Origin of the sequence: Roseibium sediminicola, from assembly GCF_023156505.1 — a bacterium.
GTDB classification, from domain to species: Bacteria; Pseudomonadota; Alphaproteobacteria; order Rhizobiales; family Stappiaceae; genus Roseibium; species Roseibium sediminicola.
The window spans coordinates 1-51,219 of sequence record NZ_JALNMJ010000032.1; the positions used below are offsets into that span (position 1 = coordinate 1).

General features: G+C 61.6%; 43 protein-coding genes. 26 read left to right on the plus strand and 17 right to left on the minus strand.

All coding sequences use genetic code 11. The features are described from left to right. Window positions 1-409: 409 nt before the first annotated feature. The 5 genes from M0H32_RS26905 (at window position 410) to metH (ending at window position 10,335) form a co-directional block, all read left to right on the plus strand. On the plus strand, window positions 410-3,835 hold the full coding sequence (locus tag M0H32_RS26905) for a P-loop NTPase fold protein (RefSeq protein WP_248159623.1): 3,426 nt from the start codon (window positions 410-412) through the stop codon (window positions 3,833-3,835). Between the two features lie 180 nt (window positions 3,836-4,015). After that, window positions 4,016-5,026, plus strand: a complete 1,011-nt coding sequence (locus M0H32_RS26910; RefSeq protein WP_248159625.1) for an ArsR/SmtB family transcription factor — start codon at window positions 4,016-4,018, stop codon at window positions 5,024-5,026. Window position 5,027: 1 nt separating this feature from the next. Continuing rightward, on the plus strand, window positions 5,028-5,942 hold the full coding sequence (gene metF / locus M0H32_RS26915; RefSeq protein WP_248159627.1) for a methylenetetrahydrofolate reductase [NAD(P)H]: 915 nt from the start codon (window positions 5,028-5,030) through the stop codon (window positions 5,940-5,942). Window positions 5,943-6,243: 301 nt separating this feature from the next. Beyond that, complete coding sequence (locus M0H32_RS26920) at window positions 6,244-6,528, plus strand: hypothetical protein (RefSeq protein ID WP_248159628.1); 285 nt, start codon at window positions 6,244-6,246, stop codon at window positions 6,526-6,528. A 78-nt stretch (window positions 6,529-6,606) separates the two neighbouring features. Next, complete coding sequence (gene metH / locus M0H32_RS26925; RefSeq protein WP_248159629.1) at window positions 6,607-10,335, plus strand: methionine synthase; 3,729 nt, start codon at window positions 6,607-6,609, stop codon at window positions 10,333-10,335. 486 nt (window positions 10,336-10,821) lie between these two features. Here metH and M0H32_RS26930 read toward each other — a convergent pair whose 3' ends face one another. Both M0H32_RS26930 and M0H32_RS26935 read right to left on the minus strand, forming a co-directional pair. Continuing rightward, window positions 10,822-11,463 (minus strand): LysE family translocator, encoded by a 642-nt coding sequence (locus M0H32_RS26930; RefSeq protein ID WP_248159630.1) that lies wholly within the window; start codon window positions 11,461-11,463, stop codon window positions 10,822-10,824. Window positions 11,464-11,815: 352 nt separating this feature from the next. Then, window positions 11,816-12,505, minus strand: a complete 690-nt coding sequence (locus M0H32_RS26935) for an ArsR/SmtB family transcription factor (RefSeq protein WP_248159631.1) — start codon at window positions 12,503-12,505, stop codon at window positions 11,816-11,818. An 80-nt stretch (window positions 12,506-12,585) separates the two neighbouring features. Between M0H32_RS26935 and M0H32_RS26940 the strand changes: the two genes are divergently transcribed. From M0H32_RS26940 to M0H32_RS26955, 4 genes are read left to right on the plus strand one after another with little or no spacing between them, the layout of a single operon-like run. Further along, window positions 12,586-12,918: an NIPSNAP family protein gene (locus tag M0H32_RS26940; protein ID WP_248159632.1), complete on the plus strand. Its 333-nt coding sequence runs from the start codon at window positions 12,586-12,588 to the stop codon at window positions 12,916-12,918. Continuing rightward, a complete protein-coding gene (locus tag M0H32_RS26945; RefSeq protein ID WP_248159633.1) occupies window positions 12,915-13,259 on the plus strand; it encodes an antibiotic biosynthesis monooxygenase family protein in 345 nt (114 codons plus the stop codon). The genes M0H32_RS26940 and M0H32_RS26945 overlap by 4 nt, the downstream gene beginning before the upstream one ends. A gap of 7 nt (window positions 13,260-13,266) precedes the next feature. Next, window positions 13,267-14,187 carry a DMT family transporter gene (locus tag M0H32_RS26950; protein ID WP_248159635.1) on the plus strand — a complete coding sequence of 307 codons (921 nt, stop codon included), beginning with the start codon at window positions 13,267-13,269 and terminating at the stop codon, window positions 14,185-14,187. Continuing rightward, window positions 14,184-14,606, plus strand: coding sequence for a (R)-mandelonitrile lyase (locus M0H32_RS26955; protein ID WP_248159637.1), 423 nt, complete (start codon window positions 14,184-14,186; stop codon window positions 14,604-14,606). Before M0H32_RS26950 ends, M0H32_RS26955 begins: the two co-directional genes overlap by 4 nt. An 18-nt stretch (window positions 14,607-14,624) precedes the next feature. Here M0H32_RS26955 and M0H32_RS26960 read toward each other — a convergent pair whose 3' ends face one another. Next, window positions 14,625-16,058, minus strand: a complete 1,434-nt coding sequence (locus M0H32_RS26960) for an ATP-binding protein (RefSeq protein ID WP_248159639.1) — start codon at window positions 16,056-16,058, stop codon at window positions 14,625-14,627. Further along, window positions 16,055-16,783: a response regulator gene (locus M0H32_RS26965; protein WP_248159640.1), complete on the minus strand. Its 729-nt coding sequence runs from the start codon at window positions 16,781-16,783 to the stop codon at window positions 16,055-16,057. Before M0H32_RS26965 ends, M0H32_RS26960 begins: the two co-directional genes overlap by 4 nt. 235 nt (window positions 16,784-17,018) lie before the next feature. Between M0H32_RS26965 and M0H32_RS26970 the strand changes: the two genes are divergently transcribed. The 4 genes from M0H32_RS26970 (at window position 17,019) to M0H32_RS26985 (ending at window position 22,099) form a co-directional block, all read left to right on the plus strand. After that, entirely contained in the window at window positions 17,019-18,029 is a 1,011-nt protein-coding gene (locus M0H32_RS26970; protein ID WP_248159643.1) for an EF-hand domain-containing protein, read from the plus strand. A 362-nt stretch (window positions 18,030-18,391) separates the two neighbouring features. Next, entirely contained in the window at window positions 18,392-19,393 is a 1,002-nt protein-coding gene (locus M0H32_RS26975) for a hypothetical protein (RefSeq protein WP_248159646.1), read from the plus strand. Between the two features lie 353 nt (window positions 19,394-19,746). Next, window positions 19,747-20,457 (plus strand): response regulator transcription factor, encoded by a 711-nt coding sequence (locus M0H32_RS26980; RefSeq protein WP_248159647.1) that lies wholly within the window; start codon window positions 19,747-19,749, stop codon window positions 20,455-20,457. A gap of 7 nt (window positions 20,458-20,464) precedes the next feature. After that, entirely contained in the window at window positions 20,465-22,099 is a 1,635-nt protein-coding gene (locus M0H32_RS26985; protein WP_248159649.1) for a sensor histidine kinase, read from the plus strand. Here the strand turns inward: M0H32_RS26985 and M0H32_RS26990 are convergent. Then, window positions 22,077-22,973 (minus strand): LysR family transcriptional regulator, encoded by an 897-nt coding sequence (locus tag M0H32_RS26990; protein ID WP_248159652.1) that lies wholly within the window; start codon window positions 22,971-22,973, stop codon window positions 22,077-22,079. The genes M0H32_RS26985 and M0H32_RS26990 overlap by 23 nt on opposite strands. A 171-nt stretch (window positions 22,974-23,144) precedes the next feature. On the opposite strand from M0H32_RS26990, the gene M0H32_RS26995 reads away from it, so the two are divergent. Together M0H32_RS26995 and M0H32_RS27000 are read left to right on the plus strand one after the other, a co-directional pair. Then, window positions 23,145-23,765 (plus strand): glutathione S-transferase family protein, encoded by a 621-nt coding sequence (locus M0H32_RS26995; protein WP_248159654.1) that lies wholly within the window; start codon window positions 23,145-23,147, stop codon window positions 23,763-23,765. Between the two features lie 73 nt (window positions 23,766-23,838). Further along, the gene (locus M0H32_RS27000) at window positions 23,839-25,491 is read left to right on the plus strand and encodes an FAD-binding oxidoreductase (RefSeq protein ID WP_248159656.1); all 1,653 of its coding nucleotides are present in this window, start codon (window positions 23,839-23,841) and stop codon (window positions 25,489-25,491) included. 266 nt (window positions 25,492-25,757) lie between these two features. Here M0H32_RS27000 and M0H32_RS27005 read toward each other — a convergent pair whose 3' ends face one another. Continuing rightward, complete coding sequence (locus M0H32_RS27005; RefSeq protein ID WP_248159657.1) at window positions 25,758-26,138, minus strand: VOC family protein; 381 nt, start codon at window positions 26,136-26,138, stop codon at window positions 25,758-25,760. A 638-nt stretch (window positions 26,139-26,776) separates the two neighbouring features. Here M0H32_RS27005 and M0H32_RS27010 point away from each other — a divergent pair. From M0H32_RS27010 to M0H32_RS27020, 3 genes are all read left to right on the plus strand, one after another. Next, window positions 26,777-27,907, plus strand: coding sequence for a type III PLP-dependent enzyme (locus M0H32_RS27010; RefSeq protein ID WP_282449583.1), 1,131 nt, complete (start codon window positions 26,777-26,779; stop codon window positions 27,905-27,907). 10 nt (window positions 27,908-27,917) lie between these two features. After that, window positions 27,918-28,469 (plus strand): GNAT family N-acetyltransferase, encoded by a 552-nt coding sequence (locus M0H32_RS27015; RefSeq protein ID WP_248159659.1) that lies wholly within the window; start codon window positions 27,918-27,920, stop codon window positions 28,467-28,469. Window positions 28,470-29,284: 815 nt separating this feature from the next. Next, a complete protein-coding gene (locus M0H32_RS27020) occupies window positions 29,285-30,670 on the plus strand; it encodes a homospermidine synthase (RefSeq protein WP_248159686.1) in 1,386 nt (461 codons plus the stop codon). 61 nt (window positions 30,671-30,731) lie between these two features. Here M0H32_RS27020 and M0H32_RS27025 read toward each other — a convergent pair whose 3' ends face one another. From M0H32_RS27025 to M0H32_RS27040, 4 genes are all read right to left on the minus strand, one after another. Continuing rightward, window positions 30,732-31,106 carry a hypothetical protein gene (locus M0H32_RS27025; RefSeq protein ID WP_248159661.1) on the minus strand — a complete coding sequence of 125 codons (375 nt, stop codon included), beginning with the start codon at window positions 31,104-31,106 and terminating at the stop codon, window positions 30,732-30,734. A gap of 200 nt (window positions 31,107-31,306) precedes the next feature. Then, window positions 31,307-31,711, minus strand: a complete 405-nt coding sequence (locus tag M0H32_RS27030) for a curlin (protein ID WP_248159662.1) — start codon at window positions 31,709-31,711, stop codon at window positions 31,307-31,309. A gap of 25 nt (window positions 31,712-31,736) precedes the next feature. After that, on the minus strand, window positions 31,737-32,126 hold the full coding sequence (csgH, locus tag M0H32_RS27035) for a curli-like amyloid fiber formation chaperone CsgH (RefSeq protein ID WP_248159663.1): 390 nt from the start codon (window positions 32,124-32,126) through the stop codon (window positions 31,737-31,739). 75 nt (window positions 32,127-32,201) lie between these two features. Continuing rightward, window positions 32,202-32,636 carry a curlin gene (locus tag M0H32_RS27040; protein ID WP_248159664.1) on the minus strand — a complete coding sequence of 145 codons (435 nt, stop codon included), beginning with the start codon at window positions 32,634-32,636 and terminating at the stop codon, window positions 32,202-32,204. Between the two features lie 150 nt (window positions 32,637-32,786). Between M0H32_RS27040 and M0H32_RS27045 the strand changes: the two genes are divergently transcribed. Beyond that, complete coding sequence (locus tag M0H32_RS27045; protein WP_248159665.1) at window positions 32,787-33,416, plus strand: MAPEG family protein; 630 nt, start codon at window positions 32,787-32,789, stop codon at window positions 33,414-33,416. Window positions 33,417-33,522: 106 nt separating this feature from the next. On the opposite strand, the gene M0H32_RS27050 is transcribed toward M0H32_RS27045, so the two are convergent. The 3 genes from M0H32_RS27050 to M0H32_RS27060 form a co-directional block, all read right to left on the minus strand. Continuing rightward, a complete protein-coding gene (locus M0H32_RS27050) occupies window positions 33,523-35,343 on the minus strand; it encodes an adenylate/guanylate cyclase domain-containing protein (protein WP_248159666.1) in 1,821 nt (606 codons plus the stop codon). A 78-nt stretch (window positions 35,344-35,421) separates the two neighbouring features. Further along, complete coding sequence (locus tag M0H32_RS27055) at window positions 35,422-37,233, minus strand: adenylate/guanylate cyclase domain-containing protein (protein WP_248159667.1); 1,812 nt, start codon at window positions 37,231-37,233, stop codon at window positions 35,422-35,424. Between the two features lie 170 nt (window positions 37,234-37,403). After that, entirely contained in the window at window positions 37,404-38,942 is a 1,539-nt protein-coding gene (locus M0H32_RS27060; RefSeq protein WP_248159688.1) for a SulP family inorganic anion transporter, read from the minus strand. A gap of 396 nt (window positions 38,943-39,338) precedes the next feature. Between M0H32_RS27060 and M0H32_RS27065 the strand changes: the two genes are divergently transcribed. The 3 genes from M0H32_RS27065 to M0H32_RS27075 all read left to right on the plus strand — a co-directional run bounded on the left by M0H32_RS27065 (window position 39,339) and on the right by M0H32_RS27075 (window position 42,359). After that, window positions 39,339-40,079 (plus strand): substrate-binding periplasmic protein, encoded by a 741-nt coding sequence (locus tag M0H32_RS27065; protein ID WP_248159668.1) that lies wholly within the window; start codon window positions 39,339-39,341, stop codon window positions 40,077-40,079. A gap of 576 nt (window positions 40,080-40,655) precedes the next feature. After that, window positions 40,656-41,411 (plus strand): substrate-binding periplasmic protein, encoded by a 756-nt coding sequence (locus M0H32_RS27070; RefSeq protein WP_248159670.1) that lies wholly within the window; start codon window positions 40,656-40,658, stop codon window positions 41,409-41,411. A gap of 327 nt (window positions 41,412-41,738) precedes the next feature. Next, the gene (locus M0H32_RS27075) at window positions 41,739-42,359 is read left to right on the plus strand and encodes a type 2 periplasmic-binding domain-containing protein (RefSeq protein ID WP_248159672.1); all 621 of its coding nucleotides are present in this window, start codon (window positions 41,739-41,741) and stop codon (window positions 42,357-42,359) included. 65 nt (window positions 42,360-42,424) lie between these two features. On the opposite strand, the gene M0H32_RS27080 is transcribed toward M0H32_RS27075, so the two are convergent. Then, complete coding sequence (locus M0H32_RS27080; protein WP_248159674.1) at window positions 42,425-44,209, minus strand: SPFH domain-containing protein; 1,785 nt, start codon at window positions 44,207-44,209, stop codon at window positions 42,425-42,427. A 169-nt stretch (window positions 44,210-44,378) separates the two neighbouring features. Here M0H32_RS27080 and M0H32_RS27085 point away from each other — a divergent pair, with 169 nt between their 5' ends. Together M0H32_RS27085 and M0H32_RS27090 are read left to right on the plus strand one after the other, a co-directional pair. Beyond that, window positions 44,379-45,557, plus strand: coding sequence for an aminotransferase (locus M0H32_RS27085; RefSeq protein ID WP_248159676.1), 1,179 nt, complete (start codon window positions 44,379-44,381; stop codon window positions 45,555-45,557). A 37-nt stretch (window positions 45,558-45,594) separates the two neighbouring features. Beyond that, the gene (locus tag M0H32_RS27090; protein ID WP_248159678.1) at window positions 45,595-46,623 is read left to right on the plus strand and encodes an asparaginase; all 1,029 of its coding nucleotides are present in this window, start codon (window positions 45,595-45,597) and stop codon (window positions 46,621-46,623) included. Between the two features lie 159 nt (window positions 46,624-46,782). Here M0H32_RS27090 and M0H32_RS27095 read toward each other — a convergent pair whose 3' ends face one another. Continuing rightward, window positions 46,783-47,181, minus strand: coding sequence for a GNAT family N-acetyltransferase (locus M0H32_RS27095; RefSeq protein ID WP_248159679.1), 399 nt, complete (start codon window positions 47,179-47,181; stop codon window positions 46,783-46,785). 63 nt (window positions 47,182-47,244) lie between these two features. Here M0H32_RS27095 and M0H32_RS27100 point away from each other — a divergent pair, with 63 nt between their 5' ends. Then, window positions 47,245-48,051: a dimethylarginine dimethylaminohydrolase family protein gene (locus M0H32_RS27100; RefSeq protein WP_248159680.1), complete on the plus strand. Its 807-nt coding sequence runs from the start codon at window positions 47,245-47,247 to the stop codon at window positions 48,049-48,051. A 167-nt stretch (window positions 48,052-48,218) separates the two neighbouring features. Here M0H32_RS27100 and M0H32_RS27105 read toward each other — a convergent pair whose 3' ends face one another. Together M0H32_RS27105 and M0H32_RS27110 are read right to left on the minus strand one after the other, a co-directional pair. After that, a complete protein-coding gene (locus tag M0H32_RS27105) occupies window positions 48,219-49,589 on the minus strand; it encodes a TIGR03808 family TAT-translocated repetitive protein (protein WP_248159681.1) in 1,371 nt (456 codons plus the stop codon). A gap of 149 nt (window positions 49,590-49,738) precedes the next feature. Continuing rightward, the gene (locus M0H32_RS27110; protein ID WP_248159682.1) at window positions 49,739-50,212 is read right to left on the minus strand and encodes a YHS domain-containing (seleno)protein; all 474 of its coding nucleotides are present in this window, start codon (window positions 50,210-50,212) and stop codon (window positions 49,739-49,741) included. A 206-nt stretch (window positions 50,213-50,418) separates the two neighbouring features. Between M0H32_RS27110 and M0H32_RS27115 the strand changes: the two genes are divergently transcribed. Beyond that, a complete protein-coding gene (locus M0H32_RS27115) occupies window positions 50,419-50,997 on the plus strand; it encodes a TetR/AcrR family transcriptional regulator (protein ID WP_248159683.1) in 579 nt (192 codons plus the stop codon). Window positions 50,998-51,219 lie beyond the last annotated feature (222 nt).

Sequence of the window (51,219 nt, forward strand, 5' to 3'; positions counted from 1 at the left end):
AAACCGACCGCCGCAAAACGCGGCGGCGGCACCGCTCGGCCTGAAACCGGTAACCCGACACAATCAGAAAACTGCCCGACGGAAACCCATCAAGCGACAACACTGTGAGAAATGCGGGCTAAACCGCGACGTCCACACGCGCTTCGAACTTACAACACAGTCTGCAGGACACCATGAGCGGAGGCTAAGCCTGAACATGCATCCGGTCAATGCACAATGCGCTTTCAGGCCTCCAGACCCGGCCGGATGGACTCACCTGCCAAGGCCACGATGGTGTTCAGGCGCGGATGTGACACCACAACCCCGCAGCACGGTTCGCGTGCGTTACCTCAACGTCAAAGTCGCCTATCATGAGTGGTGGTGGCCCTGATTGCGCGCCACAACAGGCCACGGGGTTGGGGGCACAGGCATGGACAGCAATTCAGTCACCGCGAATTTCGCCCAGTTCAAGCTGGAAAGTCATGTCAATCGCGCTCTGAAGGCTGCCTGGTCCTTCTCCGGTGGCGCGCCGGTCGAGGCAGCACATGTTCTCAGAGGCATTCTTCTGACCAGCCGGCGCGCAAAGTCCGAAGCCTTCTCCAAGCTTTCTTTCCTGCTGCCGGTGCCGGACATCAAGGCGCCGGAGAGCGGGTCCAGTCCCTCGGCCACGCTAGAGGCCTTGCCGCTCGCCCCTGATCTGGCCCAGGCCTTTTCGGTGGCCGAAGAGTTTTTCAAGGGTGAAAAGTCCATCTGGGGGCGTGACCTGGTCACGCTTGCCTTGACGGCGCCGGACAGTCCTTCGCTTCTTGCCCTTGCAAGCGAGGCTGGTGTTTCCCTCCAGGAGCTGCGCGCGCAATGGATGGATTTTGTTCGCGAAACCGACAAGCACCGCTCGCAGGACGCCTGGGAAGCCTGGTGGCGCACTTCCGGTATCAGCGCGGCTCCCGCAACCGACGGACCCGCAGCCTATCTTGTGCTGTGGAACCCGGAGCAATACCCGTTTTCGGACATGGACGTCAAAATCAAGGAGATTGGCGACACGGGTTCAACGGCGTTTACCTGGCGCACCGGCAACCGGAAGAACATGGCCGTCGGGTCCCGGCTGTTCCTGTTCCGGACCGGGGCGGAGCCGCGGGGGCTGGTCGGTGTCGGCACAACGACCACCCCGGTTGCCGAAGCCCCGCACCGGGATCCGCAGCGCGCCGAAAAGGGGCAGACCTCTCCCTATGTGGAAGCGTCCTGGGAGGCGCTGTCGCGCGATCCCCTACTCGGTCTTGAGGAGGTTATTTCGCGCACCGGAACCGACGGGATCTGGTCCAGCCAGGGTGGCGGGGTCGAGATCCCGGCCGATGTGGCGGCAAGGCTCGAAGCTGCCTGGCGCGACGTGACTGAGCCGGATGCCGATCCGAAACCGGCTTTGCCGCAACAGCGGCTCATAGCCAGCTTCGATGCGGACACGGGCGACCGGGAAGACACGCTTAATATCGGGCGTTACGTCGACGCCTTTGCAAGGGTCATGTCCTCGCGCGCCCTGAAACCGCCGCTCTCCATCGGCCTGTTCGGGGACTGGGGTTCCGGCAAGACGTTTTTCATGGAGAAGCTGTTCGACAAAATTGAAACCACCCGCAAGGACACGTCGGAGGAAAGCCGGCGGCTTTATTACCAGAACATCTGCCAGATCCGTTTCAATGCCTGGCATTACGCTGAGACCAATCTCTGGGCCAGCCTGGTGACGACGATCTTCGACGAGCTGCGCGTGTTTCTGGACGGCCGCGACGACAAGGCGAATGAAAAGGATGAATTCAACAAGCTGTTGAACAAGCTGGAAGTTGCCGAAGAGCTGCGTGCGAAGGCGCAGGAAGACCTGGAGAAGGCCAAAGAAGCGCATGCTGCTGCCGAAGTGGAACTCGCAACGGCCAAGCAGACACTTGCAGGCCTGCCGCCGTCGCCAGAGTTGACGGCTGAGGAATATCAGAAAATCCTGGGCGCCACCTTGTCCAAAATCGGACTTGGAAGCGGTGACGATCTGAAGAAGCTGGTCACTTCGCTTGCCTGCATGACGGGCCGTGACGATCTGAAGGCGTCGGTCGCGGAGCTTTCGGATGAAGGTCATGCGACCGTGGAGCGGGCGCGGGACGTCCTACGGCAAACGCAGAAAATGACATCCCGTGCCGGCTTCTGGTGGCGGATTTTGCTGGCTGCAAGGGTCCAGGACAACAAGTGGGTCCTTGGGGGCGGACTGGCGGTGATTGTTCTGATCCCGATCCTGTTCGGAGTTCTTGATCTGGCGGGCAAATTGCACACCTCCTGGGCGGCGCTTTCGGCCGCCCTCCTTGAAGTTCTGGCAATCAGTGGCGTGGTCCTGGCCTGGGTCAGGTCCCGCTTGAAATTGGCCGCGCCGGTGTTCGACAGGCTGGACGCCTGGCAGACGGATATCGAGGAGAGGATTGCCGAAGCCAAGGCCTTGGATCAGGAAGCCTACGAGAAGGATTGTCAAAAAGCGCGCCTTCAGGAAGAGCAGGCTCGTGAGCAGTTCGAAGCAGCCCAGCAGAAGCTGGCGTTGGCCGCTCAGGCTGAAGATGCGGCGCGGCGGGCCTTAAAGGATTCTACCTCCAAGGCCCGGCTGGACAAGTTCATCCGCGACCGGGCCGCCAGCGAGGACTATGCAGTTCATCTTGGTTTGATCGCCATGATCCACCGGGACTTCCGCAAATTGTCCGAGCTGATGGAGTTGGCCCGGAAAGACCCGGACAGCGAGTTGACCAAGGATATTCCGAGGGTCGACCGGATCATCCTTTATATCGACGATCTCGACCGATGCCATCCGCCGGAGCGGGTCGTGCGGGTTCTGGAGGCGACCCATCTCCTGCTGTTCTTCCCGTTGTTCGTGGTCGTGGTCGGGGTCGATTCGCGCTGGGTGTCCCGGGCGCTCTACAAGCATTACGAAGACATGCTCGCGGACGAGTCGCTGCAGAATGGCGCCGCCAGGATCGACAATCCGGAATCGGACGACGCGCCGGTTGCCGGGAACGCGCTGACGATGAGGGCGTTGCGGCGCCCGCCGGCGGAAAGCCAGGATTTCCTTGAGAAGATCTTTCAGGTGCCGTTCTGGCTTCGGCGCATGGACGAGGCGGCGGTCAAGCGCATGGTCCATGACCTCATCAAAGGCGACGCGGTCGCCGAGACGGACGCAACCAAGGGGCTGACAACAACGCCCAAGGCTGGTTCACGGTCAGGTGGCGGTGCCTCGGGAAGCGCGGACACCGGCCAGAGTCCATCTGCTGGCGCCCGTAGCCAGAGCGTTGAGAAGGAAGAGGTGCAGGAGACCACGCTGACGGCGGAAGATCAAAGCCAGCCGGCCACGTTGACGCTTGCGTCTGCCACTGTCAGCTTGACCATCAGCGCCCCGGAGCGGCAATTCATGGAAGAAGTGGCTCCGCTGATGCCGCGCACCCCCCGGTCGGTCAAGCGCTTCATCAATATCTACCGGCTCTACAAATCAGCCCTGTCCCCGGAAGGTCTCAGAGACTTTCTGGGAACCGCCGACCAGCCGGGCAATTTCCGCGCCGTTCAGATCCTCCTTGCCCTTGTAACCGGGTCGCCGCTCTGCGCCCGCTGTGTCTTCGACCAGCTGCAAACGATTGACGGGACGTCGGCGGAAAAGCTGTCCGATCTGGTCGGTAAACTCAACGACGGACCGGAGAGCTGGCAGACCACCATCGAGGCCCTGCGCGTCTTAGCCAAGGGCGACAATGACCTCGACCTCAGTGCGCTCAGAAATGTGTCCGCGCTGGTGTCGCGCTATTCGGTGCATCATATGGTGGCCGTGGATCCGGGCAGAACCGTTCTGGGCTGATTTTAAGGATTTTCGGGCCGGGCCCGGCGGCCGGGCAGGGGAACGCGAGCTGTCGTTTGGCCCGGCAATACGTTCGTTCGCCGTTTATAAACCAATCGGTGTCGCAAATGCTCTAATCGCTTGCATCGCTTTTGGGATTGATATAAAGATATCTTTATATCGACATTGATGGCGAAGTGAATGACCGAACAGCAGACCCTTACCGTAGACGAGACCCTTGCCGCCCTGAGAGCGGTTGGCGAGACCACGCGTCTCAGGCTGATCGCCCTCCTGGCGGAGAGCGAGCTGACGGTGAAGGACGCCACCGCAATTCTGGGCCAGAGCCAGCCGCGCATTTCCCGCCATCTGAAACTTCTGGCCGAAGCGGATTTGATCAAGCGCTACCCGGAGGGCTCCTGGGTCTATTACCGCTTGGCGGAGGGGCCGGAAGGACAGCTGGCTCGGGATCTGGTCGCCCGCATTTCCACAGACGATGCCGTCCTGGCCGCCGATCAGGAGCGTTTTCAGGCAATCCGTAAGGCCAAGTCCGAAGAGGCGGCAGCCTATTTCGCCGCCCGCGCACTCACCTGGGACCGGGAGCGCTCGCTTCACGTCTCCGAAGAGGACGTCGAGGCCGCGATGCGCGCGGCACTTGGCAACAAGCCGTTCCAGTCCTTCCTTGATCTGGGAACTGGCACGGGCCGCCTGCTGGAAGTCTTTTCCGACCAGTATACCTCAGCGCTTGGCATCGATGCTTCCCATGACATGCTGGCCGTTGCCCGGGCCAACCTTGCCAAGGCCGGGCTTTCCAACGCGCAGGTCCGCCACGGCGACGTCTACGCATTGAATGTGCCGCCACGCTCCTTCGATGTGGTGACCATTCACCAGGTGCTGCACTTCCTGGACGAACCCGCCCGCGCGCTCAACGAGGCGGCCCGGGCGCTGCGTCCCGGCGGCCGCCTGCTGATCATCGATTTCGCGCCGCATGAACTGGAGTTCCTGCGCGACAAACACGCCCACCGCCGCCTCGGTTTTGCCCATGATCAGATGGAGCGCTGGCTGGAGGCGCTGGACCTGGATCTGGAGCAGGTCACCGACCTGGTTCCGGGCGAACACAACGACACCAACCTGACCGTAACGCTCTGGCTTGCCCGGGATCGACGCATCGTCACCGACCTGCCAGCCCAGAATCCCTCACGAGAGGTCGCTTAACATGACTGACAGTTCCAACCGCCGGTCGCACCAGGCCGCTTCCGCGCCGATCACGGCTTCCTTCGAGTTCTTCCCGCCGAAGTCGGACAAGATGGCCGAGACGCTGTGGAACACGGTTCAGCGCCTGGCGCCGCTGTCGCCGTCCTTCGTCTCCGTCACCTACGGGGCGGGCGGTTCGACCCGCGAGCGTACCCACAAGACCGTGGAGAGGATCCTGAAGGAAACCGATCTGGCCCCGGCCGCGCACCTGACTTGTGTCGGTTCGCCACGCTCTGAAGTCGATGCCATCGTCAAGGATTACTGGGACCTCGGCGTGCGTCACCTGGTGGCCCTGCGCGGCGATCCGCTGGAAGGCATCGGCTCACGCTACGTGCCGCATGAAGAAGGCTATGCCTATGCCTCCGATCTGGTTGCCGGCATCAAGAAAATCGCCAATTTCGACATTTCTGTTTCCGGCTACCCGGAAAAACACCCGGAAAGCGGCTCCTGGCAGAAGGAGATCGACAACCTGAAGCGCAAGGTCGACGCGGGTGCCGACCGGATCATCACCCAGTATTTCTTCGACAACGATCTGTTCGACGAGTACCTAGAGCGGATCGCGGCGGCCGGCATAAACATTCCGGTGATCCCGGGCATCCTGCCGATCCACAATTTCGAGCAGACAATGGTGTTCTCGGCCAAATGCGGCACCTCGATCCCGCAATGGCTGGCCCGCCGCTTTGCCGGTCTCAGCAACGATCCGGAAACCCGCAAGCTGGTCGGTGTGTCGGTCGCCTGCGAGCAGGTGATGGATCTTGTCGACAAGGGCATCAACGATTTCCACTTCTACACCATGAACCGGGCCGACCTGACCTACGCCATCTGCCACATGCTCGGCATGGGCCGGCCGGAAACCGAGAAAGACCTGGCCGCCTGAGAGGCTTGAGGCTGCGGCATACAGATCAAGCGTCTTTGAGAAGTTGCTTTTTTTTAGGGAACCCCCACCCCTAACCCCTCCCCACAAGGGGGAGGGGGACAGGCCGAAAACGCCGGGATGCAGTGCCTTATCCGAGTTTGGAAGGGGGCTGCGGTCGCCGCAGGGCACAACGGAATTCCCTTCCCCCTTGTGGGGAAGGGTTAGGGATGGGGGTGATCGGCAAAGCCGAACCGAGCCCCGGACTGACAAGCAGGTCACAGGAACCGGCTGAGTTGAAAGACAAAGCGAGTAACCGTTCGAGATGATCAAGTTAAGCACCGCCGACACCGTTGAGACGACCGCCTTCGCCGTGCTGCGCGAGCGAGGCTTTGATCTTCGGGTGGTCGACATGGGGGCGGACAAGACCCGGCTCATCGTTGCAAGCGACGGGAAACACGAATTCCGCGGCCATTCCGCCTTGGAAATTCTCGGGCTTCTCGCCGTCTATCAGGCCCGCGGCGAGGACTGGCATCCGACCGAAGAGGACATGCATCACCGGACCAAGTTCTGGGATGCTTCCTACAACGACACGGACCGGGACAGCTGAGGCTCCTGCCGTTCCGCCCTTGACATCACACCGGCATCAGCCGGACCAACCGATAAGACATTCCGGAAGGAAACACCCGTGACCAAGTCCGACGCTTTTCAGCGCCTTCGTGACCTCGCCAAGACCCGTATTCTTGTCCTTGACGGTGCCATGGGCACGGAAATCCAGCTGCTCAAGCTGGATGAAGCCGCCTACCGGGGCGAGCGCTTCAAGGACTGGCCAAGCGACGTCAAGGGCAACAACGACCTGCTTTGCCTGACCCAGCCGGACGCGCTGCGCCAGATCCATATCGACTATCTGGAAGCCGGCGCAGACATCATCGAGACGAACACGTTCTCGTCGACGACAATCGCCCAGGCCGATTACGGCATGGAAGAACTGGCCTACGAGTTGAATGTCGAAAGCGCGCGGCTGGCGCGCGAGGCTGCCGACCATGTGACCGCACAGGATCCGTCGCGGCCGCGCTTTGTCGCCGGGGCGCTCGGGCCGACCAACCGGACTGCGTCGATCTCGCCGGATGTCAACAACCCGGGCTACCGGGCTGTTTCCTTTGACGATCTTCGGATCGCCTATGCAGAGGCCGCACGCGGCCTGATTGCCGGTGGCGCGGACATCCTGCTCGTCGAGACGATCTTCGACACGCTCAACGCCAAGGCAGCCCTCTTCGCCATCGACGAGGTTTTCGAGGAAACCGGCAAGATCCTGCCGGTGATGATTTCCGGCACGATCACCGATCTGTCCGGCCGCACGCTGTCGGGCCAGACACCGGAGGCGTTCTGGAACTCGGTGCGCCACACCAATCCGCTGACGATCGGCCTCAACTGCGCCCTTGGCGCCAAGGAAATGCGCGCCCATATCGACGAACTCGGCCGGGTTGCCGACACGCTCGTCTGCGCCTATCCGAACGCGGGCCTGCCCAATGAATTCGGCGAATATGACGAGAGCCCGGGACAGATGGCGGCCCTGGTCGGCGAATTTGCCGAAGCCGGCCTCGTCAATCTGGTCGGCGGCTGCTGCGGCTCGACGCCGGCCCATATCCGGGCGATTGCCGACGCGGTGGCCGACAAAGCTCCGCGCGTGATCCCGGAAATCGACCGGCATATGCGGCTGTCCGGCCTGGAGCCGTTTGTCGTCACCAAGGAAACAAACTTCGTCAATGTCGGCGAGCGCACAAACGTCACCGGCTCGGCGCGCTTCCGCAAGTTGATCAAGGAAGGCGACTATGCCACCGCGCTCGATGTTGCCCGCCAGCAGGTGGAAAACGGCGCCCAGATCATCGACATCAACATGGACGAGGGCCTGCTCGATTCCGAAGAAGCCATGGTCACCTTCCTGAACCTGGTGGCCGCCGAGCCGGACATCGCCAAGGTGCCGGTGATGATCGACAGTTCCAAATGGACCGTCATTGAGGCCGGACTGAAATGCGTGCAGGGCAAGGGCGTGGTCAATTCCATCTCGCTGAAGGAAGGCGAGGAGGAATTCATCAAGCACGCCAAACTCGTGCGCCGCTACGGGGCTGCTGTGGTCGTGATGGCCTTTGACGAACAGGGCCAGGCTGACACGTTCGAGCGCAAAACCGAGATCTGCGCGCGTTCCTACAAGGTGCTGACCGAAAAGGTCGGCTTCCCGCCGGAAGACATCATCTTCGATCCGAACATCTTCGCGGTCGCGACCGGCATCGAGGAACACAACAATTACGGTAACGACTTCATCGAGGCGACCGGCTGGATCCGCGAGAACCTGCCGCATGCCCATGTCTCGGGTGGTGTTTCGAACCTCTCCTTCTCGTTCCGCGGCAACGAGGCCGTGCGCGAGGCGATGCATTCCGTGTTCCTATACCACGCCATCCAGCGCGGCATGGACATGGGCATCGTCAATGCCGGCCAGCTGGCGGTCTACAACGACCTTGACACCGAGCTGCGCGAGCTGTGCGAAGACGTGGTTTTGAACCGGCGCGACGACGCCACCGACCGGATGCTGGAGGCGGCCGAGCGCTGGAAAGGCGAGGGCGGCAAGAAACGCGAAGCCGATCTCACCTGGCGCACCTGGGGTGTTGCCAAGCGTCTGGAACACGCGCTGGTGCACGGCATCGACGACTATGTTGTCGAGGACACGGAAGAAGCCCGCCAGGCCTTCGACCGGCCGCTGCATGTGATCGAAGGCCCTCTGATGGACGGCATGAATGTTGTCGGCGACCTGTTCGGCTCCGGCCAGATGTTCCTGCCGCAGGTGGTGAAATCCGCCCGTGTCATGAAAAAGGCGGTTGCCTATCTGCTGCCCTTCATGGAGCAGGAAAAGAAAGAGCTGGGCCAGACCGGCCAGTCTTCCGCCGGCAAGATCCTGATGGCGACCGTGAAGGGCGATGTCCATGACATCGGCAAGAACATCGTCGGCGTCGTGCTCCAGTGCAACAATTTCGAGGTGATCGACCTCGGTGTGATGGTGCCGTCGGCCAAGATCCTGGAAACGGCCAAGGCCGAAAAGGTCGACATGATCGGTCTCTCCGGCCTGATCACGCCGTCGCTCGATGAAATGTGCCATGTCGCCGCAGAACTGGAGCGCGAAGGCCTCAACGTGCCGCTTCTGATCGGCGGGGCGACCACTTCCAAGATCCATACGGCGGTGAAAATCCATCCGAACTATGCAAAGGGCCAGGCGATCTATGTGACCGATGCCGGACGTGCGGTGGGTGTTGCCTCCAAGCTGATGAGCGAAGGCGGCCGCGCGCCCTATTACGCGGATGTGCGTGCCGAATATGCCGATATTGCCGAAAAGCATGCGGCCAGCCGGGGCGGCCAGCAGCGCACGTCGTTGTCGGCGGCGCGCGAGAACGCCTTTGCCTCGGACTTCGCGGGCAAACCGCCGGTCGCACCTAAGAAGCCGGGTTCAACGGTCTTCGACGACTTCCCGCTGGAAGAATTGGTGCCGGTGATCGATTGGACGCCGTTCTTTGCCACATGGGAGATCAAGGGGCGCTATCCGGCGGTTTTGACAGACAACCGCTACGGCCCGGCGGCCAAGGCGCTTTATGACGACGCGCGGCGCATGCTCGACGAGATCGTTGAAAAGAAACTGCTGACCGCACGTGGTGTCGCTGCCCTGTGGCCTGCCAATGCCGTTGGCGACGATGTCCGGCTCTTCACCGACGAGGGCCGCACGGAAACGCTCGCGACCTTCCATACGCTGCGCCAGCAGATGGCGCGGACCGCCGGCGGACGCGCCAATGTGGCGCTCAGCGACTTCGTCGCGCCGCTCGACAGCGGCATTGCGGATTGGGTTGGCGGCTTTGCCGTGACCGCCGGTCACGGCGAGAACGAACTGGCGGCGCGCTATGCAAGCGAAGGGGACGACTACAACAAGATCCTTTCCCAGGCGCTGGCGGATCGTCTTGCCGAAGCCTTCGCCGAGAAGCTGCACCAGATCGTGCGCACGGATCTCTGGGGTTACGCTGCGGACGAATCCCTCGCCGTCGAGGATATCATCGCCGAGAAATACCAGGGTATCCGCCCGGCGGCCGGCTACCCGGCGCAGCCGGATCACACCGAAAAGGACACGCTGTTCGAGCTGCTCGACGCGGAGCGCCTGACCGGCATCCAGCTGACAGAAAGCCGGGCGATGATGCCGGGGTCGTCTGTCTCAGGCCTCTATTTCGGTCATGCGGACAGCCATTATTTCGGCGTCGGTAAGATCGAAAGGGATCAGGTCGAGGATTATGCGGCCCGCAAGGGCTGGGACCTGGCCTATGCGGAACGTTGGCTGGCACCGATCCTCAACTACGATCCCGCACGCATGGAAGCGGCCGAATAGGCAGTTTTCGCGATCAAATTGTCGGATTGGAGCCGGCCTCCCGTGGGAAAACCACAGGAGGCCGGCTCTTTTTGTGCTTTGATTTCGTGACGCTGGGAAAACAACACATTTTTGTGATAATATGCACATTGTGCGCTCTTGTAATGTGCACGGAGTGCACTACAATACAATCATCAGGTGAACGCGAAAGGTTCTGCGCTCACTGAAAGGAGAACAATAATATGAATGTGCAAATCGCCAGAATTCTTCTGGTCCAGCATCGCCAGGACTACAACCGGGACCGCCTCGCGTGGTTGCCGTCACGGCTTTACCGTACCTGGCGGGAAGCTCTTCCGAGGATTCAGGATACCTTCAAGGCTTCCTGAACCGGGCCAGAACCCCATCAGGCCCCAACAAAATAATAACAAGACCCAAGGCGTTTATTGCCCCAAACGTCTGCCAAAAACTGACAAAACCCGGCTTTGGCCGGGTTTTTTGTTTTCAGGGTCAGGACCTGCTCAACATCAGTTTCACACCCGCAAAAGCAAAGAAACCGCCGAGCAGCATCTGGATGAAACGGCGGGCTCGGCCGTAGATCCGCACCATGACCGGCGTGGAAAAGGCGACCGCGTAGAGCACATGGATCGTGATGGACAGGATCGTGGTGCCGCAGACGATCACAGCCCCCACCCAGAAAGGGGCGTCCTGCTGCAAGCCAAGCGAAATGATCGCGATCCAGGCAAGGGCGGCCTTCGGATTGGTCATCTGGACCACGTAACCCCGGATCAGATATCCGATCGGAGTGTGCTGTCCGCCGTCCAGCACCCTGGTCTCGAGATCGTGGCGTGAGTGCGCGTTTTTAAAGGATTTCCAGGCGAGCCAGAGCAGATAGAGCCCGCCGGCAATCTTGATCACCGTCAGCGCGGCAGCATAGGTCGTCAGGAGGGCGGAGAGACCGACCACTGTCAGCACCGACCAGGTGAACGACCCCGTGGCAACACCGAAAGCCAGCGCGACGCCGGACTTCCGGCCGGCGCTCATTGAAGTGCCCAGAATGGCAAGGATATTCGGACCAGGGCTGGCGATCCCCAGCAGAAAGGCCGAATAGGCGAGCAGGATGCCCGGCAAGTAGATCGATAGCTGGTCCATTAGGAACTCCATTCGTCAGTTGGTGGAGCAGCATAGGTGGAGTGTTGAAGCGGGTGCTTCGGTCCAGGTCGAAGTGTGGGCGGGTTCGGAACAAACGGGCTGATAGGACGGCAAGGCCACCGCGATTTGTGATCCCAACTTGGCTGCGCCAAGCCGGGATGAAAAGCGAGAGGGGGATGGCGCAATTCACACCCGGCCACCCCCATCGGCGTCATCCTGAGGAGCCGCGTTAGCGGCGTCTCGAAGGACGGGCCACTTGCTATGGAACTTGAAGCCGGTCCTTCGAGACGCGCGCAAGCGCGCTCCTCAGGATGACGCTGGGGGTGTGGCTGTTGTGGGGTGAGGGCGGTGATTACACCACCGGAAACAGCGCCTTCAGCTCCGCCTGTCCCTTGGGCGAGATGTGGACGATGCGGCCGGTTTTTTCCCGGCGGAGCCAGCCCTGGTCGACGAAGTGGGTCAGAAAGGCCGCGCCGAGGCTGCCGGCGAGGTGATTGCGGCGTTCGCTCCAGTCGAGGCAGACCCGGCAGAGCGGGCGGCGGCCCGAGGTGAGGGCGTCCAGGTCAATCCCGATTTCGCGCACGAAGCCGGAGCCGGCCTCCGTCAGGCCGAAGCCGCCCTTGTCTTTCGATATGGCAAGGAAGTCGCGCGCCTGCAGGCTGTCGAAGATCCGGACCGCCATGTCCCCGGCGAGATGATCGTAACAGACCCGGGCGGCGCGCATGGCCGGGTCCTTCGGCCCGGTGCGGGTGCGCAGGTGACCCCGGCGGGCGGCGAGGCCCATCACCGCTTCCAGCACAGCGCCGACTTCCGGCCCGGCCAGGGTGAAATAGCGGTGACGGCCCTGTTTGGCCTGGGTCAGCAGGCCACCCTCCATGAGTTTCTTCAAGTGCGAACTGGCGGTCGGCCCCGTGATGCCGGCCTCCGCGGCCAGTTCTGTTGCCGTCAGCGCCTTGCCGCTGAGGAGCGCTCCCAGGATGTTGGCGCGGGCGGGGTCGCCCATCAACGCGCCGATCCGGGCAATGTCCGGTCCTTCTTTCATGGTTCGATCTCCATCGAAGCATTGTTGCCGCGGAGCATGGCATAGAGCGGCCGACAACGCCAGAGACAAAGGACACCGGCATGATCACCTGTTTCATCCGCTACCACATCGACCCGACCAAACGCGCGGCCTTCGAGGACTATGCCCGCAACTGGGGCCAGGCAATCCCGCGCTGCGGCGCGGACCTGATCGGCTATTTCGCCCCGCATGAAGGCTCAACGACGCTCGCCTATGGCGTCTATTCGGTCGAAAATCTCGCCGCCTACGAGGCCTACCGGGCCCGGCTAGCGGCCGATCCGCTTGGACGGGAGAACTATGAATTCGCCATGCGGGAAAAATTCATCTTGCGGGAGGACCGGACCTTCCTGAAACTGGCCTCTGCGCCGCATGGAGAGGGAGAGACGTTCAAATGATCGCCGTGATTTTCGAAGTCATTCCCCATGCCGACAAGAAGCAGGCCTATCTCGACATGGCTGCCGAAATGCGCCCGCTTGTCGATGAGATCGACGGATTTCTGTCGGTCGAACGGTTCCAGAGCCTGACCAATCCGGAAAAGCTCCTGTCCGTTTCGTTTTTCCGGGACGAGGCCGCGCTGGACGAATGGCGCCGGCTGACCCAGCACCGCAAGGCGCAAAGGGCCGGACGGTCGAGCTATTTCAAGGACTACAGGCTGCGGGTTGCCCATGTGCTGCGCGATTACGGCATGGACGAGCGGGACGAAGCACCTGCCGACAGCCGCGACCTGCACGGATAGGCTTGCCATGCACAACCGGTCTTTCGAACTCGCCTTGCTGGGCGTGCTGGCACTGCTGTGGGGCTCCTCCTACATGTGGATCAGCCTCGCATTGCCGTCCTTTCCGCCCGCGACGCTGATTGCCATCCGCGTCGGCCTGGCCTCGCTGGTGCTGCTCGTCATTCTGGCGGTGCGCGGCCTGACGTTGCCGCGCGATCTTTACAGCTGGCGGCTGTTCTTCGTTCAGTCGCTGGTCAACAGCACCGGCCCCTGGCTGATGCTGGCCTGGGGGCAACAAACCGCCGGAACGGCGGTGTCCAGCGTGCTGAACTCAACATCGCCGCTCTGGGTGTTCGCCTTTTCCTTCTTGCTTCTCAACAGTGGCCTGCGCCCCGGCGGGCGGCAGCTGGCGGGCGCCTTGCTCGGCTTTGGTGGCATTGTCCTGATTGTCGGTGTCGGCGCGCTGGAGGATATCGGCCGCAACCTCGTTCCGCAGCTGGTGGTGCTGTTCGGGGCCGCGCTTTATGGGATCGCCGCCCTGCGTGGACGGCTTTTTGCATCCTATCCGCCCTTGGTGACGGCCACCGGCACCCTGATCTGTGCCTCGCTGGTTCTGGTGCCGTTGAGCCTCGTTACGGACCGGCCCTGGACCCTTGCCCCGGACCGGATTGGCGTCCTGTCGGCGCTGATGCTGAGCATCGCCTGTACGGCATTTGCCTTCCTGATTTATTTCCGGCTGCTGAACACGCTCGGGGCCATGGGAACGGCGAGCCAGGCCTACCTGCGCTCCGGCGTCGGCGTTTTTCTCGGCGTCGTGTTCCTGTCCGAAAGTCTCGATCTTGAGACCTTTGCCGGAATCTGCCTTGCCATTTTCGGGGTGGTTCTGATCAACTGGCCAGTGAAGCGAAAATTGCAGGTCACCCCATCCATGGGCAAGGAGGTGTCATGAGCGTATTGGTTGTTTACGAAGCGGGCTCGCGGCCGACGAAGCGCGCCAATCCCGATTATTTCACCGGCACGGTCTGGCAGGACCCGGTGATCGAGGCTCCGGCGCCGGCGCGCGTCCGGGTGCTGCGGGTCACCTTCGAGCCGAAGGCGCGCACGCACTGGCACACCCATCCGCTCGGCCAGACCCTGCAGGTGCTGGAAGGCGCCGGCTTTGTGCATCTGTGGGGACAGGACAAACTGTCGATCCTGCCGGGCGATGTCATCTGGATCCCGCCTGGCGTCAAGCACTGGCACGGTGCCGGGCCGAACACGTCGCTCGTCCATCTTGCCATCCAGGAAGAACTGGACGGCTCCGTCGCCGAGTGGCTCGAAGCGGTGGACGACAGCACCTACGCGGGGAATATCGAGGCGCGGCGGTAAAGACGGTCCAAGGTCCAATCAAAGCGGCAGGCGCACTTCCGCCTCCAGGCCGCCGTCCGGCCTGTTGCCGAGGGCGATCCGGCCGCCGTGGGCGTGGATGATGGAGCGGGTGATGGCAAGGCCGAGGCCGATGCCGCCGGTTTCCTCGCTGCGGGATTCTTCAAGCCTGACAAAGGGCTCGAACACGTCCTTCAGTCTGTCTTCCGGAATGCCCGGGCCCTTGTCGCGGATCCTGACCACGGCCTCTCCCGCATCCACAGCAGCCCTGACCGACACGGCTTCCCCGTAGCGGATGCCGTTTTCAATCAGGTTCCGGAAAGCCCGTTTCAGGGCCACCGGACGGCAGGGCAGCACGATCCTCTCATCGCTTTCCACGGTGCACTCGTGGCCGAGATCCTGCTGGTCGCCGGCAAGCGCTTCCAGAAGCGCACCGAGATCGGCATTTTCGGCGGTTTCCGCCTGGGCCTCGTCCCTGGCGAAGCGCAAGGTGGCTTCGGTCATGGCCGCCATCTCCTCCAGGGTCTCGATCATCTTGTCGCGATTTTCGTCGTCCTCGATGAATTCCGCACGGAGCCGCAGCGAGGTGATCGGGGTCCGGAGATCATGGCTGATCGCTGCCAGCATGCGCGTGCGGTCCTTGACGAAACGCGTCAACCGGTCCTGCATGTCGTTGAAGGCGGAGGTCAGCGCGCGGACTTCACGCGGGCCGGACGGTGTCAGCGGTTGCTGTTCCTCGCCACGGCCGAATTTTTCGGCCGACACGGACAGGTCTTTCAAGGGCCGGGTGACCCGGCGCACGGCAATGCCGATGATCAGCGTGGTCAGCAGCGCGGTCAGGACCAGTTGCACCAGCAGCGGCAGGAAGGCGCCGGCCGGCGGCCGGTAGCTTGTGGCGACATTGAGCCAGCGGCCGTCGGTCATGCTGATCGAAATCGACAGGTCTTCCGGCTTGTTCATGATCTTGTGCAGATTGTGCGGCCGTTCGCGTTTGGGCACGTCGCGCCAGCTGCGTTCGTCCGCATCGTCGGCCTCGCGCCTGCGGGGACCGCGCTTTTCGTCAGCGTGAATGTTGATGTGTACGGCCTGGTCCGGTCCCAGCTCCCTGGCCATGTAACCTTGCAGTCGCTGCTCGAGGCGGGAAACCCCGGGGGCAGGTGCCAGGGGTGTGTCGCCCAGCCAGAACACTGCGAAACGGGTGCTGCTGGCTTCCAGGATGCGGTTCTGAAGATCCGGGGGCGTGATCTCGATCAGCTCGGCCAGGGAAACGGAGCGCGACAGCAGATTGTCGCGGGCGGCGGCCACCAGCGCGATGCGGCGTTCGTCCTGGAAGATCCAGATGCTGAGCGCCTGGGCCACCAGGATGGCGGCCAGAAGCAGGATGACCAGCTGCGAGGCCAGCGTGCTCGGCCAGAGGGCGGCAAGTAGCTTGCGGGGGAAGGCCGTCTTGGTCATTCCGCCTCGTCTTTCACGTCCGCGGTGAACATGTAGCCGCCGCCCCAGACCGTCTTGATCAGTTTGGGGTCCTTCGGGTCGGCCTCGATCTTGCGGCGCAGCCGCGAGACCTGATTGTCGATCGAGCGGTCGAAGACGGCCGGTGTCCGGCCGCTGGTCAGATCGAGCAACTGATCTCGGTTGAGCACCATTTTCGGCCGCTTCAGGAAGGCGCAGAGCAGCTGGAATTCACCGCTCGACAGCGCTACGGACGTGCCGTCGGGATCGAGCAGCTCGCGGCGGGCCGCGTTCAGCGACCAGCCGTCGAAGCGCAGCTGGTCCTGTTCGATCGGGTCGCGGTCCTTGGGTACCAGCGATGTGCGCCGGAGCACTGCCCGTATCCGGGCCAGCAATTCGCGTGGGTTGAACGGCTTGGTGACATAGTCGTCGGCGCCGATCTCCAGGCCGATGACCCGGTCGGTGTCATCCGCCATTGCCGTCAAAAGGATCACGGGCATCGATCCGGTTTCCACCAGATGGCGGCACAGGGAGAGGCCGTCCTCGCCGGGCATCATGATGTCGAGCACGACAAGATCGACGGACGCTGCCTTCAGCGCCTTGCGGGCATGGGCGGCATTTTCCGCCGTGGTCGCGCGCAGACCGTTCTTGATCAGATAGCGGGCCAGGGTCTCGCGGATGTCGCGGTGGTCGTCGACAACAAGAATATGCGGGCTCGGATCGCTCACTTCAATTTCCTTCTTGCGGGGCCTGTCTCGGGATCTGAGTCAGGTTTGCCGCGGATCTCTCTGTTTCCACGAATAAAATAGTCGCCCGCGCCGTCTCGTGCGAGCCGAACTTGTATCAAAGTGTATCGTGGCGGGCCGGCGGGACAGATGGTGACATTTCAGGCCCCAGGCGCGGGTATTCCTGCGACAATTGCCTCCTACCTTGTGTTCATCGACGAACCAAGGAGTTGTTGGAATGAAACCGTTCAAGAAGATTGCAATTGCCGCCCTGGCTGCGAGCGTCGCGGGCACCGCGCTGACCGCAGGCCTGACCGCATCCGCCCAGGACACGGCTGCAAGCGGGGACGGGGGCACACAGATGGAACAGGCCGACGGCCAGCGCTTTGCCCATATGGGCGAAGGAGGACACGGCTGGGGCCGTGGACACGGCGGAAAATGGGGTGGTCACCGGGGCGGTGAACACCGGGCCGAGCGCCTGTTCGAACGTTTCGACGTCAATGAAGACGGCGTCATCACCGCGGCCGAGATAGAAGAGGTCCGGACGCAGAATTTTGCAAGCGCGGATGCCGACGGCAATGGCGAGGTCAGCCTGGAGGATTTCAAGGCGGCCTTCCTGGAACGCTCGAACGACCGCATGGTCCGCGCCTTCCAGTTCCTCGACCGGGACGGTGACGGCACCGTGACCCAGGAAGAGATCGATCAGGTCGCCAACCGCATGTTCAACCGGCTCGACCGGGACGGCAACGGCACCGTGGAACGCATTCGCGGCCCGCAGGCCGATGAGGACGACGATGAACGCGGTCCGCGCGGCCAGCATGCCGAGCGCGGCGAACGGGGCGGCCATCACGGTCCCCGTGGCCCGCATATGGGACGCGGCGGTCCGGGGCAGATGTTCCTTGGTCTCTTCGATGACGACGGCGACGGCAAGGTGACCCGCGAGGATTTCGACGCCAAGCGCGCCGAATTGTTCGCGCTGGCCGATACCAACGGCAGCGGCTCGTTCACGCTGGAAGAGTTCGGCCCGCTGTGGCTGGCGGTCAATGAAAACCGCATTGTCGACATGTTTCAGCGTGCCGACGCCGACGGCAGCCTCGGCATCACCGCCGAGGAACATGACAAGCGCCTGGACAAGCTGATGGAGCGGGCCGACCGCAACAAGGACGGCGTGATCACCAAGGCCGACTTCCAGCACGGTAAAAAAGGCAAGGGCAAAGGCAAGGGCTGGCGCCACCACGACCGCGGCTGAACCCGGTCCTGACCTTTCCGGACCTGCCCACCGTCCGGAAATGTCTCCCCCGCATCAATCCCCCTGCTGTGGGGAGACACTCCGGGAGCCGCCCTGCGGCTCCCATTTTCGTTTCCTCTCACTTGTCTTTCGCAATGAGCAAGATCTCGCTGATCGGGATTTGCTGCGACCGCCAACAACACAGCGTCATCCTGAGGGTGTGGCTGCGTCAGTTGTATGAGATCACTCTGACGGTAGTGGGGACTGGACTTGCCGCCAGGCCAGTTGGACACAGCGCCTCTATCCAGCAACTCCCACGCTCTCGTTACGGGAATCTCAAGGATTTCCGGCGATCCTCGCTTCGGTTTTTCCGAGGGGACATCATGGCCAAGCCGACACTGCACGATTTCATTGAGACAAAGATTTCCGGCGAACATGTCAGCGAGGACGATGTCGTGACGCTGCGCCGCTACGTCTATGGCGACATGGTGGTGTCGCTGGAAGAGGGGGCGGCGCTGTTCCGTCTGAACAGCGCGGATCTCACCTTTGCGCCGGACTGGTACGAGCTGTTTCCCGAAGCCATCGGCGACATCCTGGTTCATCAGGCGCGGCCACAGGGCTATGTTTCCGATGAAAATGCCAGCTGGCTGATCGAACAGGTCGGGCTGGACGGCCGGGTCTGTTCGCGGACCGAGCTGGAGGCCGTGCTGCACGTCCTGGAGAAAGCCCGGAAGGCACCGGAACACCTCGAGCAATTCGCCCTGCGCACCGTCGCTGACTCCGTCATATCGGGCACCGGTGCGACACGGTCGGGCGCCGACCTCGTTCCCGGCGTGATCGCCGACGGCGAGGTCGAACTTCTGCGCCGGGTGCTCTATGCCGGAGCGGGCTGCAGCGGCATGGCGATTTCCCGTGCGGAAGCGGAGATCCTGTTCGATCTCAATGACGCCACGGTGGAATCGGAAAACGCCCCGGCCTGGTTGGAGCTCTTTGCCAAGGCGGTTGCCAATCATGTCATGGCCCTGTCCGGGTTCGCCCCGCCATCCCGCGAAGTGGCGCTGGCGCGAGAGGACTGGCTGAACGCACCGGGCGGCTTCGAGGGCGGCCTCAGCGGGTTCTTCAAGAAGATGATCGGTGGCGGCATCAGCGGTGTCCGGGACGCCTATTCCGACCAGCCCGACCCGTTTGCCGAGCGCGGCGCCGCGATGGCGGCGGAGATTTCGGTCAATGAAGTGGTCACGGAAGGCGAGGCGGGCTGGCTGGTCGAGCGCATCGGCCGGGATGGCGTTCTTCATGAGAACGAAAAGGCGCTGTTGCGCTTCATCCGCGAGGAAAGCCCGAACATTCACCCGGATCTGCGTCCCTTGATGGAAAAACTGGACTAGGCTTGACCGGCCAGCACGTCCGTTTTCCCTGTCGAAATGCACAAAATCTGCACGAGTGCTGACAAAGCCCTGCAAGCCACTGGGGCAAAAAGGGTGCATGACCCAGTTGCATCCCCATATCAGATTGATCCGAGGACCTGTTTCCTCCGGTAGCAGGCCCTGTCCCAAGGCTCAAACACGTCGATGGCGCGGGGCACCTGTCCCGCTCCCCGAGGCGGACCAGGCACAGGATAGCCACCTCGACCGGCGCCTGCCCAGAAGCCTGCGCCGGGACGGGTGGTGGCTGGAAAGCTGATCCGCCGTCGGGTATTGCTATCGGTCCCGCGGCGCGGGAGAAATTCAGGAAGACCGCCTTGCAAGACAAAACCATTCTTGTTGTCGACGACGATCCGCATATCCGGGACGTGATCTGCTTTGCCCTGCAAAAAGCATCCTACCGCTCCGAAGTCGCCGCCGACGGCAAGGAAGCGATCGACAAGGTGGTGCTGTGCAATCCGGCGCTGATTGTGCTCGATATCGGCCTGCCGGAAATGGACGGGCTCGATGTCTGCCGTCACCTGCGCCGGACGACCGACGTGCCGATCCTGTTCCTGTCCGCCCGCGACGACGAGATCGACCGGATCGTCGGGCTGGAACTCGGCGCGGACGACTATGTCACCAAACCGTTCAGCCCGCGGGAGCTGATTGCCCGGGTCGGTGCCATTCTCAAGCGCTATGGCGCGACGGTGACGGAGGTGCCGGAAGAAGATCCGGTGCTGCAGCACGGTTCCCTCAGCCTGAACAAGGCGCAGCGGCAGGTGCTTGCGGGCAAGGCGCCGGTCTCCCTGACGGCCATCGAGTTCGACATTCTGGCGGCGCTGCTGGCGCGGCCGAAGATCGTCTTCACAAGGGATCAGATCCTGCAGCAGGCTTACCGGGACAATATCCACGTCTCGGACCGGACCATTGACAGCCACATCCGCAACATCCGCGCCAAGCTCGGCGGGGCGGGCTGCGGCGATGCCATCGAGACCGTGCACGGGGTCGGGTTCCGGCTCGGCCCCTGCCAGGCGGGAGGCGGCTGACCGGCATATGATCCTCAGCCGCGCCTTTCGTGACAGATGGCGGCCGCCGCTCTTCCTGGTGGTGGCGGCGGTGCTTGGCATCATGCTGCTGGTGCCGCTGGCCGGCATTGCCTTTTTCCGGGTCTATGAAAACCAGCTGATCGAGACCACCGAGTCCGAACTGATTGCCCAGTCGGCGGCGATCGCGGCGGCAAGTGCGCAAAGGCTGCAGGATCTCGGTGGGACCGAGTTGCCGCTCGGCGAGGCCGTTTCCAGTGCGCCCGCCGGATCTTACCGCGGCGGGCTGGTGGTGCAGTATCTCTCCGGCGGCTGGTCGCCGGTGCTGACGCGGCTCGATCTCAACAAGACGCCGATCCTGCCGGGCCGGCCGGAGGCCGCGCCCACAACGGCAACCGTCCACCCGGTTTACGCCGAAATGGGACGGCATCTGACCCCGATCCTGAAGGATACTCAGAAATTGACGCTGGCCGGGTTCCGGCTCCTGGATTTCAACGGCACGGTGATTGCCGGCCGGGGCGAGCTCGGCCTGTCCCTGGCACATGTCGAGGAAGTGCGGCATGCGCTTTCCGGGCACTATGCCAGCGCCTTGCGTGAGCGGATCGTCGACAACCCGCAGCCGATCTATTCGATCAGCCGGGGCACGAGTGTGCGCGTCTTCGTCGCAATGCCGGTGATCGTCAACAATCGGGTCGCGGGCGTCGTCTATGCCTCGCGCACGCCGAGCAACATCCTGAAGGAGCTGTTCTTGAAACGTGAGGCGGTGTTCTGGCTGGCCGCCTTCACGCTTGGAGCGACCTTCATTGTCGGCTTGATCTTCGTGCGTGCCATTTCCGGGCCGATCCGGGCGCTGACACGGCGCTCGCTCAGGATCGGTGCCGGCGACCGCGAGGCGCTGCAGCCATTGGCCATTCACGGCAATCGGGAGATCCACGCCCTGTCGGAGAGCATGCTGGACATGTCGCGCAAGCTGTTCGACCGCAACGACTACATCTCCACCTTCGCCAATCACGTCACCCACGAGCTGAAATCCCCGCTGACGGCCATCCAGGGCGCGGCCGAGCTGCTGCAGGACGGCGGCGACGGGTTGAGTTCCGGTGAGCGGGAGAAATTCCTGGACAACATCCTGCGCGACACCAATCGAGCGACACTGCTCTTAAACCGCCTGCGCGACCTTGCCAGGGCAGACAGCGTCGAGATCGGCGGCCACTGCCGGCTGGGCGATGTTGTCGCCGGCATTCGCGGCCGCGTTCAAGGCGTGACTATTGACCTTGCCGAGGATGCCGACCTGCCGATGTCGGCCGAAAACGCCCGGATCGTGTTTGAGAACCTGATCGACAATTCCCGCAAGCACGGCGCCGACCGGGTCAAGATTGCCGTTGAAGCGGAAGACAAGGCGCTCAAGTTGCTTGTCCGAGACAATGGCGAAGGCATTTCCGCCGGCAATGCGGAGCAGGTCTTCGACCTCTTCTTCACCACCCGCCGCGACAAGGGCGGCACGGGCATGGGGCTCGGTATCGTCCAGGCGCTGTTGAAGGCGCATGGGGCGGGGATCCACCTCGTCCCCCGAAACGCACAAGGCGCGTGTTTCGAACTGACCTTTCCAGGCGGCTCGGGCGGGCTCAAATCGTCCAACGTGCGCTGAATTCTGCCGCCAGGTGATCGATCAATGCGCGCAGGCGCCGCGTGAGATGCCGGTTGGGCGGGTAGAGCGCGTGGACGCCGTAAGTGTCGGTCGAATAATCCGGCAGGACCCGTTCCAGCCGGCCTTCCGACAGCGCGGCCTCGACCGGGTAGAGTGGTGACATGGCAATGCCGAGGCCTCCGATTGTCATCTGCGCAAGAGCGCCGGGAGAATTGGAGGTCACGGCGCCGTGCAGGCGCAGGATGTGGTCCTTGCCGTTCCTGTAAAAGCGCCAGGTGTTGGGTTCCTGTTGGTTGGAGTTGACCAGGCAGGTGTGGGTGGCAAGCGTTTCGGGGCTCCGCGGCCGGCCGTGACGGTTCAGATAATCCGGCGAGGCGGTTAGCACCAGCGGCATGTCGGCAAGTTTCCGGGAAATCAGCGAGGAGTCCCGGAGCGCACCGATGCGAATGGCGAGATCAAGTCCTTCCTCGACCACGGCCACACGCGTATCCGTCAGTTTCATATCCAGTTCGACACCGGGATGGGCCTGCAGGAACGGGATCAGGGCCTCCGTCAGCTTCGTGCTGCCGAAGCCGGTCGGGGCGGTCAGGCGGATCGGTCCGGCAAGGGCTCCCTGACGCTCGCGCACCAGATCGTCCAACTCGTCCATCTGGTCCAGGATCGGCCGGCAGCGTTCCAGATAGGCTGCGCCGACATCGGTCAGGGAGACGCTGCGCGTGGTGCGGTTGAACAGCTGGGTGCGCAGCTGCGCTTCCAGATGCTGAACATATTTGCTGACCAGCTTGGTCGACAGGCCGAGCCGGCGCCCGGCCCCAGTAAAGGACTGGTCCTGGGCCACAGCCACAAAGGCGCGCATGGTTTCGATCTTGTCCAAGGCAGGGCTCCGGTCCGGTGGAGGTAACGCAAATCGTTTTATCTTCGATTCGTACATAATCATTGAATGAAATCGAGGATTATTTCCGAATTGGGCGGAGAGCATATTGCGGTCAGCGGAGGCCAGCAGAGCAAACGGTCACCGCGAAGATTTCAGAAAACGGAGACCGCCATGTCCAATGCCATTCGCATTCACACCTTTCCGCTGTCCGGTCATTGCCATCGGATCGAACTCTTCGCCGCCCTTGCCGGGCTCAATCATGAACTGATCACTGTGGATCTCGCCGCGGGTGAGCACAAGCAGCAGCCGTTCCTGTCGCTCAACCCAGCCGGCAAGGTACCGGTGATCCAGGATGGTGATTTTGTGCTGGCCGATTCCAACGCCATTCTGGTCTATCTCGCCCGCAAATATGCGCCGGACTGGTTGCCGGTGGATCCGGCCTCAGAGGCGCAGGTGCAGCGGTTCCTGTCGCTGGCCGCCAACGAAATCGCCAACGGTCCGGCCGCCGCGCGGCTGGTGACGGTCTTTGGAGCGCCGCTCGATGCCGACAAGGCGAAAGGCATAGCGGCCTATGTTTTCGATCTGCTTGAAGGATTGCTGGACGGCCGGGAGTGGCTGGTCGGCAATCGTCCGAGTATCGCCGATGTCGCGATCTACAGCTACACCGCCCATGCGCCGGAAGGGAATGTCTCGCTCGAGCCCTATCCCAACATCCGGGCCTACCTGAAACGCGTCGAAGCCCTGCCGGGCTTCAAAGCCATGCCGGCGACCCCTGTCGGGCTCGCCGCCTAAGTGCCTGCTTCGGACGGATGTCTTCTCAAGGCATCCGTCCGGACCCTACCCATCAGCCTTGCGAGGATTGGACATGTTCGACCAGGACCAGACTCGAACGCCGACTGAGGACCTGTCGCCCTTTCACGAAGGGGAGCAGCATGTCCAGGAGAAGCTCGGCGACAGCGACGTGCAACGCTGGGCGCGCGGTGCCATAAGACACTTCATGCCCGATCAGCACAGGCAGTTCTTTGAAGAGCAGCCATTTCTGGTCGTCTCCGGCCGGGACGGCGGGGGACGTCCCTGGGCAACGCTGCTGGAAGGCGGGCCCGGTTTTGTCCGTTCTCCGGAAGCCGCGTCGCTCGAGATTGCCGCTCTGCCGGTGGCCGGCGATGCCCTGGAGAACGCACTGACGGCCGGTGCGGATATCGGCCTCATCGGCATCGAGCTGGCGACCCGCCGCCGGAACCGGGCCAATGGCATCGTCGCCAGCGCCGATGGCGGTGGATTGAAGTTCGCGCTCAGTCAATCCTTCGGCAATTGCCCGCAATATATCCGTGCCCGCAAAACCTGGTGGTCGCCCGAGAGACCCGAAGGCAAGGCGGTCAAGGGAACGCGGCTGTCGGCTGTGCAGCGCAGCTGGATCGGGAGTGCCGACACGTTTTTCATCGCCTCGGGTTATCGCGGCGTAGGCGACAATCCGGCCTTTGGCATGGATGTCTCCCACAAGGGCGGCGAACCGGGTTTCGTCGAGGTTCTGGACGAGAAGACCCTGCGCTTTCCCGACTATGCCGGCAACAAGTTCTACAACACGCTCGGAAACATCCTGAACGATCCGCGCGCCGGGCTGCTCTTTGTCGACTTTGCCTCCGGCAACCTGTTGCAGCTGACAGGCCGGGCCAGTGTCGACTGGGACTCAGACGCTGTTGCAAATGTTCCGGGCGCGCGTCAGCTGGTGACGCTGGAGATCGACGCGGTCGTCGAACTCTCAAATGTTCTGCGTCTGCGCTGGCAGGAGGAAGCGGATACGGCCCGCGACCTCAGGCTGGTTCAAAAGACCCGTGAAAGCGCCGATGTGACATCCTTTGTCTTCGGCTCCCGGGACGGAGGTCCGCTGCCATCGTTTGAGGCGGGGCAGCACCTGACCATCGAACTGCATTTGGCGGGCGGTCTTGGCAAGGTCCAGCGCAGCTATTCGTTGTCGGGGGCTCCGCAGGACGGTCACTACCGGATCTCGGTCAAGCGCGAGCCGCAGGGCCTTGTCTCCCGCATTCTGCATGACGTGCTGGAGGTGGGCGCGGTGATTGGAAGTTCAAAGCCCGCCGGGGACTTCGTTGTGCCGGACGACGCCGCGCCCCTGGTGCTGGTGGGCGCGGGCATCGGAGTCACACCGCTGATCAGCATGCTGCATCAGCTCGCAGCAAGAGGGGATAGACGCCCTGTCTGGTTCGTTCATGGTGTCCGGGACGGCGCGCATCACCCTTTCCGGGGGGAAGCGGCGCGCCTGGCAGAGGCTCTGCCGAACGTCCGGCACCACGCGGTCTACAGCCGGCCGACGGCGGAAGATGCCGAGGCAGGCCGGTACGACACGCAGGGCAGGATTTCGGGAGCGTTTCTCACCAAACTCGTAGATCGCTCAGACGCCCGTTACCTGCTTTGCGGCCCGGCGGCGTTTCTGACCGAGGTGACGGCGGATCTGCAGCGGCACGGCGTGCCGGAGGACAGGATTGCGTTCGAGACGTTTTGAGGGGGCAATTCTCCCAAAAAGCTGTCAGATCGAAATTCCGTTCGCGCCACACACTCAGGTGTCACCCCAGGCGAGCAACGCGAGACCCGGGGCCTACTCAATTCCAGAGAATTGATTTGATGCAGCCAGCTTCGGTGCGACGACCGCCAGCTTCGACAAGCTGAGCTGCGAGTGGGCCCCGGATCCGCGCTGCGGTTGTCCGGGGTGACACCTAGGTTTGAGGCCCGTTCAGGATATTGAACTTGGGTAGCGCTCGAAACGCCCCATCACTCTTCCGGTGCGAAGTCGATGTGTATGTGATTGCCGTCCGGGTCCCAGACATTGATCGAGACCGTACCGACACCCGGCTGGACCGAGCGGCGGAAGTTTTCGCCGCGATCCTTCAGCCTCGCCTCGAAGGTTTCCGCGCCTGTGGCGGTGAAGGCGAAATGTTCCAGCTTCAGACGCTCCTCCGAGCCGACGGCGGGATCGCCGTCAATGCCGACCAGATGGATGGCGGCGGCATCGCCTGCATAGAGCCAGGCACCGGGGAAGGGGAAGTCGGGCCGGGGACCGGGTTTCATGCCCAGAATGTCCGCGTACCAGGCGATCATCGGGTCGAGCTGCGTGGTGCGCAGGTTGACGTGGTCCAGCTTGCCGATCTTCATGTTGCGGTCTTTCCTTAATGGCTTTCGGAGGCAGGGTCTTCCGGCCGGAGCCTGTATTGCAAGATCTTTCTTCACCGGAAAAGCGAATGGGTCCGGCGGTAAGGGCGTCTGAACGGGCCGGGGTGACACCTCCTTGTTTACCCAAGCAAAAAAACTCCCGGCAAGGGGAAATTTCCTCTTGCGCCGGGGGGCAAACAGGCGCATATACGCGCTGCCCAAATTCGCACGTGCCCGTGGTCGTTCATGGGTGTCTCACAAGGCACACCTTAAGGGGCAGCAGCCAATTACACCGCCAAGGGGCGGGCTGCATGTCCGTACGGCTTAAAGCAACGACGTAAGAGGGCTTTTTTGGTCTCTGCCGGGGTATCCAACCTCCGGCGTCACTGAAGAGGCACTTGTTACATCCTTGCCCGACGTGCGGCTCGGTTTCTCCGATCCAATCAACGGCATCCCGACGCGGGAACGCTTTGCGCTGATCATCAGCCGCATTGCCTAACCGTCGCTGCGGTCAATCCGGCCTCCGGTTCCATCCCGGGGGAGGCCCGGTGCGTCCCGCAGCATCCTGCGACGTGAACTGCAGCACGCCAACCCGATTTGATGCGTGTCTGCGGGCTGATTTGAGATAGAGGATCCCCCCAATGAGCGACCGTATCCGTGACTTCCTCCGCCGCCGGGATGCAGATGGCCCTTGTGTCGTTGTTGATCTCGACATCGTGCGCGACAATTTCGAAGCCTTCGCCAAGTCCCTGCCGGACACCTCCGTCTATTACGCCGTGAAAGCCAATCCGGCGCCGGAAATCCTGTCGCTCTTGGAAAGCCTAGGTTCCTCCTTCGACTGTGCCTCCGTCGGCGAAATCGAAATGGTGCTGGCCACCGGTGCCACCGCCGACCGCATTTCCTACGGCAACACCATCAAGAAGGAGAAGGACATTGCGCGCGCCTATCAATATGGCATCCGCCTCTTCGCCGTCGACTGTGTCGAAGAAGTCGAAAAAATCGCCCGCGTCGCTCCCGGCTCGAAAGTCTTCTGCCGCGTCTTGTGCGACGGTGCCGGCGCCGAATGGCCGCTCTCACGCAAATTCGGCTGCGACCCGGACATGGCGCCCGACGTCCTTGAGCACGCCCACCGCCTCGGCCTCGTCGCCTATGGCGTCTCCTTCCATGTCGGCTCCCAGCAAGCCAACCTCTCGGCCTGGGATTTCGCTCTCGCCATGGCGGCAGGCGTCTTCAAGGAAATGGCGCTGCGCGGCATCGAATTGAAAATGGTCAACATGGGTGGCGGTTTCCCGACCCGTTACCTCAAGGACATCCCGGGCGTGCCGAGCTATGGCGAAGCGATCTTCCATGCGCTGACCAAGCATTTCGGCAACCGCCTGCCGTCCACCATCATCGAGCCGGGCCGCGGCATGGTCGGCAATGCCGGCATGATCGAAGCCGAGGTTGTGCTGATCTCCAAGAAATCCGACAAGGACGAGATCCGCTGGGTCTATCTCGACATCGGCATGTTCAACGGCTTGGCCGAGACCATGGACGAGGCAATCCGCTACCCGATCCGCACCCTGCGCGACGGCGAACGGACCACCCCTTGCGTGCTCGCCGGCCCGACCTGCGACAGCGTCGACGTGCTTTACGAAAAGACCCCCTATGAGCTGCCCGTGTCGTTGTCCATCGGCGACAAGGTGCTGATCGAGGCCTGCGGCGCCTACACCACGACCTATTCCACCGTCGGCTTCAACGGCTTCGCGCCGCTGGCGTCCCACGTCATCTAAGGCAAAAGCCATGATCGACATTGTCGACGAGGCACCGGTTCATGTCGGTGCCCGTGAGGCGCTGCTCGACCTGAGTTTCGGCGAGGAGCGGTTCACGAAAACCTCCGAACGCCTGCGCGAAGGGCGTCTTCCGGTGTTTGCGTTTGCGGCGCTGGACGAATCTGGCAAGCTGGTCGGAACGGTAAGGCTCTGGTCTGTGGCGGACCGCAACGGCTTTCAGAGCCTGTTGCTCGGACCCCTTGCCGTCGACCCGGCTTGCCGGGGAAGCAAGGTCGGCGACCGGTTGATGCGTCATGCGCTCAACCAGGCCGCCCTGCACGGCCATGGATCGGTGATCCTGGTTGGCGATCTGCCCTATTACGCCCGCTTCGGGTTTGAAGCAGGGCTTCTGGACGATGTTTCGCTGCCGGGCCCGGTTGCCTATGAGCGGTTCCTCGCGGTTGAATTCGCGCCCGGTCATGTGGCCGGTCTGGACGGTGTGCTTTCCGCCGCCGGCCTAATGGATCTTGCTGCGCCCGCTGCAACGTCCGAAGATCTCTTCGCTGTATCGAAGCTCGCTTAACTTGATGCTTTGAAGGATGGCGGTGTTTTTTCACCGCCATCTCTTGTGTTTTTACATCTGAGCCTGTTCCTTTTCCTCGCGCATAAAAATCACGCAAGACTTGAATTTCCTGCTGAAACACGTCACACCTTTAGAAAAGCGCAATAAGTGCGTCTTTTTTGTTGAAGGATCTTCGTTATAGGCCGGACCCGTTTCAGCGACGCGGGCGGCGAAAACGGAAACGATTGGAGTAAAGACAAATGACCGACGACAGCAACGGCGGCGCGCCGAAACAGGCGGCGAAGAAACCGGCCCGCAAACCGGCCGCGACCCGCAAGCCGGCGGCCAAGGCCACGGCGGCGAAAGCTGCGGCCTCCAAGCCCGCTGCGGCCAAACCGGGCAACTCCAGATCCACTTCCACCAAGACGGCCGCCTCCAAGGCCACTTCGGCGAAAACCGCGGCAGCCAAGCCGGCCGCGAAAGCGGCTGCCGGAAAATCAACTGCAGCCAGGAAACCGGCAGCGGCCAAGACCACTGCCGCGAAGCCGGCTGCAAAGGCTGCCGCGCGCCAGGCGGCGGCCAAGGCTCCGGCTGCTGCCAAGACGAACGCTGCAAAATCTGCCGCCGCCAAAAAGCCGGCTGCCCGGAAACCTGCCGCCGCGAAACCGGCGGCAGCCAAGCCCGCTGCCGCGAAGTCGGCGGCGCCGGCCAAGGCCCCGGCACGCAAGCCTGCGGCCAGAAAAGCGGTCGCCAGGAAGGCGCCGGTACAAAAGCAAGCCCCGAAGGCAGCCGCCGTAAAGAGCGCGATCCACGGCACCATCACCGGTCCTGTGGTGATGATCGGCCTCGGATCCATCGGAAAGGGCACGCTGCCGCTGATCGAGCGCCATTTCGCGTTCGACAAGTCGCGCTTCACCGTGATCGATCCGGTCGATACCGATGCCAAGCTGGTCACTGATCGTGGCTACAAGTTCCAGAAAGTCGCGCTGACGCCAGAGAACTACAAGGACGTGCTTACGCCGCTTTTGAGCGAAGGCGAGGGCCAGGGCTTTGTCGTCAACCTCTCGGTCGATACCTCTTCGCTTGACCTGATGAAGCTCTGCCGCAAGCTCGGTGTGCTTTACATCGACACGGTCGTTGAGCCGTGGCCAGGCTTCTATTTCGATGACAAGGCCACGGCTGCCGACCGCACCAACTATGCGCTGCGCGAAACCGTGCGCAAGGAGAAGGCCAGGAAACCGGGCGGCACCACGGCGGTGTCCTGCTGCGGCGCCAATCCGGGCATGGTGTCCTGGTTCGTCAAGCAGGCACTGGTGGACATTGCCACGGACACCGGGATCAAGTTCAAGGAGCCGAAGTCCCGCAAGGACTGGGCCAAGCTGATGAAGAAGGCCGGCGTCAAGGGCATCCACATCGCCGAGCGCGACACCCAGCGGGCCAAGGAACCGAAACCGGCGGGCGAGTTCTGGAACACCTGGTCCGTTGAGGGCTTTCTCTCCGAGGGCTTTCAGCCGGCGGAGCTCGGTTGGGGCACACATGAGACCTGGAAACCTTCCAACGCCAAGAAGCACAAGAAGGGCTGCAAGGCAGCGATCTATCTGGAACAGCCCGGTGCCAATACGCGTGTGAGGACCTGGTGCCCGACGCCCGGCGCGCAATACGGTTTCCTTGTGACCCATAACGAGGCGATTTCCATCGCCGACTTCTTCACCGTTGGCGAGGGCAACAAGGTCAGTTACCGGCCCACCTGCCACTACGCCTATCATCCGGCCAATGTCGCGGTTCTTTCCCTGCACGAGCTGTTCGGTTCTGCGGGGAAAATCCAGGACACGTTGCATGTTCTTGAAGAAAACGAGCTTCAGGACGGCATCGACGAGCTGGGTGTGCTGCTCTACGGCCACAAGAAGAACGCCTATTGGTACGGCTCGCAGCTGTCGGTCGAGGAAACCCGCAAGCTGGCGCCCTATCAGAACGCCACCGGTCTGCAGGTTACTTCCGCTGTCATCGCCGGCATGGTCTGGGCACTGGAAAATCCGGAAGCCGGCATCGTCGAGACCGACGAAATGGACTACAAGCGCTGTCTGGAAATCCAACGGCCCTATCTCGGTCCGGTCAAGGGCTATTACACTGACTGGACCCCGCTGGAAGGCCGCCCGGGTTTCTACAAGGAAGACATCGACACCAAGGATCCCTGGCAGTTCCGGAATATTCTGGTGCGGTAGCTATACATTTCCGGATCCAACGCCGCTGTGGTCGCAGCGGCGTTATTGATCGCAACGACCTTCAGCGCGCCGGACGGAGCCCGGCCATCCAGCGCGTGCGCACAAAATTGGAGACAGCGTAGGCACCGATGCCTGCGGCTGCCACGGCGAGGAGCCCGATGAGCAATTCCACATAGGTCGAAAACGGCAATCGAAACGCCGTCAGGAATATCTCAAGGTAGCTTGCAGTAAAGGCGACAAACAGACAGCCCGAGACGATGAATGCCGGACCGTCTCCCGAGAAACGGCTCCGGCGCCGTTTTGACTGGAAATACTCCGACGAGAGAAAGTAGCCCAGGACGACCAGGAAGAAGGCGACGGTCGAGAGCGCAAACAGCCCCGTGTCCAGCAGAGGCGTCGAGCCGGCTGCGGTGGTGGCCAAGTCGAATTGTTTCATGTTTTTCATCTCACAGCATGCTGATATGAAAGGCTGCTGTCCGGCAAGTCACCGGAACAAAACCTGTTCACCAGCTGCGTTGCTGGAGATGGGAATGGATTGATCCATTGTCCAGTGGCCGCAGAAAGTTTTTTTGCTGCGGCCAAACGTGTGTTCCCCATTGAGCTGGTAAGGGGGTGCCTAAGAAGAGCAACCCTTTCCTACCAGCCGAACTGAAACGTCGTTCCGGTCTGACCGTAGCCGTTCTGAACCACATGGCCCTGCGTGTTCCTGCCGAACTGAAACAGGCCGTAGGCGTGGTTGTCGCCATGCTGCTGAAGGGTTCCGTTGTGACCGTTGCCCTCCTGCACGACGATGCCATGATTGCCGAAGCCGTTTTGCAAGAGACCCGCTGCATTGCCGAAGCCGTTCTGCTTGATACCTCCCTGCTTGCTCATTTCGTTGGCGACGCCGGCGGCGATCAGTCCCGCGCGCATCAGCTGTTCCTGCTCGTGGTTCTGAGGGTTCAAGGTGATTGAGAACGAACCGCCGGCAAGGGCTGGCGTTGCCGACAGACCACTGATCAGGATGACGGCCAGAGAGAGCGATTTGACGGTTTGGGTCATTGAAATACTCCGTATTTGAACTCAATCAGATGCTGTTGCCGATGCGTTTGCTGCAGGAATGGGTCTTGCCGGCAAGCGAGATCTCCAGATCGGCGTCATAAACACCTGTGTTGAAGAGGCGAACTGTCCCTGTTTGGGCTTCTCCGCCGGGGCCGATCTGAAATGCGCCGCCCTGGCTGGTGTTGGTGCTGTTGCGGCCGTCCCCGCCCCTGAGCGTGAGTCTGTACTGACCGGTCTCGCCCTCGGTGCCTTTGGCAATTCCGGTCAGCATGAGGGCGCCTGCACTTGAGCGGGTTTCGATTGTACAGCCCGTCTGATATCCGGTTTCCTTGGCGATTGTGCTGGATTCGGCCTGGCAGGCGGCCCCGACTGCGGCCACGACCGCCAAAAGACCAAGTTTTGCAAAATTACGCATCTTTCGTTCTCCTCAAGTCCCTCCGGTGGCTTTGTGGCAGCCACCGAAGACGCGGGAATGGAAAATTAGATTGGCTCAGGGGCAGGTCTGGACAAAAGCTGCGACATTGCCGGAGCCGGCCTGGTTGACCGAGGCACCGCAGCCATGGCCGACCTGGACACCAGCGGCAATGTTGCCGTTGCCGTCCTGGGTCATGATTGCGTTGTGATCGGTGCCGAACTGGCCCACACCCGCCGAATTGCCGAAGCCGTTCTGCCAGGTGTCTGCAAAGTGATGCGCGCCGGTCTGGCCGATCGCTGCCGTGTTGCCATTGCCGAACTGGCGGCTGAGGCCTTCATTATGATGACCGTCCTGGAAGACACCGATCAGGTTGTTGAAACCGTTTTGCGTTCCGCCGGTGACATGCCCGAAACCGAATTGCTGGATGTTGATGCCGTTTGCACTGGCGGGCAGGGCAGCCGTTGAGAAGGTGAGGGCGGTGGTGGCGGTGATGATCAGCTTGCGAAACATTTTCGACGAACTCCTGTCTGGGCGGCTGAGCCGGTGTTATTGAAGACAGGAGGATGCTATCCGGCAGGTGCAGAACTCACGCTGAATGTCATATTCAGGTGCTGTTCATCGTGTCGGGGCGGTCTGGAAAACGCTCGAAAATCTCTTATTTTGAGCGCGTTTGAACAGGTACATGAAAGCCTGTTTCCAACTGAAGGGGATGGTCCGATTACCGAATTCGAGAAAGAATCCCGCAGGCGGCGCCTGCGTCTTGTTGTCATCGCTTATCCCTTTGCACTGACCCTGATCGCCCTTGGGATGAACGCGTTGCTGTTCGGCATTTCCCCGTTGGTCATGACTTTGCCCGCAAAGGAAGTTCTCGCGGTCCTGGCGGTGTCGGCCGCCCTGCTTTTGATCAATCATTCGTGGCTGATGACGGCGACGGAGCTGGCCAGAAGCCGCTATGGCCTGCATGCGACACCCGAAGAATGGGCGGCAGCAAAGGCAGACCGGTCGATGGCTCCAGCGGAAGGACTGGTGGAGGTAGAGCGCTGCCAGAATGCCCACCGGAACACGACCGAGAATACGGTCTATTTTGTTTTCTTGGCGGTGTTGATGGCTCTCGGCTCGCCAGCTTATCCGGCAGTCATTGCATGGATCGGCGGGTATGGATTGGCCCGGCTTGGCTACACCTATGGCTATCTTTCCGGCTGGTCCGCTCTGCGCGGCTTGTTCATGAGTCTTGGGCTGCTCAGCCTCTATGGCATGGCCAGTTATCTTTTACTCGCGCTGTTCTTCTGATTCTGGTCTTCCGATGCCCCTAGGGCACCGCCCAGTGTCCAAGACCTGTCTGCGGAAAAAGGAGTGGCGGCATATCAATTCGGCTTCAAGGCACGGGCGATGGAGCTCAAGCAAGAAGACGGACAACGCTCAGCGCCTCGGTCTTGCCCTTGACGGTGTGAGGCCCGATCGGCTGGCATTCGATCGTGTCATCGAGGTTTTGCGCGATTTCGTTGGAGGCCAGGATGATGACCTCGGCGCTGTCGTCGATTTCCTTGCCGAGGCTTTCCAGGCGGGAGGCAACATTCACCGTGTCGCCGATCACCGTGTAATTGACCCGTTCCGGAGCGCCGATGTCGCCGACCACAAGCGGTCCCATATGGAGGCCGATGCGGATGCGGACCGGGGCCTTGCCCTGCGCGGTGCGCTTCTGGTTGTCGGCGTGGATGGCACGGGCCATGGCGAGCGCGGCTCTTGCGGCCGGTTCGGCCGGATTGGCGAGACGGTCCGGCGCGCCCCAGAAGGCCATCACGCTGTCGCCGATATATTTGTCGATCGTGCCGCCTTCGCGGGTTATTTCCGCGCCGAGCAGCGACAGGTGATGGTTGACGAAGGCGGCGGTCTCCGATGCGGACAGGCCTTCGGAAACAGACGTGAAACCGGCGATGTCGGTGAACAGAACGGCGACTTTCCGTTCTTCCGGAGGGGCGTCGGCGCGGCCTTCGCGCAGCAACTTGCGGACAAGGGTCTTCGGCACATAGCGGCTGAAGGCGGCGAGGCCGCCGACCATTGAGTTAAACCCGCTGGCCAGATCGTCGAGTTCCCGGACAAAACTGCCGGGAAGCTGCTCCACGGTGTCCAGCTCGAGGTCTGCGACGGCGCGGGCGCCGACGGCAGCCCTCCGGATCGGCTGGCCGATGCGATGGGCCAGAAAACCCGCGCCGACCAGCGACAGGCCCAGCAGGGCGACCCCGATCAAAATGGCATCGGTCAACTGCTCAAAAGGCTGTTCCAGGACCTGCGCCGGAAAATGTGCCCCGAACGATATCGGCAAACCGGTCGGTCCGAGTTCCGGGCTCTGGATGACGACAAAACGCTTGTCGCCGGCGGTATCGTAGCCGGCGCGCAGTTCGTGTCCGTCGCGGATGCCATAACCGGTGGCATCGACGGCGACCGTTGATTTCAGGGTTTTCAGGAAGTCGTCAGGGACTTTTTCGAGCGCAATGAGCGGGGCGTTCGGGGCAAGCTCGCCGAACACTTCCGAAAGGGCGGGATGGGCAATCAGGCCGTAGGATTGCGGGTTGATCATGAAGACCCGGACAAGTTCGGTGGATATGTCCTTGGTGATCTCCGACAGCCGCTCCATGGACATGGCGACCAGCACCAGACCTTCATAGGCATTGCCGTCCTCTGACAGGATCGGCTGAACATGGGAGATATAGGTGTGCTGGCGCTGCGGATAGTAGGCCGGGCCGGTCCAGAACGGCCGGGTCTTGGCGGCGGATGAGGCGATCAGGCCCGCCAGGACATGCGTTTCGTCGGTGGTTGGCACAAATTGCGGAACGAGAATGCCGTCGCCGCGGCCGCGGTCGATCTGGATGAAATTGCCGTTCCGGTCGGCGACGATGACGAAAGAGACATGCTCCATGGCCGACAGGGTGCCGAAGAGATAATCCGCCATTTCCTGCGGCTTGCGCATCAGGATGTTGCCGGTCGTCAGCGCCAGCGTGGTGAAACGGCTGGCCTCCTCGACGGCCTTGATCTGCGCGGTGAAGGCCTGTTCCAGGGAGTGCATGCCGATATTGATCAGGGCGCCACCCAGCTGGCGGACAACCTTCTCCGATGTGGTCGCCTGCACGAGGAGTACCAATGCGGCGGTGGCAAAAACGAAGGTGCCGATCACGGTCGCAAGGGTGGGGGTGATGTGCAGGCGCCGGGTGCGGATCAAATGCTTGCCTTGGTGCAGAAGAATCGTCCGTCAATTCATACAGCGTCCCTTAGCCCGGAGCAAAGCCGGCAGTTTCCCTCAGAGCAGGCGGACCACCTCGACGGCCTCCGCCTTTCCCTTGACCTTGCGCAGGCCGATGGAGTGGCGGTCGATGCTGTCGCTCAACTTCACGTCGATGTCTCCCGAGGCCAGAATGATCACATCCGCGCTGTCGTCGATCTCCTTGCCGAGGCTCTCCAGACGTGAGGCCGCGTTCACAGTGTCGCCGATCACCGTGTAATTGACCCGTTCGGGAGCGCCGATGTCGCCGACCACAAGTGGGCCGAGATGCAGACCGATGCGGATGCGCACCGGCGGTTCGCCCCGCGCGGTGCGTTCTTCGTTGTCGGCGCGTATGGCCCTTGCCATGCCGAGCGCTGCCCGGGCGGCGGGTTCGGCCGGATTGTCCAGCCTTTCCGGCGCGCCCCAGAAGGCCATCACGCTGTCGCCGATATACTTGTCGATGGTTCCGCCTTCCTTGGTGATTTCGGCGCCGAGCAGGGAGAGGTGATGATTGACGAAGGCGGCCGTTTCGGTTGCGGACATGCCTTCCGAGGCGGAGGTGAACCCGGCAATGTCGGTGAACAGAACCGCGACCTCGCGTTCTTCCGGCGGCGCTTCCGCGCGGCCTTCTCTCAGGAGTTTTTGAACGAGTGTGGTCGGCACATAGCGGTTGAAGGCCTTCAGGCCGCTGACCATGGCATTGAAGCCCTTGGAGAGGTCGTCCAGCTCGCGGATCACGCTGGCGGGCAAAGGCTCCACGGCGGAGAGATTGAGGCTGGCAACTTCCTTCGCCGCTCCAGAGGCCCTTTGGACAGGCCGGGCGATGCGCTGTGCCAGCAGCACTGCGCCGATCAGGGACAGCAGCAGCAAACCGGCACCGACCGCGACGGCGACGAGCAGCTGCTCGAGCGGCTGGTCCAGGAACTGGGCCGGGAAATGGGTGCCAATGCGCACAGGCAACCCCAGAAGATCCACGTTTTTCTGCTCCAGGATGACGAAGCGTTTGACCCCGTTGCCGTCAAAGCCGACATGCAGGTCGAGGTCTTCGGAAATGTCGAAGGACGCATTGTCCAGTTTCGGCATATCCGCAAAGTTTTTCAGGAACGCATCGGGTACCCGTGCGATGTCGGGCAGGGGACTGTCCGCGCTGAGCTCATCGAACATCTTGTGCAGGTCCGGGTGGCCGACGATCTTGTGGCTGCCCTCCTGGACCAGGAACACGGTGATATCGTCCGTCGACGCGTGCCAGGTGATCTCCGAGACACGATCCAGCGACATGCCGATCAAGAGGCTTCCGCGATAGGTCTTGCCCTCAAAAAGCGGGCGGACATAGACATAGTAGGTGTGTTTTCGCCCGGGCATGTAGAAGGGAGCGCTCCAGAACGCTTCGCTGCGGGTTTTCGCCTCCTCCGTCAGAGGGACCAGGATCGGGACATCGGCGGCCAGATCGATGTCGCCACCGAGAAGGGTGCCGTCGGCATCGCCGCGGTCGACATCGACCCCGAGCCCCGTGTCATCCACCAGGACAAGGAAAGACACCTGTTCCATGGGAGCCAGCGCGCCGTAGAGATAGCTGATCAAAAGGTCCGGATCATCGAACCGCAACTCCTTGCGTTCGAAGGAAAGGCGGGTGAATTCGGCGGTTTCCGTGATCGGGTGAAGCTGTTCGACAAAGGAGGTTTGCGCCGAATCCATGCCGATGTCGACAAGGGTGCCGCCAAGTTCGCGCACCACGCTGGCCGAGGTTACAGCTTGAATGATCAGGATCGCCGCGGCCGTCACCAGGACAAAGGCACCGATCACGGAGGCCAGTGTCGGTGTGATGAAGAGTTTCCTGTGTGCTGCCAAGGGTCCCTCCCGCCTGCCGGATTTCGGGCTGTTCCTTGACCTCTAGCGGGTTCAGGCGGTTAGGAGAAGGGCAAACCGGTCCGGACCCAGTGGGTTTGAGGCCTCGCAAAGGAAAAAGACCCGCAGAGCGGCACTCTGCGGGTCTTGATGTCTGCCGAACAAAGACTGGCTTAGGACGGCTTTTCCGATGCGTCGAATCTGTGACCATAATCGACGGCAATCTCGTAGTCCGGGTCTTCCAGAACGGAGACTTCGACCAGATTGCCCGCCTTTGCCAGAAGCTTCTGGCAGTCCGGGGACAGGTGGCGCAGATGCAGGCGTTTGCCGGCGGCTTCGTATTTGGAGGCAAGCGCATCGATCGCTTCCAGGCCGGAATGGTCGACAACACGGCTGTCGATGAAGTCGACGACAATGTCGTCCGGGTCGCTTGCGGGATCGAACAGATCGACAAAGCCGGTGGTCGAGCCGAAGAACAATGGACCGGAGAGCCGGTAGACCTTCCAGCCTTCCTTGCTGGTGCCGATGCGTGCGCTGATGCGGCTGGCCGCGTTCCAGGCATAGGCCAGCGCCGAGATGATGACACCAACGACCACGGCGACCGCAAGGTCGGAATAGACGGTGACGCAGGTGACCACGACCATGACCAGGGCGTCGATCAGCGGGATCTTGTGCACGATCTTCAGGCTGGCCCAGGCGAAGGTACCGATGACGACCATGAACATCACGCCGACAAGGGCGGCGACCGGGATCTGCTCGATCAGCGGCGAGGCGATGACGATGAAGGAGAGCAGGAACAGCGCCGCAGCGATACCGGAAATGCGGGTGCGGGCGCCGGATTTCACGTTGATCATCGACTGGCCGATCATGGCGCAGCCGCCCATGCCGCCGAAGAAACCGGTGACCACGTTGGCTGTGCCCTGGGCGACACATTCCTTGGAGGCGCCACCTTTGGTGTTGGTCAGATCCGCCACCAGATTGAGCGTCAGCAGCGATTCAATCAGGCCGATGGCCGAGAGAATGATCGCGTAGGGGAGAATGATCTTCAGCGTTTCGAAGGTCAGCGGCACCATCGGAATGTGGAATTGGGGCAGGCCGCCCGAGATGGAGGCGAGGTCGCCGACGGAGCGGGTGTCCAGGTTGAAGCCGAGAACCAGGGCGGTGACCACGAGAATGCCGGCGAGCGGTGCCGGAAACGCCTTGGTCAGTTTCGGCAGGAACCAGATCACCGCCATGGTCAGGGCGACCAGGCCGAGCATCAGATAGAGCTGGGAGCCGCTCATCCAGGTCAGCCCGCCGGCGCTGTCCGGCACCTTGAACTGGCCCATCTGCGCCAGGAAGATCACGATGGCCAGGCCGTTGACGAACCCGAGCATCACCGGATGCGGCACCATGCGGATGAACTTGCCCCATCTGAGCAGGCCGACGCCGATCTGGATGATGCCCATCAGCACCACGGTTGCGAACAGGTATTCAACGCCGTGCTGGGCCACCAGGGACACCATCACCACGGCAAGGGCACCGGTCGCACCGGAGATCATGCCCGGCCGGCCGCCGATGCAGGCTGTGATCAGGCCGACAAAGAAGGCCGCGTAGAGGCCGACCAGCGGATTGACGCCGGCGACGAATGCAAACGCCACTGCCTCGGGAACGAGCGCCAGGGCGACGGTCAAACCGGCGAGAAGTTCGGTTTTGATGCGCGCGGCATCCATTTTTACAGGTTTGACAGGCGCAAGGCCCTCTGCGCGTGCTGACACAAGCTGCTCCAGGATTGTTGTGTGATTTTTAATGGTCAGCGCCAAATCTGCCCGAATCCGGCTCTTTGACCTAAATCAAGTTGGCTTCTTCTAATCGATTTTTTGCAATGCAGCAAGTTTGCGGGCGGGAGGCTGCCATGCAATCGCCTGACATCACTTTCATATCGGCGCGCGTGTTTTCCAATGCTGAAGTGCTATTTCTTCAAATAAAATTATAGGCTGTATTAAATTTCTGAGCGTATTTATGCGTATATGCGAGAGTATTGGCTGTTTGATATAATACTTCTTTGTTGTGTTTTGTTGTAATCTCTTGAATCGGGTTTCTTGGTTGCGCGCAGCAGGAGAGGTCGATTGCAATTCTTGCTACGGATCACGTTCTTATGGGTCTTTGTCTTCACTGTGTCCGCAGTTGAAGCGCAACAGCGGCTGGTGTTGTCAACCCTTGAAAGCACACCCAACGGAAGGATCGGTGCGGCGATCCTGAAGCGGGCTTATGCAGAGATCGGCATTGAGATTGAGATCTACCAGACTTCGGGTCAGCGGGGTTTGATGCTGTCGTCCGCAGGCGCGGTTGACGGTGAAGTCGTTCGCTTTGGTGTTGTCGGCGATTTGCACCCGACGCTGCGCCGGGTGGATGTGCCGATTGTGAGATTTGCAATGACCGTCTTTGTCAAAGAAAACGCGGTTTCTACGGTTAGACTCGACAACCTTGCGGCTCTTAGAGTGGGCCATCTGACAGGAACCGTTAAACTGGTTGAACTCACACAAGGGTTCAGCGATGTCTGGCGGGCGTCCTCAAATTCGGAATTGTTTGAAATGCTGGCGGCCGAACGTCTTGACGCGGTTATCAGCGATACGGTTGCTGGACGCATTGCGCTCGGTCGTCTCGGACTGAGCGGTATCACCGAACTCAAACCACCTTTGGTGCAGGATAATCTCTATCATTTCCTGCATGAGAAACATTCCCACCTTGTTCCTGAGATCGGCAGGGTGCTGCAAAGGATGACCCAGACCGGCGAGTTGCGTGCCACGATCGAGGCCGAAATCAAATCCATGACCGGGCACGAAGCTCTAGGGTCTGTGGACAATTAGGATTTGGTCTTGGTTTGGATACAAATGGCTCGAGTTCAAGGAGCAAAGGCGTAGGAAGGGGCAGCCATTTCAAGCCTTTGCGACGCAGAAATGAGCCATTTGCATCAAATCCCCATTGCCAACATCTGGGGGGACGCAGCGGATTTCGGTTTCGCGTGCGTCGGAAATTTCTCGTGGTAGGCAGCACCACTGCGAACTTTCCTCCTGCTCGAAGACCGAAATCCGACAAGCGCCAAGACCGAAACGTAATTGTCCACAGACCCTAGTCACCCGAATCTGAAGTTCGTCTTATTTCCCGGCACACTCGGAACGAACTTCAGATTCAAAAGGGTGACTAGCAAGCATATGTTTCTAGTGTGGTTTTTGAATTTGAAATTCGCTTCGATGGTTGCTGCAACAATGAGGCGAATTTCAAATTCACCACACTAGGTGCTCAGTTTGAGATGAACTAAACTTGTGGTTACTTATTCGTTTTCTTGCGTTGTGGTTAATAATTACAATATTGCATAGTCATTGTAGTTGTCATTCAATATGAAAGACTGGAGGTCGGAAGAAGGGTCTTAATCAGAGGTTGCCATGTTGTTGAGTTCGTGCATTCGGTTCTTTGTGGGGTTGGCACTGACCGTTCCATTGCTGCTTCCGGTGCGCGCGGATGAACTCGTGATGGCCACCGACGACTGGCCGCCTTTCCGGATATCGAACGAGCAGGGGCTGATCGGCCTTGATCTGGATCTGATCGACGAAATCGCCAAGCGGACAGGGGCGAGCCTGACCATTGCAAAAATGCCGTGGGGACGGGCCCTGACGTCCATGCAGACTGGCGACGTCGATGTGATGACCGGACTGGCCTATCGCGACGAACGGGCGCAATACATTGCCTATACCGACACGCCCTATTTCAAATGCACGACGGCCTTCTACACAATTGCCGGCCAGGCCCAAAAGATCAAAACCTACGAAGATCTTGCACGGTACCAAGTCGGATACGTTTTGCATTCGGCGTATTTCGACCGGTTCGACAATGACGTTTCCCTCGACAAGGTCGGGGTGGCTCAGGAACAAATCCTGATCGACATGCTGATGAAACGGAGGTTCGGCGTGATGATCGGAACGGACTGCCAAGTGGACTATTTCATCAAGCGCCAGGGATTTGCGGGCAAGATCGAAAAGGCACCTTACAATCCCGGAAATGCCGTTGATCTGTTCCTGGGCGTGTCCAAGAAATCCGATTGGGCCGGCAAGCTGGACCTCCTGAACAAGGTGGTCAAGGACCTGGTCGATGAGGGCTTCGTCGACAAGATTTCAGAGGAATATTACGGCACACATTCGTGATCGAACGGTGCTGTTGGTCCCTTTCTTTGGCGCCGTTTCGTGCGTCTCCTCGTCAGAATATGCAACCGGATTGCAGACAGGTTGCAAACCTGCCTTCGTATCACGTAGAGTTACTTCTTCAAAAACTTGCGCTGCGCCGATTTGCGCGGAGAGGTTGATCTATTTGCTTTGAATGATTTGCTGCGATTGGGGAGGACGACATTGAACCGGCTCGTCATGTGTGCCGTTTTGAGCGTATTCGCCGTCATTCACGCTGCGTCCGCACAGGACAGGTTGCGATTTTCCAGTTTTGACGCCCCCAACCTGACGCCACTGGCTGAGAGGATCTTGACGCGCGCATATGATGAACTCGGCATCCGGATCGAAGCCGTGCAGGCGAGTCCACGGCGGGCCCTGCTTGATGCCGCGTCTGGAAAGACCGACGGCGAATTGGTGCGTATCAAGGATGTCGGCGCCGACCACGAAAGCCTGATCCGGGTGGACGTGCCCATCGTCGTGGCAAGGACCTATGCCTATGCCGTCAATCCGGGCCTGCGCGGCAAATCCTTTGATGAACTCAAGCATCTGCGCATCGGACATATCGCCGGGGCCCGCTTTGCCGTCGAACTCGCGGAAGGGTTCACCGAAATCTGGACGGCGGAATCTCCGGAGCAGCTTTTCGAGATGCTGCGCCGGGACCGCATCGACCTTGTGATCGCCGGGGAGGGCACAGGGCAAAGGCTTTCCAGGGAGCTTGACATGCCGGAAGTGTTCCCGATTGAGCCCTCGCTGCACTCGGTCGCCTTCTACCATTTCCTGCATGAAAGCCATGCCGATCTTGTGCCGAAAATCGAGGACGTGCTTCGGCGACAGCTGAAACGTTCGTCCGGCGAGACGTATGAAGACAGAAAGTCGAGGGAGATCATCCCGGACAGGAACATTCTGCACAAGACAGGAATGAGCTCATAGCCGCCCGGCGGGATCATATGAGGCGCTGATATGTGGCGTGCCAACGAGATTCCGGGCGCAGTTGCCTACTGCCCGGCTGCCGGACGGTTGCCGCCCGTCTGTTGGGCCTGACCGAGGCTGGCGCCGAGCAACGCCGCCGCACCGGCAAAGCCGCTGTCGCCGCCGACCACCGTGTTGGGCACCAGCTTGCCGACCAGGCCGACCAGCTCAGGCTTGCGCTCCAGGGAGGTCAGCAGTTTTTCGAGCGCCTGAAGCAGTGCAACCCGGTCCTGGCCGAGCACGTCGACCTGGGCGCGTTGGCCGCGGGCGAGCTCCTCCAGATACTGGCGTTCCGCACGGCCAAGGGCGGCGCGTTCCTGCTCGCGCTGATTGGCCACCTGCACGGCAATCTGCGCTTCGACGAGACGCGGCTGCTCATCGGCTGTGGAGCGGGCCTGCTCGGTCTCGATGCGTTTCTGTTGGGCGTCGGTCTCACGCTCATAGGCCGTGGACAGCTGGTCGGCGAGCTGCACGCGCAGGCGCGAGACCAGCAATTCCGGGGGGATGGCCGGTTCACCCAGGCGGATTTCCCGGATGTTGACGCCCGCCTTGTTGCCTTCCACCTTGATTTGCTGCTCGATGGTCTGTTCGATCGCGTCCCGGTTTTCGATGAGATCGAGCACGCGGGTGGGGCGAACGGTATAGGATGGCGGCTGCACCAGAGTGCCGTCCGATTCTCGATCCTGCACCCGGATCGAGGCACCGGCGACGTTGCGCACGATCGAGCGGATCGCCGGGGTCAGGATGCGGTTCTCGATTTCACCGAGACCGCCAACGGAGCCGACGACAACCGGGGCATTGTCCGGATCGACCTGGACCAGGGCACGCAGTTCCAGCGGAATGTCCCAGCCCTCGACCTTGACATAGACCGCCCGGTCGGCGGCGTCGCCCGGGATCTGTTCCTGCACGGAGCGCTCGTTCTGCTGGATGTTGCCCTGCTGGTCGACGGAGAGGTCGATGATGCGTTTGGTGTAGCCGCCCTTGTATTCCCAGGTCTGGACGCGGGTGTCGACGAGGGTCACCTCATAGGCTTGCCGGTTCAGGTAATAGGCGCCGGGGAACAGCGGTTCCTTCCAGATCCCAACGCAGCCGCGCGGCACCAGTGGCACGGTCAGGGCATCCCGGGAAGCGGTGGAAGCCGAGACTTCTTCCTCGACACAGTTGATGCCGGGCTGACTGACGTTCGATTTGACCACGCCGACATGACCGGCGGGAATGACGGTGGCCCCGGTGTTTTCATCGAGGCGGACATCGAACAGGTAACGGTTGAGGCGGTACTGGCCGGGTTTCAGCACGGTTTCCTGTGGTCCCCGCAGTCCGCCATTGGTCAGAAACGTGGCCGCGTTCAACATTTCACCGACTTTCTCGTCGGATATCGCGGGGGCCATGAACATGCCCGACGGCATGGCATCTCCGTCCAGTGCCGTGAGCTGGCCGTAATAGCCTTCGGGAATGGTGATGACGTCCCATTCCTCGAAATCGTAAAGCACACGTACCAGCGGAATGAAATGGAAGCCCGGCCCCAGGATCTGGGCCTGCGGACCTTTCTCGCCATCAAGGGCGATGATGCGGCCCGCCGGCAGTTCCTTGAACGCGTAGATCCGCTTCAGATGGCCAACCTGATTGGCATCGACGAAGATGAAAGACGTGGACAGCAGCATGAACGCGCCGACCGCGATCAGGACGATGCCCATGATGCGGCTGGAGAAGACTTTCATGAGCCGGTGCCCGCCGGCCGGCGCGCCGGTCCGGCGCAACACCACTGCCGCCCCCAGAACAATCGCCACAATTCCGATGACCACACCCAGCATTGCGTGTCCTCCCGCGCGCTCCAATCAGGCATCATCTGATCGCTGCTGCGAGACAGAGTCAAACAATGCTTCCGCGAAAGGCCGGTTTTTAACGCAGCGCGGTATGAAATTCGCTCGACGATACCCCGGCAGACGAATAGAACCGGACAAAAGACGTCCGGGAGGAACTATGAAACCGACCAATCCGGTCTTTACCGGCATCGACACCACGGTTTTCGAGACCATGTCGCGCCTTGCCATGGCCCACGAAGCCGTGAATCTGGGGCAGGGGTTCCCGGATGTGGACGGTCCTGAAGACATCCGCCGCATCGCCGCAGACACCCTGATCGACGGGCCCAACCAGTATCCGCCGATGCTGGGCCTGCCGGCCCTGCGCCAGGCGGTGGCAGAAGCCAACCGGCGCTTCTATGGCCTTGAGGTCGACCCACACAGCGAAGTCATGGTGACGTCCGGCGCGACGGAAGCTCTGGCCGACTGCCTCTTCGCGCTGGTGTCTCCCGGCGACGAGGTGGTTCTGATCGAACCGCTCTATGACTGTTATCTGCCGCTGGTCAAACAGGCCGGCGGCATTCCGGTGCGCATGCGCGTGACACCGCCGGACTGGTCCCTGAACGAAGATGCCCTCAGAGCCACCTTTTCGGAGCGGACCAAGGCAATCCTGATCAACAATCCGATGAACCCGACCGCCAAGGTGTTTTCGGAACGCGAGCTTCAGCTGATTGCCGATCTTTGCCTGGAACACGACGCCTATGCGATCTGCGACGAAGTCTATGAGCATCTGGTGTTCGATGGTGCGCGGCACCGGCCGCTGATGTGTTTTGATGGCATGCGCGAACGCACGGTGCGGATCGGTTCGGCAGGCAAGACCTTTTCCCTGACCGGCTGGAAAGTGGGTTACATTAGCGGGCCTGCCGCGCTGATGGATCCGATCGCCAAGGCGCATCAATGGCTGACCTTCACCACACCGCCCAATCTGCAAAAGGCGGTGGCTTACGGCCTTGGCAAGGAGGACGGCTATTTTACCGGCCTGGCTGAAGACCTGATGGCAAAGCGCGACCGCATGGCTTCGGGGCTGGCACAGCTCGGCTTCTCGGTTCTGCCCTGCGCGGCGACCTATTTCCTGACCTGCGGCTTTGACGGCCTCGGCCTTGGCCGGACGGATGTCGAGGCATGCCGGACCCTGGTGACCCGGGCGGGCGTTGCCGCCGTGCCGGTGTCCGCCTTCTACGGCTCGGACGCGCCAACCGGCTACATCCGCTTCTGTTTTTGCAAGCAGGATGCGGTGATTGACGAGGCGCTGGTGCGGCTCGGTGCATTTTTGACTGCGGCCCGGGCCGAATCCGCCTAGCCTGACATCACGTGATCTCTTGAATATGAGAAACTACATGGACAATCCGGCTCTGGTCGACGTCACCCGCGGTTCGGTCACAGAGAGCCTGCACCGCGGCAGCATCGCAATTGTCGATACGGCGGGCAAACTGGTCTGCGGCATAGGCGATGTCGAAGCTCGTGTGTTTCCGCGTTCCGCCATCAAGGCGCTTCAAGCCCTGCCTCTGGTGGAATCCGGGGCGGCCGACGCCCTCGACCTGACCGATGCCGAGCTGGCGCTGACCTGCGCCTCCCATAGCGGCGAAGTGGTCCACGCAAACGCGGCGCGTGTCATGCTGATGAAAGCGGGCCTCACCGAGGATGACCTGGAATGCGGGCCGCAATGGCCGAAGCGCATGGAAGATGCGGCCAAACTGATCCTGGCCGACGAAACACCTTGCGGGCTGCACAACAATTGTTCGGGCAAACATGCAGGCTTTCTAGGCCTTGCCAGGGTGATGGGCGTCGATACCAGGGGCTATGTCGACCCCACACATCCCGTGCAGCGGGAGATCCGGCTGGTCATGGAACAATTGACCGGCGACACGCTGTCGGAAGATGTCTGCGGCACGGACGGCTGCTCCATTCCGACCTATGCAACCCCGATGGAAAGCTTCGCCCGCGCGTTTGCGGCCTTCTGTACCGGTGAGGGGCTCGAGCCCCTGCGGGCCGACGCGGCGCAGCGCCTCTACGATGCCTGCATCAATGAACCCTACATGGTCGCCGGCGCCGGCCGGTTCTGTACCAGGGTGATGGAAGGGTTCCGCGGCCGGGTCTTCGTCAAGACAGGGGCCGAGGGCGTTTTCTGCGGCGCTGTCCCGGAACTCGGTTTCGGCATTGCGCTCAAATGCGACGACGGCGCGACACGCGCGGCCGAGGTGATGATGGCAACCGTTCTGGAAGCACTGCTGGAGCTGAATGAAGACGAGGCGGCTCTGCTGGACGGCCTGGTCAACCCGCCGGTCCTGACCCGGCGCGGCATCCAGGCCGGCCACATCCGCCCGCGTCAGGATTTCCTCGCCGCACTCAAGGCCGCGCTGCCCTAGGGCTATTTAATAAGTGCTCCACCCAACAACGTCATCCTGAGGAGGACCGAAGGTCCGTCTCGAAGGATCGGCTGCTTGTTCAGAATCTGTTGCCCATCCTTCGAGACGCCGCTGTCGCGGCTCCTCAGGATGACGACATTGGGTGTGAATTGGTTTGGGTTAAAGATCTTTCTTCATCAAGACCTTGTTACCGTTTCTTGATGTTTCACTCCAGCCGAGATGGCTGTAAAGCGCGACGTTGTCGGGCATGCCCACATGGGTTGCCAGATGCAGCTCGGTGGCGCCGCCGGCGCGCGCGTATCGTTCGAGATGTTCGATCAGAAGCCTGCCAAGACCCATGCCCTTGGCATCCGGATCGACGGCGATGTTCATCAGATGAGCCGAGGTGCCGCTGAGAGACAGGATTGCGCAACCGGCAAGTTCGCCGTCGAGTTCGGCCACAAACACATGATGATCGCGAATGTCCTCGGCAAGACCGGCGGAGACGTCGGGCAAGTCCGGCAGGCGCGATTTTACCGGTTGATAGGCGCGGTCGATACAGGTTTTGAGCCTGTTCACGTCTTGCAAATTCGCCTTGCGGATGGCTGGTTGGGCGCTTGTTCTTGTCATTGGAGTTGTCTCATGGCGCATCGCCCCGGTCTGTCCTTCCGTTTCACCCATGCGATCACCCGCATTCCCGCCGACAGTGTCGCCAACGGGATCCGGGCGGTAGATGCCGGCGACCCGAGCGGTGAAAAATTCAGAGCAGAACATGGGCTTTACGTGACCGCCCTGCAAGAGGCCGGCCTCACCGTCGACGTGTTGCCGGCGCTGGAAGCCTTTCCGGACAGCTGCTTTGTCGAGGACCCGGCCTTCTGTTTGCCGGAAGGCGCAATTCAGCTGCGTCCTGGAACAGCGAGCCGCGAAGGCGAAGGTCGCGAGATCCGCGCCGCGCTCGACGCGCGCTTTCCGCAGGTCGTCGAATTACCGGGAACGGGCCATGTCGACGGCGGCGATGTGCTGATGCTCGACGATGTCATCCTGATCGGCCTGTCGGCGCGCACCGACCGGGAGGGCGCGGAAGCCTTTGCCAAGATCCTGGGCGAGTGGGGCTACAAGGCCGAGGTCTGCGAGACGCCGGAGGGAGTGCTGCATTTCAAGACCGCCTGTTCGACCCTTGGCGACAATGTCATCCTGGCCACCAAGGTGATGGCCGACAGCGGCTTTTTCGGCGACCGCAAGATCGTCCAGGTGGCCGAGGGCGAGGATTATGCGGCGAATGTCATCCGCGTGAACGACGTGGTGCTGGTTCCGGAAGGCTATCCGAAGACGCTGGCCGCGATCGAGGCGGCCGGGTTCAAGACGGTGGTCCTGCCAACCCATGAGGCACGCAAGGTCGACGGCGGCCTGTCCTGCCTGTCCCTGCGGTTTGCGCTCAATGAGGCGTAAAACTTAAAAGACAACGTCATCCTGAGGAAGCGCGAAAGCGCTGTCTCGAAGGATGGGCCACTTGCTCCAGTGTGCAACGGGTCCTTCGAGACGGACCTTCCGGTCCTCCTTAGGATGACGACGGAAATTGCGGCGGGTATCGTGTGACGAGGCGCTTCAACGGCGCCTCAGCCGGCCACCTGGTTGCCGTGCACCGTCAGGTTGGAGAACTCGGAGACGTTGTTGAGTTCACCGGTGGCTTTCTCCAGCCACCTGTAGCCGTTGATGCCGCCGTTTCTTGAGCCCTGGACGATGTTTCCGGTGATCACCGCCGACCCTGCGCCATCGACCACGGTGACGGCAATGCCGGTGCCGCAGTCGCGGATGACGTTTTGCGCAGCGGCGACGTTGCGCATGTACGGACCCCAGCCGAGCATTATGCCGAATTTCGGTGCGCCCTCGACCACGTTGCCGGTGAGCGTCGTGTCGGCCTCAACGGCAATGCCGATGCCGAAGCCAGCGACTTCCGGCGGGTAGGGGCCGTCCTTGGTGATGTTGCGGATCAGATTGCCGGAACAGACCGCCATCCGGCCGCCATCCATGAAATTGGCGATGGAAATACCGATGGTGCCGCCGTCGACGATGTTGTTCGAGATCACCGCGCCCTGGAAGCCGAATTCGGAATAGATCGCGGTCTCGCCGGATCTGAGGCACGAATTGCCGATGATCTGGACATTTGAACCGGCATTGGAGCGGATCGCGGAAAAGGCGCAGTCGGCGACCCGGTTGTTCGAGACCATGACGCCATGGGCGCGGAAGACATTGATGCCGTTGCCGAACTGGCCGGTGCCGCCAAAGCGGGCGCCGATGCGTTCGACCCGGTTGCCGGAGACGATGGTGCCGTCCTCGCCCTCGCGCCAGCGATGCACCCAGATGCCGCCATTGGCGCAGTCGGTGACCGTGTTGCCGACGATGGCAAGGCCGGTGGCCTCATTGGAACGCAGGCCCGCTTCGGCGGCGCCTGAAATGGTGCAGTTCTCCACCCGGCCGGAGCAGCGGTCCATCAGGAGGCCCATCTTGGAGGAGCCGGTAATCTCGCAATTGTCGAGGGTGACGTCCTTGCAGCCGATGAAATGCAGAAGACCTTCGGTGAAATCGCCGATGGAGCGGTTGGCGCCGTCAAAGGTGACGCCAGTCAGACCGACATCGGAAACGCCTTCGGCGCGGATCAGCTGGCCGCCGCCGCCCTGATAGACCAGCCGGGTTCGTCCCGGCACGCCGACAATCAGGGTGCCCGACGGCAGGCGCAGGTTGGCGACCGGGTAGGTGCCTGCAGGCAGGAACAGGGCGCGGCCGCGTTCCACAGCGCGGTTGACGGCGTTCTGGAACTGGGCGGTCTGGTCATTGGCCGCGTTTGGCAGAAGGCCGAGATCTTCTGAATCGATCGACCCGCGCAGGTCGGCGATCTTCATTTGAGCCGATGCGGCTGTCCCGGAAAGGCACAGAGCTGTCCCGGCAAGAAACGTGCGGCGGTTCAGTTTCGGCGAAAAACGTGTCATCGGCCCAGCCAATTGCTCAGAAGCGTCCCGGATCGGGATCGGGTTCGGTTGCTGGTCTGAACTTCGCAAGGGCCGTGCCGGTTGGACGCATAAAGGAAAACCGGCCGGGAAGATCCCGGCCGGCTTTTCAGTTTCAGGCGTTCACGCAATCACAGCTTGGACGGATCGGCGTCCCTCAGGTCGCCCCATTTTTCGTCGGCGGTGGAAACGAAGCCCGGGATGTCGCCGTTCCAACGTTCCTGAATGCTCTTGGAGAGGTTCAGGTAGAGTTTGCCGTCAACGATCTTCCAGAGATCCGGGTCGCCATCCACCTTGACGCCCATGGCGGTGCCGAAGGCGCAGAAACCGCCATATTGCGGCAGGTATTTGTCCGGATTTTCCTTGAAGAGATCGCGGTTTTTTTCCGAAACGAAACGATAGGTGGCCCCGTTGTGTACCGCGGTGATTGTGAAGTCGCCGTCCTGCGGCTCGCCAGCGGTGAAGTAGGAGACCGGGTCGACGCCGCGCAGGGCCAGACCGGTGACCGTGGCATTGACGTCAAAGCCCGCTGCGAAGGCATTGGACACAAGTCCGGTGACGACAACAAGTGCGGCAAGGGACCCGCGGATCAGGTTTGCAAACATGTGTGAATTCTCCCTGAGGATTGATGCTGGCCGGTGGTGCGGATTGAAGCGTCTGCCTTTTTTCGGTACCATTTGGTTCCTAACTTGGCAAAAGTCGGTCCGTTCCTTCCGGTGATCTGGATATAGAGTTAGGAACCAATTGGTACAAAACACATGCGCGTGAGAGCGGGGTGAGGATTTCGTGAGCTTGTCGGGAAAGGGACCAAATGGCCAGACCGCGGGAGTTTGATCCGGACGTTGCCATGGAAAAGGCCATGGTGCTGTTCTGGGATGTCGGTTACGAGGAGGCGTCCCTGGCCGAGCTGCTCAGCGCCATGGAGATCACCAAGGGCTCCTTCTACAAGGCGTTCCGGGACAAGCAGTCGGTCTATCTCTTGGCACTTGACCGATACAACGATCGCGTCATCAGCGGCACGGTGGCCTTTCTCGGCGATCCGTCGGCGGGGGCGGGCCGGGAGCGCATTCTCGGCCTGTTCAAGAAGGTTGCCGATGAGGTGCGGGCGAATGGTGACCGGCTGGGCTGTTTCCTCTGCAACGCGATGATCGACAGGGCGGCCGGGGGCGGCGAGGCCGAGAAGAAACTGCAGGTGATGACCCGCCGCCTGGAAGGCGGGTTCCGCCAGGCCCTTGTCGACGATGGGTTCGAAGAAGCCGATGCGAGAGCCAGCGCTAGAGGCCTGCTGTCCGCCTATTTCGGCCTGCGCGTTCTTGGCCGGGCCGGATTGTCGCGCGAGATGGCGGGCGATTGCCTCGGTCAGGTGGAGCGCCTGCTGCGTCGGGATTGAGGGCTCTTAAAACCGGTCCTGTAGGGCAGTCCTCAACATTCATCGTCTTCCTGAGGAAGCGCGCGAGCGCTGTCTCGAAGGATGGGCGGCATCTTCTGAACAAGTGGCCGATCCTTATCTGTTTGAATTTTTGTAGATTGGTTTTGGGAGGGCCGGTTGCTGCCCTCCCAAGTGGGCCGGAGACCGTACGATCCGCGGTACGTGGCAGTCCGTTCGAAGCAA

Coding starts and splice junctions, on each gene's coding strand:
- M0H32_RS26905 (WP_248159623.1), top strand. CDS start 410: ATGGACAGCAATTCAGTCACCGCGAATTTCGCCCAGTTCAAGCTGGAA.
- M0H32_RS26910 (WP_248159625.1), top strand. CDS start 4,016: ATGACCGAACAGCAGACCCTTACCGTAGACGAGACCCTTGCCGCCCTG.
- metF (WP_248159627.1), top strand. CDS start 5,028: ATGACTGACAGTTCCAACCGCCGGTCGCACCAGGCCGCTTCCGCGCCG.
- M0H32_RS26920 (WP_248159628.1), top strand. CDS start 6,244: ATGATCAAGTTAAGCACCGCCGACACCGTTGAGACGACCGCCTTCGCC.
- M0H32_RS26930 (WP_248159630.1), bottom strand. CDS start 11,463: ATGGACCAGCTATCGATCTACTTGCCGGGCATCCTGCTCGCCTATTCG.
- M0H32_RS26935 (WP_248159631.1), bottom strand. CDS start 12,505: ATGAAAGAAGGACCGGACATTGCCCGGATCGGCGCGTTGATGGGCGAC.
- M0H32_RS26940 (WP_248159632.1), top strand. CDS start 12,586: ATGATCACCTGTTTCATCCGCTACCACATCGACCCGACCAAACGCGCG.
- M0H32_RS26945 (WP_248159633.1), top strand. CDS start 12,915: ATGATCGCCGTGATTTTCGAAGTCATTCCCCATGCCGACAAGAAGCAG.
- M0H32_RS26950 (WP_248159635.1), top strand. CDS start 13,267: ATGCACAACCGGTCTTTCGAACTCGCCTTGCTGGGCGTGCTGGCACTG.
- M0H32_RS26955 (WP_248159637.1), top strand. CDS start 14,184: ATGAGCGTATTGGTTGTTTACGAAGCGGGCTCGCGGCCGACGAAGCGC.
- M0H32_RS26960 (WP_248159639.1), bottom strand. CDS start 16,058: ATGACCAAGACGGCCTTCCCCCGCAAGCTACTTGCCGCCCTCTGGCCG.
- M0H32_RS26970 (WP_248159643.1), top strand. CDS start 17,019: ATGAAACCGTTCAAGAAGATTGCAATTGCCGCCCTGGCTGCGAGCGTC.
- M0H32_RS26975 (WP_248159646.1), top strand. CDS start 18,392: ATGGCCAAGCCGACACTGCACGATTTCATTGAGACAAAGATTTCCGGC.
- M0H32_RS26985 (WP_248159649.1), top strand. CDS start 20,465: ATGATCCTCAGCCGCGCCTTTCGTGACAGATGGCGGCCGCCGCTCTTC.
- M0H32_RS26995 (WP_248159654.1), top strand. CDS start 23,145: ATGTCCAATGCCATTCGCATTCACACCTTTCCGCTGTCCGGTCATTGC.
- M0H32_RS27000 (WP_248159656.1), top strand. CDS start 23,839: ATGTTCGACCAGGACCAGACTCGAACGCCGACTGAGGACCTGTCGCCC.
- M0H32_RS27005 (WP_248159657.1), bottom strand. CDS start 26,138: ATGAAGATCGGCAAGCTGGACCACGTCAACCTGCGCACCACGCAGCTC.
- M0H32_RS27010 (WP_282449583.1), top strand. CDS start 26,777: ATGAGCGACCGTATCCGTGACTTCCTCCGCCGCCGGGATGCAGATGGC.
- M0H32_RS27015 (WP_248159659.1), top strand. CDS start 27,918: ATGATCGACATTGTCGACGAGGCACCGGTTCATGTCGGTGCCCGTGAG.
- M0H32_RS27020 (WP_248159686.1), top strand. CDS start 29,285: ATGATCGGCCTCGGATCCATCGGAAAGGGCACGCTGCCGCTGATCGAG.
- M0H32_RS27025 (WP_248159661.1), bottom strand. CDS start 31,106: ATGAAACAATTCGACTTGGCCACCACCGCAGCCGGCTCGACGCCTCTG.
- M0H32_RS27030 (WP_248159662.1), bottom strand. CDS start 31,711: ATGACCCAAACCGTCAAATCGCTCTCTCTGGCCGTCATCCTGATCAGT.
- csgH (WP_248159663.1), bottom strand. CDS start 32,126: ATGCGTAATTTTGCAAAACTTGGTCTTTTGGCGGTCGTGGCCGCAGTC.
- M0H32_RS27040 (WP_248159664.1), bottom strand. CDS start 32,636: ATGTTTCGCAAGCTGATCATCACCGCCACCACCGCCCTCACCTTCTCA.
- M0H32_RS27060 (WP_248159688.1), bottom strand. CDS start 38,942: ATGGATGCCGCGCGCATCAAAACCGAACTTCTCGCCGGTTTGACCGTC.
- M0H32_RS27070 (WP_248159670.1), top strand. CDS start 40,656: ATGTTGTTGAGTTCGTGCATTCGGTTCTTTGTGGGGTTGGCACTGACC.
- M0H32_RS27080 (WP_248159674.1), bottom strand. CDS start 44,209: ATGCTGGGTGTGGTCATCGGAATTGTGGCGATTGTTCTGGGGGCGGCA.
- M0H32_RS27085 (WP_248159676.1), top strand. CDS start 44,379: ATGAAACCGACCAATCCGGTCTTTACCGGCATCGACACCACGGTTTTC.
- M0H32_RS27090 (WP_248159678.1), top strand. CDS start 45,595: ATGGACAATCCGGCTCTGGTCGACGTCACCCGCGGTTCGGTCACAGAG.
- M0H32_RS27100 (WP_248159680.1), top strand. CDS start 47,245: ATGGCGCATCGCCCCGGTCTGTCCTTCCGTTTCACCCATGCGATCACC.
- M0H32_RS27105 (WP_248159681.1), bottom strand. CDS start 49,589: ATGACACGTTTTTCGCCGAAACTGAACCGCCGCACGTTTCTTGCCGGG.
- M0H32_RS27110 (WP_248159682.1), bottom strand. CDS start 50,212: ATGTTTGCAAACCTGATCCGCGGGTCCCTTGCCGCACTTGTTGTCGTC.
- M0H32_RS27115 (WP_248159683.1), top strand. CDS start 50,419: ATGGCCAGACCGCGGGAGTTTGATCCGGACGTTGCCATGGAAAAGGCC.